Annotated in this window: 67 protein-coding genes, 1 tRNA gene and 1 rRNA gene; 53 read left to right on the forward strand and 16 right to left on the reverse strand. The window is 52.1% G+C overall.

The genetic code is table 11. The annotated features are described in order from the left end of the window. Window positions 1-608: ribosomal RNA gene (locus KIS30_07610) — 16S ribosomal RNA — on the forward strand; the annotation flags it as partial. A gap of 122 nt (window positions 609-730) precedes the next feature. On the opposite strand, the gene KIS30_07615 is transcribed toward KIS30_07610, so the two are convergent. Beyond that, window positions 731-1,468: an RAD55 family ATPase gene (locus KIS30_07615; GenBank protein ID MBX8646605.1), complete on the reverse strand. Its 738-nt coding sequence runs from the start codon at window positions 1,466-1,468 to the stop codon at window positions 731-733. Window positions 1,469-1,674: 206 nt separating this feature from the next. Between KIS30_07615 and KIS30_07620 the strand changes: the two genes are divergently transcribed. After that, window positions 1,675-2,964, forward strand: a complete 1,290-nt coding sequence (locus KIS30_07620) for a serine hydroxymethyltransferase (GenBank protein ID MBX8646606.1) — start codon at window positions 1,675-1,677, stop codon at window positions 2,962-2,964. 12 nt (window positions 2,965-2,976) lie between these two features. Here the strand turns inward: KIS30_07620 and KIS30_07625 are convergent, their stop codons facing one another. Beyond that, the gene (locus tag KIS30_07625; GenBank protein ID MBX8646607.1) at window positions 2,977-3,885 is read right to left on the reverse strand and encodes a TIGR00269 family protein; all 909 of its coding nucleotides are present in this window, start codon (window positions 3,883-3,885) and stop codon (window positions 2,977-2,979) included. Window positions 3,886-3,985: 100 nt separating this feature from the next. Here KIS30_07625 and KIS30_07630 point away from each other — a divergent pair, with 100 nt between their 5' ends. Beyond that, window positions 3,986-4,999 (forward strand): replication factor C small subunit, encoded by a 1,014-nt coding sequence (locus KIS30_07630; GenBank protein ID MBX8646608.1) that lies wholly within the window; start codon window positions 3,986-3,988, stop codon window positions 4,997-4,999. A 35-nt stretch (window positions 5,000-5,034) separates the two neighbouring features. Here KIS30_07630 and KIS30_07635 read toward each other — a convergent pair whose 3' ends face one another. From KIS30_07635 to KIS30_07645, 3 genes are all read right to left on the reverse strand, one after another. Beyond that, a complete protein-coding gene (locus KIS30_07635) occupies window positions 5,035-5,184 on the reverse strand; it encodes a 50S ribosomal protein L40e (GenBank protein MBX8646609.1) in 150 nt (49 codons plus the stop codon). A gap of 160 nt (window positions 5,185-5,344) precedes the next feature. After that, window positions 5,345-5,770 (reverse strand): thioredoxin, encoded by a 426-nt coding sequence (trxA, locus tag KIS30_07640; protein ID MBX8646610.1) that lies wholly within the window; start codon window positions 5,768-5,770, stop codon window positions 5,345-5,347. 10 nt (window positions 5,771-5,780) lie between these two features. After that, entirely contained in the window at window positions 5,781-6,197 is a 417-nt protein-coding gene (locus KIS30_07645) for a DUF302 domain-containing protein (GenBank protein ID MBX8646611.1), read from the reverse strand. Between the two features lie 114 nt (window positions 6,198-6,311). Here KIS30_07645 and KIS30_07650 point away from each other — a divergent pair, with 114 nt between their 5' ends. From KIS30_07650 to KIS30_07790, 29 genes are all read left to right on the forward strand, one after another. Beyond that, window positions 6,312-6,692, forward strand: coding sequence for a helix-turn-helix domain-containing protein (locus tag KIS30_07650; protein ID MBX8646612.1), 381 nt, complete (start codon window positions 6,312-6,314; stop codon window positions 6,690-6,692). A 328-nt stretch (window positions 6,693-7,020) separates the two neighbouring features. After that, the gene (locus KIS30_07655; GenBank protein MBX8646613.1) at window positions 7,021-8,022 is read left to right on the forward strand and encodes a 50S ribosomal protein L3; all 1,002 of its coding nucleotides are present in this window, start codon (window positions 7,021-7,023) and stop codon (window positions 8,020-8,022) included. 61 nt (window positions 8,023-8,083) lie between these two features. Continuing rightward, window positions 8,084-8,833, forward strand: coding sequence for a 50S ribosomal protein L4 (gene rpl4p, locus KIS30_07660; protein MBX8646614.1), 750 nt, complete (start codon window positions 8,084-8,086; stop codon window positions 8,831-8,833). A gap of 27 nt (window positions 8,834-8,860) precedes the next feature. Beyond that, window positions 8,861-9,142, forward strand: coding sequence for a 50S ribosomal protein L23 (locus KIS30_07665; protein MBX8646615.1), 282 nt, complete (start codon window positions 8,861-8,863; stop codon window positions 9,140-9,142). 10 nt (window positions 9,143-9,152) lie between these two features. Next, on the forward strand, window positions 9,153-9,851 hold the full coding sequence (locus tag KIS30_07670; protein ID MBX8646616.1) for a 50S ribosomal protein L2: 699 nt from the start codon (window positions 9,153-9,155) through the stop codon (window positions 9,849-9,851). Between the two features lie 3 nt (window positions 9,852-9,854). Next, window positions 9,855-10,313, forward strand: coding sequence for a 30S ribosomal protein S19 (locus KIS30_07675; GenBank protein ID MBX8646617.1), 459 nt, complete (start codon window positions 9,855-9,857; stop codon window positions 10,311-10,313). A 10-nt stretch (window positions 10,314-10,323) separates the two neighbouring features. Then, window positions 10,324-10,770, forward strand: coding sequence for a 50S ribosomal protein L22 (locus KIS30_07680; protein MBX8646618.1), 447 nt, complete (start codon window positions 10,324-10,326; stop codon window positions 10,768-10,770). Between the two features lie 9 nt (window positions 10,771-10,779). After that, on the forward strand, window positions 10,780-11,487 hold the full coding sequence (locus tag KIS30_07685; protein ID MBX8646619.1) for a 30S ribosomal protein S3: 708 nt from the start codon (window positions 10,780-10,782) through the stop codon (window positions 11,485-11,487). Further along, on the forward strand, window positions 11,487-11,687 hold the full coding sequence (gene rpmC, locus KIS30_07690; GenBank protein ID MBX8646620.1) for a 50S ribosomal protein L29: 201 nt from the start codon (window positions 11,487-11,489) through the stop codon (window positions 11,685-11,687). Before KIS30_07685 ends, rpmC begins: the two co-directional genes overlap by 1 nt. Then, window positions 11,688-11,987: a stress response translation initiation inhibitor YciH gene (yciH, locus tag KIS30_07695; protein MBX8646621.1), complete on the forward strand. Its 300-nt coding sequence runs from the start codon at window positions 11,688-11,690 to the stop codon at window positions 11,985-11,987. 3 nt (window positions 11,988-11,990) lie between these two features. Then, on the forward strand, window positions 11,991-12,242 hold the full coding sequence (locus KIS30_07700; protein MBX8646622.1) for a ribonuclease P protein subunit: 252 nt from the start codon (window positions 11,991-11,993) through the stop codon (window positions 12,240-12,242). After that, entirely contained in the window at window positions 12,243-12,575 is a 333-nt protein-coding gene (locus KIS30_07705; protein MBX8646623.1) for a 30S ribosomal protein S17, read from the forward strand. Continuing rightward, a complete protein-coding gene (locus tag KIS30_07710) occupies window positions 12,572-12,970 on the forward strand; it encodes a 50S ribosomal protein L14 (protein MBX8646624.1) in 399 nt (132 codons plus the stop codon). Before KIS30_07705 ends, KIS30_07710 begins: the two co-directional genes overlap by 4 nt. A gap of 5 nt (window positions 12,971-12,975) precedes the next feature. Beyond that, window positions 12,976-13,332, forward strand: a complete 357-nt coding sequence (rplX, locus tag KIS30_07715; GenBank protein ID MBX8646625.1) for a 50S ribosomal protein L24 — start codon at window positions 12,976-12,978, stop codon at window positions 13,330-13,332. Continuing rightward, on the forward strand, window positions 13,333-14,040 hold the full coding sequence (locus KIS30_07720; protein ID MBX8646626.1) for a 30S ribosomal protein S4e: 708 nt from the start codon (window positions 13,333-13,335) through the stop codon (window positions 14,038-14,040). After that, on the forward strand, window positions 14,037-14,546 hold the full coding sequence (locus KIS30_07725) for a 50S ribosomal protein L5 (protein ID MBX8646627.1): 510 nt from the start codon (window positions 14,037-14,039) through the stop codon (window positions 14,544-14,546). Before KIS30_07720 ends, KIS30_07725 begins: the two co-directional genes overlap by 4 nt. After that, window positions 14,543-14,689 (forward strand): 30S ribosomal protein S14, encoded by a 147-nt coding sequence (locus KIS30_07730; GenBank protein MBX8646628.1) that lies wholly within the window; start codon window positions 14,543-14,545, stop codon window positions 14,687-14,689. The genes KIS30_07725 and KIS30_07730 overlap by 4 nt, the downstream gene beginning before the upstream one ends. A gap of 9 nt (window positions 14,690-14,698) precedes the next feature. Continuing rightward, window positions 14,699-15,088, forward strand: a complete 390-nt coding sequence (locus KIS30_07735) for a 30S ribosomal protein S8 (protein ID MBX8646629.1) — start codon at window positions 14,699-14,701, stop codon at window positions 15,086-15,088. Between the two features lie 10 nt (window positions 15,089-15,098). Continuing rightward, window positions 15,099-15,650, forward strand: a complete 552-nt coding sequence (locus KIS30_07740) for a 50S ribosomal protein L6 (protein ID MBX8646630.1) — start codon at window positions 15,099-15,101, stop codon at window positions 15,648-15,650. After that, window positions 15,647-16,282, forward strand: a complete 636-nt coding sequence (locus tag KIS30_07745; GenBank protein MBX8646631.1) for a 50S ribosomal protein L32e — start codon at window positions 15,647-15,649, stop codon at window positions 16,280-16,282. Before KIS30_07740 ends, KIS30_07745 begins: the two co-directional genes overlap by 4 nt. Before the next feature lie 6 nt (window positions 16,283-16,288). Further along, window positions 16,289-16,738: a 50S ribosomal protein L19e gene (locus KIS30_07750; GenBank protein MBX8646632.1), complete on the forward strand. Its 450-nt coding sequence runs from the start codon at window positions 16,289-16,291 to the stop codon at window positions 16,736-16,738. A 4-nt stretch (window positions 16,739-16,742) separates the two neighbouring features. Then, entirely contained in the window at window positions 16,743-17,228 is a 486-nt protein-coding gene (locus KIS30_07755) for a 50S ribosomal protein L18 (protein ID MBX8646633.1), read from the forward strand. Window position 17,229: 1 nt separating this feature from the next. Further along, complete coding sequence (locus tag KIS30_07760) at window positions 17,230-17,931, forward strand: 30S ribosomal protein S5 (GenBank protein MBX8646634.1); 702 nt, start codon at window positions 17,230-17,232, stop codon at window positions 17,929-17,931. Beyond that, window positions 17,928-18,404, forward strand: coding sequence for a 50S ribosomal protein L30 (locus tag KIS30_07765; GenBank protein MBX8646635.1), 477 nt, complete (start codon window positions 17,928-17,930; stop codon window positions 18,402-18,404). Before KIS30_07760 ends, KIS30_07765 begins: the two co-directional genes overlap by 4 nt. Window positions 18,405-18,406: 2 nt before the next feature. After that, window positions 18,407-18,832, forward strand: coding sequence for a 50S ribosomal protein L15 (locus KIS30_07770; GenBank protein MBX8646636.1), 426 nt, complete (start codon window positions 18,407-18,409; stop codon window positions 18,830-18,832). 23 nt (window positions 18,833-18,855) lie between these two features. Continuing rightward, on the forward strand, window positions 18,856-20,478 hold the full coding sequence (gene secY / locus KIS30_07775; GenBank protein ID MBX8646637.1) for a preprotein translocase subunit SecY: 1,623 nt from the start codon (window positions 18,856-18,858) through the stop codon (window positions 20,476-20,478). A gap of 34 nt (window positions 20,479-20,512) precedes the next feature. Next, complete coding sequence (locus KIS30_07780; GenBank protein MBX8646638.1) at window positions 20,513-21,160, forward strand: DUF106 domain-containing protein; 648 nt, start codon at window positions 20,513-20,515, stop codon at window positions 21,158-21,160. A gap of 43 nt (window positions 21,161-21,203) precedes the next feature. Continuing rightward, window positions 21,204-21,746, forward strand: coding sequence for a cytidylate kinase family protein (locus tag KIS30_07785; GenBank protein ID MBX8646639.1), 543 nt, complete (start codon window positions 21,204-21,206; stop codon window positions 21,744-21,746). Then, window positions 21,739-22,686: an RNA-guided pseudouridylation complex pseudouridine synthase subunit Cbf5 gene (locus KIS30_07790; protein MBX8646640.1), complete on the forward strand. Its 948-nt coding sequence runs from the start codon at window positions 21,739-21,741 to the stop codon at window positions 22,684-22,686. The genes KIS30_07785 and KIS30_07790 overlap by 8 nt, the downstream gene beginning before the upstream one ends. A 7-nt stretch (window positions 22,687-22,693) precedes the next feature. Here KIS30_07790 and KIS30_07795 read toward each other — a convergent pair whose 3' ends face one another. Then, window positions 22,694-23,698 (reverse strand): hypothetical protein, encoded by a 1,005-nt coding sequence (locus KIS30_07795; GenBank protein MBX8646641.1) that lies wholly within the window; start codon window positions 23,696-23,698, stop codon window positions 22,694-22,696. A gap of 126 nt (window positions 23,699-23,824) precedes the next feature. On the opposite strand from KIS30_07795, the gene KIS30_07800 reads away from it, so the two are divergent. Continuing rightward, window positions 23,825-24,442 (forward strand): methyltransferase domain-containing protein, encoded by a 618-nt coding sequence (locus KIS30_07800; GenBank protein ID MBX8646642.1) that lies wholly within the window; start codon window positions 23,825-23,827, stop codon window positions 24,440-24,442. Window positions 24,443-24,634: 192 nt separating this feature from the next. Continuing rightward, window positions 24,635-25,216 carry a hypothetical protein gene (locus tag KIS30_07805; GenBank protein ID MBX8646643.1) on the forward strand — a complete coding sequence of 194 codons (582 nt, stop codon included), beginning with the start codon at window positions 24,635-24,637 and terminating at the stop codon, window positions 25,214-25,216. 50 nt (window positions 25,217-25,266) lie between these two features. Here KIS30_07805 and KIS30_07810 read toward each other — a convergent pair whose 3' ends face one another. After that, the gene (locus tag KIS30_07810) at window positions 25,267-26,448 is read right to left on the reverse strand and encodes an acetyl-CoA C-acetyltransferase (GenBank protein MBX8646644.1); all 1,182 of its coding nucleotides are present in this window, start codon (window positions 26,446-26,448) and stop codon (window positions 25,267-25,269) included. Further along, on the reverse strand, window positions 26,441-27,619 hold the full coding sequence (locus KIS30_07815) for a site-specific DNA-methyltransferase (protein ID MBX8646645.1): 1,179 nt from the start codon (window positions 27,617-27,619) through the stop codon (window positions 26,441-26,443). The genes KIS30_07810 and KIS30_07815 overlap by 8 nt, the downstream gene beginning before the upstream one ends. Before the next feature lie 51 nt (window positions 27,620-27,670). On the opposite strand from KIS30_07815, the gene KIS30_07820 reads away from it, so the two are divergent. Then, a complete protein-coding gene (locus KIS30_07820; protein ID MBX8646646.1) occupies window positions 27,671-29,350 on the forward strand; it encodes a hypothetical protein in 1,680 nt (559 codons plus the stop codon). Window positions 29,351-29,367: 17 nt separating this feature from the next. Here the strand turns inward: KIS30_07820 and KIS30_07825 are convergent, their stop codons facing one another. Further along, window positions 29,368-31,344 (reverse strand): MFS transporter, encoded by a 1,977-nt coding sequence (locus tag KIS30_07825; GenBank protein ID MBX8646647.1) that lies wholly within the window; start codon window positions 31,342-31,344, stop codon window positions 29,368-29,370. Window positions 31,345-31,530: 186 nt separating this feature from the next. Here KIS30_07825 and KIS30_07830 point away from each other — a divergent pair, with 186 nt between their 5' ends. The 5 genes from KIS30_07830 to KIS30_07850 all read left to right on the forward strand — a co-directional run bounded on the left by KIS30_07830 (window position 31,531) and on the right by KIS30_07850 (window position 35,947). Next, a complete protein-coding gene (locus tag KIS30_07830; protein ID MBX8646648.1) occupies window positions 31,531-32,541 on the forward strand; it encodes an AbrB/MazE/SpoVT family DNA-binding domain-containing protein in 1,011 nt (336 codons plus the stop codon). 100 nt (window positions 32,542-32,641) lie between these two features. Next, window positions 32,642-33,340, forward strand: a complete 699-nt coding sequence (locus tag KIS30_07835; GenBank protein MBX8646649.1) for a bifunctional precorrin-2 dehydrogenase/sirohydrochlorin ferrochelatase — start codon at window positions 32,642-32,644, stop codon at window positions 33,338-33,340. Then, on the forward strand, window positions 33,330-34,340 hold the full coding sequence (locus KIS30_07840) for an Lrp/AsnC family transcriptional regulator (GenBank protein MBX8646650.1): 1,011 nt from the start codon (window positions 33,330-33,332) through the stop codon (window positions 34,338-34,340). Before KIS30_07835 ends, KIS30_07840 begins: the two co-directional genes overlap by 11 nt. A 17-nt stretch (window positions 34,341-34,357) precedes the next feature. Further along, the gene (locus tag KIS30_07845) at window positions 34,358-35,029 is read left to right on the forward strand and encodes a chlorite dismutase family protein (protein ID MBX8646651.1); all 672 of its coding nucleotides are present in this window, start codon (window positions 34,358-34,360) and stop codon (window positions 35,027-35,029) included. A 33-nt stretch (window positions 35,030-35,062) separates the two neighbouring features. Further along, the gene (locus KIS30_07850; GenBank protein MBX8646652.1) at window positions 35,063-35,947 is read left to right on the forward strand and encodes an isoaspartyl peptidase/L-asparaginase; all 885 of its coding nucleotides are present in this window, start codon (window positions 35,063-35,065) and stop codon (window positions 35,945-35,947) included. Between the two features lie 4 nt (window positions 35,948-35,951). On the opposite strand, the gene KIS30_07855 is transcribed toward KIS30_07850, so the two are convergent. The 3 genes from KIS30_07855 to KIS30_07865 all read right to left on the reverse strand — a co-directional run bounded on the left by KIS30_07855 (window position 35,952) and on the right by KIS30_07865 (window position 38,886). Then, complete coding sequence (locus KIS30_07855; GenBank protein ID MBX8646653.1) at window positions 35,952-36,245, reverse strand: hypothetical protein; 294 nt, start codon at window positions 36,243-36,245, stop codon at window positions 35,952-35,954. A 244-nt stretch (window positions 36,246-36,489) separates the two neighbouring features. Continuing rightward, window positions 36,490-37,254, reverse strand: a complete 765-nt coding sequence (locus tag KIS30_07860; protein ID MBX8646654.1) for an oxidoreductase — start codon at window positions 37,252-37,254, stop codon at window positions 36,490-36,492. A gap of 204 nt (window positions 37,255-37,458) precedes the next feature. Continuing rightward, window positions 37,459-38,886 (reverse strand): aspartate ammonia-lyase, encoded by a 1,428-nt coding sequence (locus KIS30_07865; GenBank protein ID MBX8646655.1) that lies wholly within the window; start codon window positions 38,884-38,886, stop codon window positions 37,459-37,461. Between the two features lie 474 nt (window positions 38,887-39,360). Between KIS30_07865 and KIS30_07870 the strand changes: the two genes are divergently transcribed. The 9 genes from KIS30_07870 (at window position 39,361) to KIS30_07910 (ending at window position 46,500) form a co-directional block, all read left to right on the forward strand. Continuing rightward, on the forward strand, window positions 39,361-39,876 hold the full coding sequence (locus KIS30_07870; protein MBX8646656.1) for a nitroreductase family protein: 516 nt from the start codon (window positions 39,361-39,363) through the stop codon (window positions 39,874-39,876). Further along, a complete protein-coding gene (gene leuS / locus KIS30_07875; GenBank protein MBX8646657.1) occupies window positions 39,860-42,790 on the forward strand; it encodes a leucine--tRNA ligase in 2,931 nt (976 codons plus the stop codon). Before KIS30_07870 ends, leuS begins: the two co-directional genes overlap by 17 nt. A gap of 195 nt (window positions 42,791-42,985) precedes the next feature. After that, on the forward strand, window positions 42,986-43,462 hold the full coding sequence (locus tag KIS30_07880) for a 30S ribosomal protein S19e (protein ID MBX8646658.1): 477 nt from the start codon (window positions 42,986-42,988) through the stop codon (window positions 43,460-43,462). Between the two features lies 1 nt (window position 43,463). Further along, window positions 43,464-43,808, forward strand: coding sequence for a DNA-binding protein (locus KIS30_07885; GenBank protein MBX8646659.1), 345 nt, complete (start codon window positions 43,464-43,466; stop codon window positions 43,806-43,808). A 9-nt stretch (window positions 43,809-43,817) separates the two neighbouring features. Next, a complete protein-coding gene (locus tag KIS30_07890; GenBank protein MBX8646660.1) occupies window positions 43,818-43,973 on the forward strand; it encodes a 50S ribosomal protein L39e in 156 nt (51 codons plus the stop codon). Between the two features lie 10 nt (window positions 43,974-43,983). Continuing rightward, window positions 43,984-44,262, forward strand: a complete 279-nt coding sequence (locus KIS30_07895; protein ID MBX8646661.1) for a 50S ribosomal protein L31e — start codon at window positions 43,984-43,986, stop codon at window positions 44,260-44,262. A gap of 11 nt (window positions 44,263-44,273) precedes the next feature. Further along, window positions 44,274-44,930 carry a translation initiation factor IF-6 gene (locus KIS30_07900; GenBank protein ID MBX8646662.1) on the forward strand — a complete coding sequence of 219 codons (657 nt, stop codon included), beginning with the start codon at window positions 44,274-44,276 and terminating at the stop codon, window positions 44,928-44,930. A gap of 118 nt (window positions 44,931-45,048) precedes the next feature. After that, window positions 45,049-45,144: transfer RNA gene (locus KIS30_07905), tRNA-Val, on the forward strand. 51 nt (window positions 45,145-45,195) lie between these two features. Further along, window positions 45,196-46,500 carry a site-specific integrase gene (locus KIS30_07910; GenBank protein ID MBX8646663.1) on the forward strand — a complete coding sequence of 435 codons (1,305 nt, stop codon included), beginning with the start codon at window positions 45,196-45,198 and terminating at the stop codon, window positions 46,498-46,500. 90 nt (window positions 46,501-46,590) lie between these two features. Here KIS30_07910 and KIS30_07915 read toward each other — a convergent pair whose 3' ends face one another. The 3 genes from KIS30_07915 to KIS30_07925 are packed head-to-tail and all read right to left on the reverse strand — an operon-like array spanning window position 46,591 to window position 47,401. Then, window positions 46,591-46,776, reverse strand: coding sequence for a hypothetical protein (locus tag KIS30_07915; GenBank protein ID MBX8646664.1), 186 nt, complete (start codon window positions 46,774-46,776; stop codon window positions 46,591-46,593). A gap of 5 nt (window positions 46,777-46,781) precedes the next feature. Further along, a complete protein-coding gene (locus KIS30_07920) occupies window positions 46,782-47,063 on the reverse strand; it encodes a hypothetical protein (protein ID MBX8646665.1) in 282 nt (93 codons plus the stop codon). A gap of 5 nt (window positions 47,064-47,068) precedes the next feature. Next, the gene (locus KIS30_07925; protein MBX8646666.1) at window positions 47,069-47,401 is read right to left on the reverse strand and encodes a hypothetical protein; all 333 of its coding nucleotides are present in this window, start codon (window positions 47,399-47,401) and stop codon (window positions 47,069-47,071) included. Window positions 47,402-47,509: 108 nt separating this feature from the next. On the opposite strand from KIS30_07925, the gene KIS30_07930 reads away from it, so the two are divergent. The 3 genes from KIS30_07930 to KIS30_07940 all read left to right on the forward strand — a co-directional run bounded on the left by KIS30_07930 (window position 47,510) and on the right by KIS30_07940 (window position 48,909). Further along, window positions 47,510-47,671 carry a hypothetical protein gene (locus tag KIS30_07930; protein MBX8646667.1) on the forward strand — a complete coding sequence of 54 codons (162 nt, stop codon included), beginning with the start codon at window positions 47,510-47,512 and terminating at the stop codon, window positions 47,669-47,671. Window positions 47,672-47,709: 38 nt separating this feature from the next. Next, window positions 47,710-48,387, forward strand: coding sequence for a hypothetical protein (locus KIS30_07935; GenBank protein MBX8646668.1), 678 nt, complete (start codon window positions 47,710-47,712; stop codon window positions 48,385-48,387). Between the two features lie 243 nt (window positions 48,388-48,630). Then, window positions 48,631-48,909 (forward strand): hypothetical protein, encoded by a 279-nt coding sequence (locus KIS30_07940; protein ID MBX8646669.1) that lies wholly within the window; start codon window positions 48,631-48,633, stop codon window positions 48,907-48,909. Between the two features lie 27 nt (window positions 48,910-48,936). Here the strand turns inward: KIS30_07940 and KIS30_07945 are convergent, their stop codons facing one another. Continuing rightward, window positions 48,937-49,554, reverse strand: coding sequence for a hypothetical protein (locus KIS30_07945; protein ID MBX8646670.1), 618 nt, complete (start codon window positions 49,552-49,554; stop codon window positions 48,937-48,939). Between KIS30_07945 and KIS30_07950 the strand changes: the two genes are divergently transcribed. Then, window positions 49,555-49,937, forward strand: a 383-nt coding sequence (locus tag KIS30_07950; GenBank protein MBX8646671.1) for a transposase, incomplete at its 3' end; no start/stop codon positions are given.

The following is a 49,937-nucleotide window of genomic DNA, read 5'->3' on the forward strand; positions in this document are numbered from 1 at the left end:
GGCGGGGGAGCACCGCAACGGGAGTAGCGTGCGGTTCAATTGGATTCAACGCCGGACAACTCACCGGGAGCGACGGTTAGATGAAGGCCAGGCTGATGACCTTGCCAGATTTTCCGAGAGGTGTTGCATGGCCGTCGTCAGTTCGTACCGTAAGGCGTTCTCTTAAGTGAGATAACGAACGAGACCCTTGCCCTTAATTGCCACCGGTTTCTCAGGAAGCCGGGCACATAACGGGGACCGCTGACGCTAAGTCAGAGGAAGGAAAGGTCGACGGTAGGTCAGTATGGCCCGAATCTCCCGGGCTACACGCGCGCTACAAAGGACAGGACAATGGGCTCCGACCGCGAAAGCGGAAGGTAATCCCGAAACCTGTTCGTAGTTCGGACTGAGGGCTGTAACTCGCCCTCACGAAGCTGGATTCCGTAGTAATCGCTTGTCAACATCAAGCGGTGAATATGCCCCTGCTCCTTGCACACACCGCCTGTCAAGCCATCCGAGTCGGGTTCGAGTGAGGGTTCTCTTTTTGGAGAGCTCGAACTGGAGCTTGGTAAGGGGGGCTAAGTCATAACAAGGTATCTGTAGGGGAACCTGCAGATGGATCACCTCCTAAGTAAACGAAGTGTGCAAACGCAGAGAGTTTATCAACAACGTCAGATGAGTTAGCCAAAACGCTTTACAGCCACAGTTTTTAGCACCATGGTCTTGCACAACGGTGACGTCCTCGCCTAGGCTATGGTTTGGATATCGACTTTACGGCGAGGAATCTCCTGTTTTCATAAAGGAATGTGAACGAATCCATGCTGTGATTGGTAGCGCGCATCTTCATGCACCTGATGCGCCTCTGCACTTCCACATCACTTATCGCCTGTATGGATAGCGAAATCAGGCCGTCGGCCAGATAGGCCTCATCCCTGTTCTCCGAAGCCAGGTGCTCCATCGAAGACTCAGACGTGAGAATTATTGTTGCACCAAGGCCCTTCATCCATTCAAAAATATAGAATAACTCGTCCCTCCTGCTCTGGAGGCGCGCGGCGGTTTCCAGAACGTCGAGAGAGTCGATAACTAGAAAATCGAAACCGGTGCTGTCCTTCAGATTGTTGACATACATCTTGAAGACTTCCAGCCAGCTCCTTCTCGCGGTCAGCTGCTTCAGACTCTTTCTCACAATGCCGAAATCGAGTATTCTCAGATGCTCTCCGGCCGATTCGAATTGCATGCCGAACCGCCGTCCCTGCTGCTCCAGACTGGACCTGTTCTGTTCCAGTGTCATATAGACACCACGCGTTTCCTTCGCGATGGCGTTCCTGTAAAGCATGTTACAGGACACAGTTGACTTCATTGTTCCTGGCGTACCGGCAATGAGCACGATTGAATTTGAGGGGATGCCGCCCTCAAGCACTTCATCGAAACCTTCAATGTACGTCTTTATCCGTCTGATCCCGTCAGTTTCCCTTGCGACCGTCGACATTAGTCCACTCTGCACAAATCAAACCAATCAATCGATATTTATTGATGACTGTGCAATTTTCACCCGATGTAAATTCGGCGCAGTGATGCGAAACACAGACGGATACGCCGAGCAGCGGTGATAAGGCAGAGACCACGGCGCACATAAACGGATTGCATACCCGTACCGCAAAGTGTTAAATCGGGTTTCGATACTCTCCGATCGTTATGTCCCGGATTTCACGAAATGCGCAATTCATAAAAGATGCCGCGATTGAGCACAACCGATTCTTTGAAGAGTCCATACCACTCATAGCGTCAGAAAATGTGATCAGCCCGCTTCAGAGGGAGATGCTCAACTCAGACTTCAACGGAAGGTACGCCGAGGGGCTGCCAGGTCACCGGTACTACCAGGGCAATGAATTTGTAGACAAGGTTGAGGAAAAAGGAATGGAACTTGCCAGAAAGCTGTTCGGCTGCAGTTTCTCGGATCTTCGACCCATCTCGGGAACTGTTGCGAACCTCGCCGTTCTCTTCGCTCTGACGAAGCCAGGCGAAACGATAACAACTCCAGCTCTTTCTGACGGGGCACATATATCCACGGCCCGGTTCGGCGCGGTCGGTGTGAGAGGCCTGAAAACGGTCAACTATCCTTTCGATGCTGAACGAATGACACTTGACGTGGACGGGACCGCGAAGGTGCTCAGGGAAGTCAGACCGAAACTGGCGCTGTTCGGCATGTCGCTGTTTCTGTTTCCAGCACCGCTGAAAGAGCTCTCAGATGTGTTTGCCGAAACAGGCTCCACGGTCTGGTATGACGGCGCCCATGTGCTCGGCCTCATTGCAGGGAAGCAGTTCCAGGACCCTTTCAGGGAAGGTGCCCACATCATTTCAGGGAGTACACACAAGACGTTTCCGGGTCCAAATCACGGCATCATACTTGCCAATCCGGCAGACGAAGAGATGGGCAGGGCCCTGGCCAAGGGAGTCTTTCCCGGAGTAACAAGCAATCACCATCTTCACGAAATGGCTGCCCTCTGCATAGCGCTTGATGAAATGCAGAGGTTCGGAAGGCAGTACGCCAGACAGATCGTGCGGAATTCGAAGGCACTGGCGGAGAGCCTGTATGAAAAGGGTTTCGATGTGCTTGCTGCAGACTACGGCTTCACTGAGTCGCATGCACTTGCAGTCAATGTGGAAAAGCTGGGAGGAGGGAGCGAATGTGCGCTCATCCTCGAGAAGGCGAACATAATTGTGAACAAGAATCTTCTGCCGAATGACAAGAGTCCTGTACATCCTAGCGGTCTGCGGCTCGGAACGCAGGAGATAACGCATCTCGGGATGAAAAGGAACGAAATGGAGGAAATAGCCACATTCTTCGAACGGCTGCTCCTGAAGAAAGAGGATCCGATCAGAGTGAGCAGGGATGTTCGCCGCTTCAAGAAGAAGTTCGTGCGTCTGAAGTACTGCTACGGCGAAGGCTATCCCGCCTACAAATATGAAAAGTTCTTCTCGTGAAACCGGCGCACATCACAGAGGAAGAGCCCGAATCTCCTGTTTCAACGTGCATGTCCTGCACACGCTTCCGGACGAAACATTGCCGCATTCGGAACACCTGCGCGCCCTGCCCCGGGGTGCTGCGGCTGAGAAGGCACCGGCCGACCTGACGATTGAATAACGAGTGCCGGGCATCTCCTCTTCCATCCTGAGCACGATGTCCCTGAAAAGGTTCCTGGAGGCTTCCTCGGAATAAGGGCATGAGGATCTGAGGAATGGGATGCCAGACAGCATAGCAAAGAGCAGCACTTCATTTTCAGGTATCAGTCTCAGCGGCTGCACTCTGGGAACGAGTCCGTCGATTACGCCGCCGTGCGGTCCCATCATTGCCATCCTCGATGTGTCGGCCCTCGCGATGTTCATCATGACCGACTGTGCAGTATCGTCGAGATTCAATCCGGTGGCAAGTTTTGTAGCACCCGCCTCCAGCGCCAGCGCGTTTATGAGATTGCGCCTGAATACACCGCAGTAAGCACAAGTGGTTCTCTTCCGCACCGTCGCTGCAAGACGGTCCATAGTGAAACCCGCGTCCTCACCAAATGAGCGGTGCCTCCAGTCGACTCCCAGCTTCCTGCAGTAATTCTCAATAATCTCAAGCGACTCGGATCTGTAGCCGGATATGCCCTCATCCACCGTTATGGCGATCAGCCGCGTGTCCCGCCTGGCTGCAGAGTATCGCTTGAGAAGCGTGAGTGCAGTCATGCTGTCCTTGCCTCCCGATACAGCAATGCAGACTGTCGAGTTTCTGGAGAATATATTCTGTTCCCTGATCTCCTTTTTCACACGTTTTTCCACAGATTCCTCAAAATGACGCTTGCAGTAATGCCTGCCGTTGTACCTCGCAAAGTATACTGCCTCAGAGCCGCATGAGGTGCATGTCACAGCTCTATCAGTGTTGCAGCTCCGATATAGACATTGCGACAACGCTGCAGCATGGACGGGAAATGCTTTTTAGAGGCAGTCCCATTGTCGCACCGTTCCGATGGATGAAACAGAAATTTGGGTTGAGAAATACAGGCCCAGGAAATTTGACGAAATCATAGGACAGGAATCGATCGTCGGCCGTCTCAGGTCTTACGTTGAGAGCAGGAATCTGCCGCACCTGCTGTTTGCCGGACCGGCCGGAACCGGAAAGACGACATGCAGCATCGTCCTGGCCAGGGAACTTTTCGGCGAATACTGGCGCGAAAATTTTATGGAGCTGAACGCATCAGACGAGAGGGGCATCAGGGTCGTGAGGGGTGACCCCGAACACAACGTACCGAGCAAGATTAAAAATTTCGCAAGGACGGCACCGCTCGGAGGAGCTGCATTCAAGATCATATTCCTGGATGAGAGCGACGCGCTCACATCCGATGCACAGTCAGCACTCAGGAGAACCATGGAGCTCTATTCCAGAAACTGCAGATTCATCTTCTCGGCAAACTACCCCGGCAAGATCATAGATCCGATACAGTCCCGGTGTGCAGTATTCCAGTTTTCGCCTCTCCGCGATTCAGACATCCAGAAGTGTGTGGAAAACATAGTGCGTGCCGAACAGCTGACCATCACCAAAGAGGCGGTTGATTACATAGTGCGATACTCCAGAGGAGACTCAAGAAGGGCTGTGAATACACTCCAGGCAAGCGCGTTTCTCAGCAAACACATAGATCAGAACGCCGTCTACCTGGCGACATCGACGCCTGATCCCAAGGAGATAAAGCTGATGTTTGAATATGCGCTCGACGGAAGTTTCCTGAAGGCCAGAGACATGCTGGACACGATGCTTTATGAACGGGGGATGAGCGCAACCGATCTCATTGCAGACATACACAGAGGTGTTTTTGAGATTGCCCTTTCCGACGACGCACTCCTCGATATTGTTTCACGCATTGGCGAAACAGAATACAGGATAGTGCAGGGAGGGAATGACAGGATACAGCTTGAATCGCTGCTGGCACAGATAGGACTGATTGGCAAGAGAGAGAGGAAAACAGCCAGGCAGAAGGTCCTCTGACTCGGGTCAGCAGATATCACGCGTGAGTGTGCGGATCAGGCCTTGCGTATTTCCTTCGCCTTGAGACGTAGCTTTGTGTAACCGCACTTTCTGCATCGCATAGCCCTCACAGAATTGGTGGCAGAACAGTTCATGCACACCTTTTTTGAGAGCAATCTTATCTCAGCTTCCTTGAACTTGGCCATTTGTCTTCGCTGTGGCAGAGATAGATTGCATATATAGAAATTGTGGACCGTGTCAATGCATTCATAGAAAAGTTGAAAGTGTCAAACTGCGCACAGACAGGCGCAAACTGCAGGATCTAATTTCTCGGTGTGCCTTGCCCTGTACCCGTTCCTTCGCGATTCAGACCACGAACCTGTTCAGGCGCTGGGCAATGGCGGCTTTCGGCAGTGCGCCGACGATGGAGTCCACCGGCTTGCCGTTCCTGAAGATGAGCAGAGTGGGTATCCCCATGATGTTGAATCTGGACGAGGTAGAAGGATTCTCGTCAACGTTGACCTTTCCGAATGCGATTCTGCCTGCATATTCTCCGGCGAGTTTCTCGACAACGGGCGATACCATCCTGCACGGGCCGCACCAGGGTGCCCAGAAATCAACTAGCGAAACACCGTTGCCTGCCACAAAGGAGTCAAAGGTTGCGTCTGTGAGTACAGTAACGCCGCCGGCGGCGTGAGGTGCCTTTCCGGGAGTCGGGGAGGCGCCGGAAATGCCGAGCAGTTCCTCCATCTTTCTCTTCCTGATCTGCTCAAGTTCATCGTTCAAATCCATTTCGCTCATCCTATTCATCACCTACCGACTTCATTGCCTCTGTTATCTCCTGTTCAACCTGCTCTGCGATATCGCCGAGAGTGGAATCGCCCACAAGACCAAACATTCTGCCCGGGCGTATCATAGAAATCTTTGTCTCACTCCCGTTCTTCCTGAGGGAGAGTTTGCATGGGAGCAGGAGACCCGCTTTATCCGTCCTTTCTATTACTCTGACGGCGTGAGAAGGATTGCACACATCAAGTATCGTGAAATCGCTCACATCCCTGCCTGCTTTTTCCCTCAGCGTCTTACGGACATCTATCGTCCCGAGCACCCCGTAACCGCGCAGCTTAAGCGCTTCTGTCAGCGCGCCGACAGCATCTGCCACTGACCGGCTCGAGGAAACGCTTACCTCAAATTCATTCTTTTCAAAGACCATTGAATTCACTGTGTGGCACATTAAATGCGGCAGTATAAATATTTGATGGTATTGGCCATACCACGCAATACTTTATAACCATGTGCCGGGTTAGGAGATGTGACGATGGATGATGGATAATACATGAAGAGCATATCCTCCCTGAGAAGCACCGGGGCCGGCTGCAGCGATCTCCTTTATTGTCTGTATGACCTGGGCGACGCTGAGGTTGAAGTACTGAGGCAACTGGCTGCTGGCAGCGAAATGACGCTTGACGAACTTGCCGAGGGGCTGGAACGCGACAGAAGCACAGTGCACAGATCGCTTTCCAGGCTTCTTTCCACAGGCATGTGCTACCGAAGGACGGCAGGACTTAAAGGTGGCGGATACTTCCACATTTACGGCATATCAGATATGGGTGTCATGAAGCGGAGGATCGAGAGCGACGTGTCCGAGATCATCGCATCTCTCATGCGTCTTTCAGAACGGTTTGAAAGCGATTTTACTGCGAGTCTGCTGAGATGAAGTTTATTGCCTTGCAGAGTTTACAGGCATAATATGACAGCCTGCGGTGGCATGTCAGTGACGGCGTAGCTGACCGATTGACAGGCGACGCCCGTAGCAGGGAAACTTCCCGCTGCAGATGCAGGTCACTTTTATATACAACTACCGTTTAAGAGCATTTGTCCTCATAGCGCGACCAGACGCTTCGGGCAATGCACATGCATCCCGGCAAGAGGGGTACTGATGCTTTCTGAATCCTTCGGTGGCGTCACGGTTGCGCTTGAACGGGGAAATGAGATTTGGTGCTGCAGCGGCCAATGCGGTCGTTGCGAGGTAAAGGTGTTAGCAGATGCCAAACAGAAGAAGGCCGAGACGCGGTTCGATGGGCTATTCGCCAAGGAAGAGAGCTAAGAGGGAAGTGCCGAAGCTTGATTCGTGGCCCGAGTCAGCCGGAGGGCCGAAGATTCAGGGTTTTGCAGGGTACAAAGCAGGCATGACACACGCCATTCTGGTGGACTACAGGCCGACGTCCACCACGGCCGGTCAGGAGCTTCAGATACCCGTTACTGTCCTGGAGACGCCGCCGTTGAAGGTTGTTGCGGTGAGAATATATGCCGCGAGTTCAACAGGACTGAAAACAGCCGGTGAATTGTGGGCGGAAAAACTGGACAAAGATTTTTCCCGCGTACTTGTGATTAAACATCAGAGGGATTTCGCTTCGGAGCAGGAGAAATTCAGCAAGACGGAAGGAGAGGAAGTGAACATAATTGCCCACACCCAGCCTTCCCTGATTACCGGCGTCCCGAAGAAGAAACCCGAACTCATGGAAATCAGGATAGGCGGGGGAACGTTCCAGGAACGGGTCGCCTATGCACTGTCCATCCTTGGAAAGGAAGTAAGCGTGCACGATTATCTCAAGGACGGGGATGTTGTCGACGTGATATCAGTCACTAAGGGCAAGGGGTTCCAGGGTGCGGTTAAGAGATGGGGTGTAAAATTACTGTCACACAAGAACAGCAAACACACGAGGATGATTGGAACACTGGGGCCGAAGAGACCGGGCTACATCTGGCCAACCGTTCCGCAATCCGGTCAGACAGGTTATCACCAGAGAACCGAACTCAACAAGAGAGTACTCAAGATCGGCAAGAACGGGGATGACATCACGCCAAAGGGAGGATTTCTCAATTACGGCAAGATTTCGGGCGAATATCTGCTCCTCCATGGCAGCGTGCCCGGACCGTCGAAACGACTGATCAGGCTGCGTGACACGATCAGGCCGCGCCTGGTGAAGGTGAAGGAAGCACCGACGCTGACTTACGTGTCAACAGAATCCATGCAGGGAGTGTGAATAGTTGACGACTCAGGAACAGGAAACAGTGTCAGAAGCGCCTTCGAATGGCCACACATTCCTGTATGGTTCAGACGGGAAGCCCAGAGAACAGCTTCTGCTTCCTCCAAACTTCTCGACGCCATACAGGCCGGACATCATCAGGAAGGATTTTCTGGCATCTGCTGCAAACAGGAGGCAGCCGTACGGCTCAATGAAGCGGGCCGGCATGCGTCATTCGGTCGAAACCTGGGGGAAAGGCAGAGGCGTCGCAAGAGTGCAGAGGATAAAGGGGCAGTCGACAGCCGCACAGTCGCCGAACAATGTAGGCGGGCGCAGGGCCCATCCTCCGAGACAGGAAAAGAGCTGGTATCTCAAAATCAATGAAAAAGAGCGTAAATTGGCGAAGCTCTCGGCGCTCGCGGCATCGGGCAACAGGGAACTGGTCGCGAGCCGCGGGCACAGGTTCTCCGAGAATGTGCATCTTCCGGTTGTGTTTGATGACGACGTCGAAATGCTGTCGAAATCCTCCGATGTTGAGCAGGTGCTCGGCAGCCTGGGAGTCATTGATGACATTTTGCGCGTCAGGGCAGGCACGCACATCAGAGCTGGAAGGGGGAAGATGAGGAACAGGCCGTACAGAGAGCCTGTGGGACCGCTGATTGTCGTCTCCTCCATGGACGTTCCGCTAGCAAAGAGCGCCAGGAATCTCGCAGGCGTGGCGGTTGCCACACCCGCTTCACTGAACACGGAGAAGCTCGCGCCGGGAGGCGATGCAGGCAGACTGGTGCTGTTCAGCAGGAAAGCGATAGAAATGATGAGGGGTGGTTGAACGGACAAGAAACGCGGAAATGCTGTGATAGACGAGTATTCTGTTCTGATTCACCCGTATGTGACAGAAAAATCCATGAACGCCATGTCAGGCACGGCGAAGCAGAAGCTGAGAGACGGCAACAGGCTCGAGTTTGTTGTGCGAATAGACGCGACGAAAGAGGATATCAGGAAGGCGTTCGAGAAACGTTTTGAGGCCGAGGTCGAAAAGATAAATGTGAAAATACGATCGGACGGCAAGCATGCGATCATAAAGCTGAAAGAGGAATATTCGGCTGAAGACATTGGCGTGAGAATTGGCGTTATCTGAGGTCATTTGAATGGGAAAGAGATTAAGGCATCAGAGGAGAGGGGCGGGCTCCCCGAACTACAGATCTCCGAGCTTCAGGCACCTGACGCCCGGAAAACAGCCTGCCACCAGGGAGGGAACGGGAAAAGTCGTAGACATAGTGCATGCTCCGGGACGCACTACACCGATGCTGGTAGTCAACTTCGGAAAAGTCGAAGAGTATATGATTGCCGCAGAAGGCAACTATGTCGATCAGACAATTACAGTAGGTCCGGGAGCACCGCTTGAACGCGGAAACATCAGGCCACTGGGAGAGATTCCGGAAGGCACTCTCATACACAACATCGAACTGAGGCCCGGTGACAGAGGCAAACTTGTCAGAGCCGCGGGTACATCGGCTACAGTCATAAGCCACGGTACAACAACTACGATACAGCTTCCGTCTGGCAGATTCAAGAGAATCGACAACAGATGTTATGCTTCAATAGGCGTTCCGGCAGGGGGCGGTCGTGTAGACAGACCGTATGCCAAGGCAGGCAAGAAATTTCATGCCCTGCATTCCAAGGCGAAGGCGCATCTGCGCGTCAGCGGTGTTGCTATGAATCCTGTCAATCATCCCTTCGGCGGAGGGTCACATCAGCATGTCGGAAGGCCGAGTACAATTGCACGGGGCGCAAGACCTGGACAGAAAGTGGGCAGGCTTTCCCCGCAAAAGAAGAAGGAGGCATGAGCGATGGTAGAAGAATCACTGGAAAGCAAACTTGCAAAGAGCAGGTCAGGAAAGAGGAAAGCCAGAGTCACTGTCAGAAGAAAGAAGGAGTTCACATACAGGGGATATACACTTGAGGAGATGCTGAAAATGCCTCTGACGGATGTGCTTGCCCTTCTTCCCTCCAGGGCGCGCCGTTCATACAGAAGGGGATTGAACAGGGAACAGCAGACACTTGTGGAAAAGCTGCGCACTTCCAACGGAGAAGCTGTAAAGACTCACAGAAGAGAGATTTTCATACTTCCTGAATTCGTGGGCAAGAAAGTCTCCGTGTATAACGGAAAGGAATACAAGGAGATTGAAATCAAGGCCGAAATGATCGGCCACGCAATCGGTGAATTTGCGCCGACCAGACGTTTCACGAGACACTCTGGTCCTGGTGTTGGTGCAACGAGAGGATCGAAGTTCCTCCCGCTGAAGTGAGGATGTCAATATGTCAGGTTACACGCAGGAATCAGATCCGGACACGACGGCAAGAGCCATGGTGAAGGACATGGATATTTCGCCGAAACATGCAGTCGAGCTCTGCAGGTTCGTCCGTGGAAGGAAGGTGGATGTTGCGCTGCAATACCTGGATGAGGTCATAGCGCGCACGAGACCCGTGCCGTTCCGGAGATACAACAAGCAGGTGACTCACAAGAAGGGAACGGGTCCTGCCAGATTTCCGGTTAAGGCGGCGAAAGTTGTGAAGAAGGCGATCGAAGAGGCGCAGCACAACGCGGAGTACAAGGGACTGGACTCCGACAGCATGCGTGTACAAACAATAAGCTCGCACAGAGGTCAGGCGTACAATTTCTTCATGCCGCGGGCGTTTGGAAAGAGCGGACCGTGGAAGAGGGAGAGAGTCCATATCGAGGTCATACTGGAAGAGGTCAAGTGAGGCAATCTGATGAGCGGAGAAAGGAAGTTTATCAAAGAAAACACAAGGAGAGTCCTCCTGAAGGAATACATGATGAGAGAGGTCGACAGAGCCGGCTTCGGCGGCATCGACATACAGAGGACGCCGCTGGGAACCAGGGTGACGCTGGTCACAGAAAGACCCGGCCTGGTAATCGGAAGGAAGGGCGGAGTGATTAAATCACTCACAAGACAGATGGAGGAACTTTTCGACTTCGACAATCCGCAGATTGAGGTGCAGGAGGATTCCAATCCAAATCTCAACCCGCAGATCATGGCAAAAAAACTCGCATTTGCACTTGAAAGGGGATGGCATTTCAGAAGGGCTGGCCACTCCACAGTAAAGAGGATCATGGATTCCGGCGCCAGGGGATGTCAGGTCGTTATATCCGGCAAATTGACCGGACAGAGACACAGGACTGAGAAATTCAAGGAAGGACATGTAAAGTACTGCGGCGAGCCGAAGAGGCTCTTCATAAAGGAAGGTTTTGCAGCTGCCAAATTGAAGCTTGGTATCATCGGCGTCAAGGTCCAGATCATGGCGCCTGACGCCAAACTGCCCGACGAAATTGAAATATATCAGCCGGCCAAGGTCGGACTGACTGTACCGGAGCCGCAGGAAACAGTGGCACAGCAGCCTGCGGAAGCCGAGCCAGCGGCACCCGTGGAACAGCTTGAAGACGGAGGTGACACCACCTGATGACTCTCGTGAAAGCAAAGGAAGTCAGATCGATGAGAAAGGAAGAGAGAGCCGACAAGCTCAAGCAGCTCAGAGACGAACTGATGCATGAAAGAGGTCTTTCGGCGATGGGTGGTGCGCCTGCAGATCCGGGCAAAATCAGGGCGCTGAGGAAGCAGATCGCACGTATACTGACCGTGGAAAGGGAGGAAGCGCGGTAAATGGCCGGAGTTTGTCCCACTTGCGGTCTGCCCGAAGAACTCTGCATGTGCGAGCAGATTGCGAGGGAACAGCAATCGATAGTGGTATACACTGACAGCAGGAGATACGGCAAGGTGGTCACGGTGGTTGAGGGGTTCAATTCATCCGACATAGACATAGATGCACTGGCCAAGAAGCTGAAAATGAAATGCGCTTCGGGCGGAACAGTGAAGGACAGCAGGATAGAACTCCAGGGAGACCACAAACGCAGAGTCAAGGAAACACTGGACGAGATGGGATTCAATGCGACGGTGAGATGAATTATGAAAGACAGGGAGTTTCTCAGGGGCGAATTCATCGGAAACAGTGTGATCGTCTGCGATAACAGGATGAAGGAGATAGCGAAAGGCAGAGTGGTGTGGGAGACCAAAAACATGCTGCACATTGGCGAACCGGAGAAACGTTTCTCGAAGAAGGGCCATAGCTTCATATTTGAAACCGAGAACGGAAGGACGGTTGTTGAGGGAAAAAAGATACTTTACAGACCGGAAGACAGGATAAAGAGGCTGAGATAGATGGTCACGAGAGACATTGGAGTTACAGACAGGAAACCGGAGACTGAATGCGCAGACAGGAAGTGCCCGTACCATGGAGAACTTTCTGTTCGTGGACAGTCGATCATCGGCAGGGTTGTTTCCGCAAGAATGAAAGGCACAGTCATTGTCGAAAAGGAACACAGGAAGCTGAATTTAAAGTATGAGCGATATGAGAGGAGAAGGAGCAGGTATCCGGCCCACCTCCCCGGCTGTATCCAGGTCGCGGAAGGCGACGAAGTCAGGATTATGGAATGCAGGCCGCTCAGCAAGACGGTCAGCTTTGTTGTGATTGAGAAGAGGGTGATCCAGTGAAGGGACTGGCGGGCAAACAGACGCGCGGCATGAACACCGGTGGAAAACTCACGGTGATAGACAACAGCGGTGCCAAGGTGGCACAGATTATTTCGGTTCCGGGTTATCACGGCACGGTCAGGCGGTATCCCAAGGCGGGCATCGGCGACATTGTTGTCGTAACAGTGAAGAAGGGATCACCCGAAGTCAGAAAACAGGTTCTCTATGCGGTGATTGTCAGGCAGCGCAGGCCATTCAGACGAGCCGACGGAACAATGGTCCAGTTTGAGGACAATGCGGCTGTCATCACAACCGAGACGGGCGAAGCCAAGGGGACGGACATAAAGGGACCGGTCGCCAGGGAAGCGGCGGAGAGATGGCCCAGAATTGCGGCCGTTGCATCAATGATAGTGTGATATTCATGACGATAAGTGCGAGAAAACAGAGGAAGGGCCTGTACCGTGCGCATCCAACGGAGCGCAGGAAGAGTATGGTAGCACCGCTGAGCAAGGAATTGAGCAAGCAGAGAAACATCAGCAGAATAGCGGTAAGGAAGGGTGATACCGTAATGGTCGTAAAGGGCGACAGGGACATAAGAGGCATAGAGGGCAAGGTATCGAGCGTCGACACTGTCAGGAGACGCGTAATGATCGACGGAGTGACTATTCCCAAGGCGGACGGCAAGCAGACCGCCAGACCGGTTTCATTCTCAAATCTTGTCATAACAGCCCTGAACCCCGACGGGAAGAGAAAGACACAGGCGGAAGGAGGCAACTGAATGTCGGGAAGAGTGAAGCGGATGGCGGCGCCGAGGCGCTGGCAGATAAAACGGAAGACCAGCTACTGGGCAGTCAAGACATCTCCGGGTCCCCATGAAATGGAATTCTCTGTTCCGTTGCTCCAGGTAGTCAGGGATATGCTTTCATTGTGTGAAACTTCACGTGAAGCTAAGATACTGATATCCGCCGGGCGGTTTTCGGTCGACGGCCGTGTCAGGAAGGACTACAGGTATCCGGTGGGCCTGATGGATGTGCTTAAGATTGAGGGAGAGGAGGGCGGCTACAGGATGCTCATAGACCGGAGGAACAAGATGCATCTCGTGCCGGTGCCGGCATCAGACTGCGGGTGGAAACTGTGCAGGATTGAAGGGAAGAAGGTCACGCGCGGGGGCAAGACACAGATATCGCTGCATGACGGCAGAAACATGCTGGGCAAAGTGGATGCATCGACGGGAGATGTGCTGAGACTTGAGATACCTTCACAGAAGGTGCTTGACACGTTTAAACTCAAGGAAGGCTCAAAGGCTCTGCTCATCGGCGGTTCGCATGTCGGAGAGCTGGCTACTGTAAGCAAGTTTGAGAAATGGAGGAATCCGGCCCCGAATGTAGTCTATTTCAAGGAAGGCTTTTCCACCGTCTGGCTGAATGTGTTTGTTTCCGGTGCCGGTGAATCGTCAATAAGACTTCCGGAGGTTGCCGCAATATGAACGTTATGAGGAAACCGGTGCTTGAGAAGGTCGTTGTCAACATAGGGGCGGGCGAGGCAGGAGAGCGTCTCGTCAAGGCACAGAAGGTTCTGGAGATGCTCACGGGGCAGAAGGCGTACGTGACGCACTCGAAGAGGACCAACAGGGATTTCGGCATCAGGATGGGACAGCCCATCGGATGCAAGGTGACGCTGAGAGGCAAGAAGGCGCAGGAGTTTCTCAAGAAGGCACTCTGGGTAAAGGAAAACAGAGTCAGCCTCTATTCCTTTTCAAGGAACGGTAATTTCTCCTTCGGCATTCCGGATTACACCGACTTCGAGGGAATGAAATATGACCCTGACATCGGCGTATTCGGCATGGATGTGAGCGTATCGCTCATGAGGAAGGGGTACAGGATAACGCGCAGACAGCTTCAACCCAGATCGCTGCCGGCAAAGCACAGGATGACGCTGACGGAGAGCGTGGCGTTCCTGAAGGAGCAGTTCGCTCTCGAGGTGGTCGAATGAAGCCGAAGAAGGAGTTCGGAAGGAAGGTAGGCTGCAGGCGTTGCGGAAGAAAAAGGGGCATTGTCAGGAGATACAGCCTGCATGTCTGCAGACAGTGCTTCAGAGAAATAGCGCCGCAGCTGGAATTCAGGAAATACTCTTGAGGTGAAAGAATGCAATGCGATCCACTTAATGATGCAATGTCCACCATAAAAAATGCGGAACAGAGAGGAAAAGACGAGTGCACAATACGGCCGGCCTCGAAACTCATAGGCCACGTCCTGCGCGTCATGGCGGAGAATGGCTACATAAGGCAGTTCGAGCTGCTCGACGACGGCAAGGCAGGCATGTTCAAAGTTGTACTGTCTAAAAGAATAAACAACTGCGGTGTCGTGAAGCCGCGACATTCGGTGAGGAGATTCGACATAGAACAGTTCGAGTCGCGCTATCTGCCGGCACAGGATTTCGGCCTGCTCATAATGACGACCACGAACGGCGTGATTTCACAGTTCAGGGCAAAGGAGCTTGGCGTCGGAGGCAAGCTGCTCGCGTACGTGTATTGAGGTGATGCTGATGGTAGTAACAGGCATAGCAAGCAACGAGGTGAAGATACCCAAGGGCGTCAGGGTGGAGGTGAAAGGCAAGCTCGTGAACGTGAGCGGCAAGCTTGGCGCCATATCGAAAACATTCGAATTCGGGCGCACGGTCGTTCAGACAGGCGATGCCTCCGTAAACATGGAAATCGAGCTGCCCAGGAGAGGGGAACTTGCTGAAATCAACACTATTGCGTCTGAAATCAGGAGCATGATAGAGGGCGTGACGACGGGTTTCGAGTACAAGCTCAAGATCGTGTATGCACATTTCCCCATCAAGGTGCAGGTGAAGGGGCAGGAAGTCATAATCGAGAATTTCCTGGGGGAGAGACATCCCAGGAAAGCGCGTATAGCCGGCGCCGCCAAGGTTGCCGTATCTGGAGATCAGGTAACGGTCACATCAAACGTATTAGAGGATGCGGGCCAGACAGCGGCGAACATAGAAAGAGCAACCAGAATCAAGAATTATGACAAGCGGGTATTCCAGGACGGCATATACATAACTTCCAAGGCAGGGATGGCGTTAATATGAAACTCAATGAAGTTGTCGGAGATGATGCAGAGGTTATGGAGAAGCTTTCCGCGGCAGGAATAACGGACGTCGATGCGCTCGACGCATCACTGAAGAACGACGAGAAGAGGAGTGAGCTTGAGAAGAGCGGCATCGCAGCGGAGACGCTGGATGCGTGGAAAGCGAAGATAGAGGCCGGCGAAGAGGAACAGAAGGACGAACCGGCAGAAGAAACAGAAGACGTGCAGGGTTACACGGCGAAGCAGAAGCCCGTTCTGACGCCAGAACTCAGGAAAGCGCTGGTGTTCAGGAAGGAGCTGGAAAAGCACAGACCGGAATTTCTGCGGGCCGAGTGCTACAAGGCAGAGAGACTGGGCCACAAATGGCGCAGGCCCAGAGGGGGTCAGGGCAAGATGCGTGTCGGTGTATATTACAGACCGAAGTCCGTGTCGATCGGATATGGTTCGCCTTCGACTGCCAGGCATCTGCACCCATCCGGTTTTGCGGAGAAGCTCGTGCACAATGCGGCGGAGCTTGACGGTGTTGACCCGAAGACAACGGCAGTGCGCGTTGCACACGCCGTAGGCACGAAGAAGAGGAAGGAGATAGCAGAGGAAGCTGCAAGACTTAATATCAGGGTACTCAACGGGTGATTACAAATGGACCTGAAGAACCAGAAGAGAATGGCCGCAGACATAATGAAGTGCGGCAAATCGAGGGTGAAGATTAACCCGAACAGGCTCTCCGACGTCGCCGACGCCATCACGAGGGCCGATGTACGGACTGCCGTGCAGTCCGGCAGCATTTTTGCCGTGCCCAAGAAGGGTAATTCGAGGGGCCGGATAAACAGTAATCTGAAACAGAGGGCGAAGGGCAGGCAGGGCGGAGAGGGCTCAAGGAAAGGGACGCTGAACACCAGGACACCAAGGAAAGCAAGGTGGGTGAAGACAATCAGGGCACTGCGCGTCCAGCTGAAGACATACAGAGACGAAGGGAAGATAGACAGGGCAACGTACAGAAAGTTCTACAGGCTGACGAAGGGCGGCATGTTCCGCGGGAAGAGGAATCTCGAGGAGCATCTGAGGACTGAAGGGTTGCTCAGGGAGTGATATTATGTTTGGTCCCAGATACAAAGTACCGTTCAGGAGAAGGAGAGAAGGCAATACAGATTATTCGCACAGGCTGAAACTGCTGAAATCGGACAAGCCGAGGGCCGTTGTAAGGAAGAGCAACAAATACTACACCGTGCAGTTTGTTCGCTTTGACCCTGTCGGAGACGCTGTCATAGCGTCTGCGGGGAGCATTGAGCTGAGACGATACGGCTGGACAGGTGCGGCTTCAAACAGCGCAGCAGCATATCTCACAGGAATGCTCGCCGCATCCAGGGCGAAGAAGCAGGGCATAACTGAAGCAATACTGGATGCCGGCATCGTGAATCCAAAGAGGAACAGCGGCATTTTTGCCGCACTGAACGGCATTGTGGAGGCCGGTCTGGATGTGCCGCACGACCCCGCAATTCTCCTGCCGAAGGAAAGGATAGAGAAGCTCGCCGCGACACACGGCAAACTCGATGAAATTAAAACAAAGCTGGTGAACTGAAGTGGCCTGGTCGCCGAAGACAAAACTTGGAAGACTCGTGAATGAAGGGAAGATAACATCCATTTCACAGGCGCTCGAATCCAAACTCCCGCTGAGGGAGCCTGAGATTGTCGACATGCTCCTGCCGGACCTGGCAGACGAAGTGGCAGATGTGAAAATGGTACAGAGAATGACGGACAGCGGCAGACGCGTCCGTTTTGCGATTACCTGTGTCGTCGGAAACAGGGACGGCATTGTGGGTATTGGAAGGGCCAAGGGGAGAGAAGTGGGTCCGGCCATAAGGCGTGCAATACAGGACGCCAAACTCAATATAATCGAAGTCAGGCGCGGCTGCGGTTCATGGCAGTGCGGCTGCCTTACACCCCATACACTGCCCTTCAGGGTTGAGGGACGGTCCGGCTCAGTGGTGCTCTCTCTGAAGCCGGCGCCACGCGGCGTCGGTCTGGCAGTGGGCAATGTTGCCAAGAGAGTGATGGAGCTTGCGGGCATCCACGACGCATGGGGGTTTACGAGCGGACATTCTAAGACCACACTGAATTTTACCTATGCCGCATTCAATGCGCTCAAGCAGACAGTGAGCTACAGGGTTGCGCCGGAACAGCTTGATCGCCTCAAAATCAGATCTGGCACCGGGAAGGTTCATGTTGTTGAGAGCGATCCTGCGTTGCTGCAGGCGGAGCCACAGGCGGAGGCAGGAAAGTGATGTACGCAGTAATAAGGGTCAGAGGACATGGCAAGATCATTCGCAAGGCAGTCGAGACGATGGATCAGATGCACCTGAACAGGGTGAATCACATGGTGCTGCTGCCTGAAACTGAAACGACAAGGAGGATGCTTCAGGTAGTCAAAGATTATGTAACATGGGGAGAGGTCTCCGAAGAGTTGCTGTCCAGGGCGCTCGAGACGGCATCGAAGCACACGGGAGAAAAACGTGTATCCGTGGCCGAACTCGGCAAAAAATACGGGCAGGAACCGTCAGAGCTGTTGAGGGCGCTCATGGACGGAAAGACAACACTCTCCGATTTCGATATCAAGACAGTGCTGCGCCTTCATCCCCCGAGGAAGGGATGGGAAGCGATAAAGAAAAGCTACGCTACCGGCGGTTCACTCGGATACCGGGGCAGGGATATCAACGCGCTGATTGAAAAGATGCTTCCGTCGCAGGGCGGTGTGTGAGCATGGTGAGCAGGACAAACAAATTCAGGGGATCTAGAACGCACGGCAGGGGAAAGAAATCCGGAAGAGGAGCAGGCATTCACGGAGGGCGCGGCAATGCCGGTCTGCACAAACACAAGTTCATGCACATGCTGAAGTACGACCCGTACCATTTCGGACCCGGGGGGTTCAAGAGGCCGCCCAAGATCGTAGAAGAGAGACGGGGCATAACGGTCGAGTCGCTGGGAGAAGCAGTGGCGGAATTTCTCAGGCGCGGCTACGCCAGGGAGGAGGAGGGAAAGATCACTGTTGATCTATCGGCCGCCGGTTATTACAAGCTCATTGCAAAAGGAGCACTGTCTTCTGCACTCAATGTTGTCGTGGAAAAGGCAAGTGCGCGCGCCGTGCAGGCAGTAGAGAAAGCCGGCGGAAGTGTGACACTTAAATAGCGTGTGAGATTTAGTGGTAAATAATGCCTGATCAGGAGAAGAAGAGTCTTCTTTACAAGCTGAAGCCATTTACCGACAGGCTTCCGGCAATAACAAAGCCCGAAGGGCACGTGCATTTCAGGACGAAAATGCTCTGGGTCATACTCATACTCTTCCTCTACTTTGTAATGACGAACATCTACATCTATGGTCTTGACAAGGCCACCACAATCGATCTGTTTGCCCAGTACAGGGCCATAATTGCCGGGGCATCCGGTTCCATCCTGCAGCTGGGCATCGGTCCCATCGTCACAGGCTCAATAGTGATGCAGCTGTTCACCGGCGCGAAGATAATAAATCTTGACCTCAACGACGATGAGGACAAGGCCGTATATCAGAGTACACAGAAATTCGTCGTGATAGTCATGATATTCGTCGAGGCCATACCGCAGGTATTCGGATACCTGAGCCCGAGCCCGACATTCGTACACAACATCGGCGCACTTGCCTCGAAGGTGTCTATCTTCGGCATCTATCCGATGCTGAATAGCGGGAAGACGCTCTCTCAGCTCATCATCATTGTTCAGCTCTTCGTTGGCTCATACCTCGTTTTCCTCATGGACGAGATCGTTTCCAAATGGGGCATAGGCAGCGGCATATCGATGTTCATAGCCGCAGGTGTTTCACAGCAGATCTTCACAGGCGCGCTCAACTGGTACCCGGCTCCGACCGCGGCGAACGGTGTTGCAGCAACGGGACCGCTGGCCAATGCACCTGTCGGAACCATACCGAAGATCATTTATGTTCTGTTTCACGTCCCTATCGGACAGCTGACAAGCAGCGGTTTCGAGACACTCATGCTCGGCCAGCCAAATCCCGTCACTGCGCTCGCAGGCACCATCGCCATATTCCTGATTGTAGCATGGACAGAATCCACCAGGATCGAACTTCCGCTGGCGCATGAGACAGCGAAGGGCGCCAGGGGCAGATATCCGATAAAGCTCATTTACGCATCAAACATACCTGTCATACTCGTTGCCGCTCTGCTCGCGAATGTGAGCATGTTCAGCTACCTTCTGTGGACAAACCCGGCAATGATGAAGATACCGCTCATAGGCCATCAAGCCTGGCTGGGCACATATGTGGCGGGGAGCACGACGCCGACCGGCGGTATTGCATGGTACGTGAGCAACGTCAACGGCCTGTCAGACTGGCTGCTGCCAATGATCAATTCTTCATATGCGGTTGGCAATCCGCAGGTGCAGGGCCATTCGTTCCTACAGATTGCCGCCTGGATAGGCGCATTTACGCTCGTATATGTGCTGGGCGCAATACTCTTCGCAAGATTCTGGATAGAAACGACAAACATGGGGCCGAAGGCTGTGGCGGAACAGATTGAGAGCAGCGGCATGCAGATACCCGGATTCAGGCGAGATCCGCGCGTCATGAAGCGCGTCCTGGAGCGATATATTCCAACCGTCACTGTGCTTAGCGGAGCTCTCGTCGGTTTCCTTGCCGTTGGTGCAGACCTCATAGGCACCGTCGGCAACGCCACGGGCGTAGGACTGTTACTTGCCACGGGCATACTGATACAGTTTTACGACGCGATAGGACAGGAGCAGATGATGGAGATGCACCCTGTGCTCAGACAGTTCTTCGGAGGGTGAGCAAACGCCAAACCAGCCACCGCCGGGCCAGCAGATGCCTCAGGGAACCGGGCAGATGTTCATCGTGATGATATTCATGATGGTCATGCTCTTCGCATTCCTCAATCCCGCAGTGAGGTCCAGCGTCGTCAAAGGAACGAACACCGTGCTCTCGCCGCTGATTGGCTTCGGCGGACACTTTCCGACGATCACGATACTGATCGCGGAGCTCATAGTGGTGTTCCTCGGCACGACGCTGAGGATATTCTACACGGATTTCGTGCAGCAGGCAAAGATACAGAACACGCTCAAGGCGCTGAGGCTGAAGCAGAGGGAGGCGTTCAAGACAAAGAATCAGGCGAAGATAAAGGAGCTGCAGAAGGTGCAGAGCTCATATATGATACAGAACACGCAGCTCATGAACAAGCAGTTCAAGGTTCTTCCCGTCACAATGATCGTCATATTTCCGCTCTTTGCCTGGCTGAGCGAATTCCTTCTTTCATTACCATACCCCGTTTTCTCTGTGCCATGGAACGCCTCCGTCCACTTCGGCGAAACAATCATATTTTTCCCGGCATGGGTCTTCCTTTATGGCTTTCTCGGCATCCCGTTCACGATAGTGTACCAGCGTATCCTGCGTTACTTCATACTGCGCAGGAGACTCGAAGAGATGGACGGTGTCGCTGCGCCCCAGGCGCAGTGAGTTTTGGCAATATGTTTAAACACCCTGTCCCTTCAGCCATGTGTTGATAATAACAATAAGTGGCCCGGCCGGGAGCGGGAAGACAACGCTGGCAAAACTGCTTTCCGCAAAACTCGGATACATGCTGATAACGACGGGAGGCATCTTCAGAGACATGGCATCTGAAAAAGGCCTCACCGTCCTGCAGTTCAACCTCATGGCTGAAAAGGCAGAGGACATAGACAGGGAACTGGACAGGAAAGTTGTTGAGAGGGCAAAACGGAGCGGAGACTGCATCGTCGAAGGAAGACTTTCGTGCCACATGCTTATGAGAGCGGGCGTCAGGCCCTTTTCTGTATGCGTTGACGCGCCGGCCGATATTCGCATCAGGCGCGTCGCAGAAAGAGAGGGACGCGATATAACCTCCGTGGCAGATGAGACATCAGGAAGAGAAGAAAGCGAACGCAGGCGTTACATGAAATTTTACGGCATCGACATAGACGACAGATCGTGTTACAGTCTGATACTCGATTCGGCGGCCTCATCGCCGGAGGAGCTTGCCGATGCTGTCATAAAGAAGCTGAACCGGGGTGCCGGCAGTGTCTGAGCATCCGCCTGCCGCCGGAGGCGGCTATGGCGTCGGCCTGCAGGAGAGATCCATGGAGGAGATGCTCGACACATCAATCATCATAATCGACAAGCCGGCCGGACCTACAAGTCATCAGGTTTCGGCATGGGTGGCAAAGATGCTCGGTGTCGAGAAAGCAGGGCACGCCGGCACTCTGGATCCGTCCGTAACAGGGGTTCTGCCGGTTGCGCTGGGCAGAGCCGCGAGGGCGCTGGATGCAATGAACTATCTGAGGAAGAGCTACATAGGCATCATCCGTTTTCACGGCGATATATCGCGTAAACAGCTGGACGAAATTCTGCCCCGATTCACAGGCAGAATCTTCCAGGTGCCGCCGGTCAGATCGGCAGTCAAGAGGGAGAGAAGGATAAGGGAGATACACGCGCTGACAGTCATGGAGCAGAGGGAACGGCTGTTCCTGTTCAATGTTGAATGTCAGTCAGGCACGTATGTGAGGACGCTCTGCAGGGACATCGGCCTGGCGATGTGCACAGGCTCCCAGATGGAGGAACTGCGCAGGACGCGTTCCGGTCCGTTCGGCGAGGACATGGCAATCCCGCTGCAGAAACTGCAGGATGCAGTCCATTACTGGAAGAGTGGCGATGCATCTATGCTCCGCTCCGTTATGGTGCCATACGAAAAGCTCCTGCAGAGCTTTCCGGCCGTTGAACTGAAAGACAGCGCGGTAGACAGCGTATGCCACGGGGCGAATCTGACGGTGAGAGGCGTGAATCGCGTCGAAAGAGGCATAAAACGTGGTGCAATAATTTCGCTGTTCTCTATGAAGGGCGAGGGAGTCGCCATGGCCAGGGCACTAATGTCTTCAGAAAACATAGAAAACGCAGCATCGGGTATTGCCTGCGACACGCTGCGTGTCTTCATGAAGCCGGGCACATACCCGCGATTCAGGAAGACGTGATAGCTGCTCAGAATGCATCTATCTTCTTCTGCTTCCTGCGCGTGGCAGCCGGCCTGCCGCCTCTGTGCGCAGACAGTGCGTGTGCCTCGATCTGCAGATCGCGGCGCAGTTCTTCGGCAAACTCTTCGGCGAAACCGTGCATCGTGTAGACAATATCCGGACTGCATGCCCTGACAAACGACAGTAGAGCGTCATGATCACAATGGTCCGAGAGCGGAAACGCCTCATCAAGGCCACCGCTTCTCCTGAACTGCTCATCGACGGACCAGCCCGAAACAGTGGTGAACAGCAACCTTGACCGAAGTCCCGGCCTCAACTGAGAAAGAGAGGATCTCGAGGAGCAGACGAAGACGGATTCACTGTCTGTGGCAGCAGAAATATCGCCAATCCAGTCGCCGCAGTCACCGAAGACGATACGGTTGTGCGCCTGGACGACTTCATCAGCGTAGAGCGGGAGACCGCGCAGAAGCGTTTCGACTTCCTGCGCTTTTCCGAGTGGATAAACGTTGAAGAAAACAGAATTGCCCATGCTCAAAGCATCAGATACCCAGTCGCGTATGACGCCAGAGAGTTCGAGCGGGTCAGGAAAAGAATATTTCGGCAGAGCGTACGTCGACTCTATAAGCAGAATGTCAGTTTTCACCGCTCTGGCAGGCTCAAGGTACACTTTTCTCTTCGTGCAGAAGTCGCCTGTGTAGAGTATCCTCTGATCGTCCTCAATCAGCGCCATCGCTGAACCGGGTATGTGGCCTGCATCCAGCAGCCTGATGTGCGCTTCCTGCGCAAGAGAGAATTTCTTTCCGGTTCTGTGCTCGGCAAGTTCCAGCGTCTTGGACGTCGACACGACGCGGCGTTCATCGCCTCCCCTTGGAAGATGATCGGTGTGAGCGTGCGAGATGAAATTAATTTCACCTGCCACCGTTCTCCTTGGATCCAGTCTGAAACTGTTTTCGTGCGTCCTGACGGCAAAACCATTTGACAGCGACACACTGATATCCAGACCATCCCTCATGACTTATCCGCGTGCTTAATCGGCAACAGATATTTGTCACTGTTGTCGTCAGCCCCGAAGGAATAGCGTTTGCCTGCAGTCACAGGAGCCAAAAAGGATATCGCACATTCCCTTTATCAGGCAATTATGAGTCTGCGATCTGACAGGGACAACGGTCAGTTGTGGATGCCGGGCGAAGAGCGGTTCGGCCGCATCAGTTCAAGATGCTACAGCCTGGCGAGCCGCAGTCGCACGATGAAGAAGTTCCACGAATTTGTCATGGGCGATCTGCTCTCATTAGACTTTTCCACTGTTCTGGACATCGGTTGCGGACCGGGCACGGTGCTGCTCTCTCTCGCCCAGAATCGGGAGGGTTTACTGGGATCGGGCATCGATCCGTCAATACATATGGTCCGTATCGCGTCCGGAAGGGCCCGCCGGCTGGGCCTGTTGCAACGAGTGAAATTCGCACAGGGCAGCAACAGGTACATACCGCTCGAGGACAGATTTGATGTCATTTACACGAGTCTCTCATTCCACCACTGGAAAGATAATGCGGAGAGCATTACAGGCATAATGCAGAGACTGAAAGAGAGGGGCCGTTTCATTGTCTACGAGATCACGGACGACGGGAGTCTGGCGAGAAAGTTTCTGAAAGCGCACCTGATGAGCAAAGAAAACTTTGAAGCAGTATCGGCAAGAACGGGTATAAAGACTGAAGTGCGTGAGGAAGAAGGATTCATAAGGGCGATATTCACAAGATGAGTGCAGCATGGAAGAAAGTGTTTTATCTGAACTGAGGGGCAACGCATAAGCTGGACTTATCACACAAAAGCATGAAACAACGCTGCCGTGGTCCTACTCCCTCTGCCTCACTATATTGATAGCATGGTGAGAAAGACATATGTAAGTATTAAGACTTGGCAAACAACATCCACTGCGGATGGAATCGGTATCATGAACAGACCGCTCAAATTTATATCAGCCAGCATCGCAGCAGTGATCGTTGCAATAATTGTTGTTGTTGCGGTGCTGTCCATGAACTCTGCGCCGCATTTTGCGTTTCCCAGCTACCAGCAGGTCAACGGTGCTTCGGGCTCAAGCTACACTGCTCAGAAGTACAGTAATTCATCGTACAGCAACGGCTCAGTTGGAAACGGAGCTGTAAAGATCGAGACGATGAATTATACGTCGGCCAAGCCGTTCCTGGAAGTGGGTATCGTCCAATACAAGACTGCCGGCGATGCCGCCAACAATTATATTTCGATGAATAATTCGATTGCCAAGATCGCCGCATCTTTGCCGAATATGACGACCGCACATGCAACGTATCGCGGGTACGCCTATGCATACGTAATAATGCCACACAATATCACAGTGTACGGCACCACACTGCACCTTGGTATCTCAATCGCAGTGTGTCACCTCGACAACTTCATTTTCGTCATGTACTCAAACTTTGCCGGAATGAACGCCGGGAGAATGACCGGTCTGATTGACCTTCAGATAAACGTGATGACCGGCGGCTCGCTCATCTAACTGATGCCGGCCATGATGTTCGGCAATTTCAGAGACGCCTGTTCAGGGTCTCAGACCCGTTCGAACACCATCGCGTAGCCCTGTCCTCCTCCGACACATAGCGCGGCAACCCCCGTTTCGCCCGCTCTGCCCCTCAGCATCCTTGTAAGCGTTCCGGCGATCCGTCCACCTGAAGCTCCGAGAGGATGACCGATTGCAATTGCGCCGCCCCTGCGATTGACACGATTCTGGTCGATACCCAGTTCCCTGATTGCGTTTATGACTACAACCGCGAATGCTTCGTTGATCTCCCAGATGTCAACGTCAGATGCGTCCATCTCTGCCCTGGACAGTGCCTTCCTTATGGCTGGAACGACCATTGCACCCATCAGTGAAGGATCGCCGGACGCCCACCCCATCGATGAAATTTTTGCAAGCGGCTCAAGGCCATATTCACTCAATTTTTTTCCGGACATCAGTGCAACGAGCGTCGCGCCGGCATTCAGGGGAGACGAATTGCCGGCAGTTATGAGTCCATCATTTACAAATGCAGGCAGAAGAGACGACAGCTTCTCCATCGTCGCGTCTGGCCGTATGCTCTGATCTGTCTCCACAGTCAAAGGCCCACTATCGGTGGCTACGGTGATCGGCAGTATCTCGTCGCGCAGGTAGCCCTCTTCGACCGCCGAAGCAGCTAGTCTGTGACTCCTGAGCGCATATTCGTCCATCTCAGCGCGCGAAATGCCACGCTGTTTTGCGAGGTTCTCGGCTGTGAGCCCCATATTGTAGCCGATGTCCATGCGGTATGAAGCATACCGTTCATCCGAAAGCAGAGGCTCGCAGAGTCTGTTGGAGAGCCTCGGTATGTGCGTCATGTGCTCCATTCCGCCGGCCAGAACGATGTCCGCATTCCCGGTCATTATTTCCATCGCACCTATCGACAGGGCATTGAGAGAGGATGAGCATGCGCGGTCAAGAACCATGGAAGGGACTTCCACAGGCATGTTTGCAAGAAAAACGGGATGTCTTCCACCGAACGTCCAGTTTTCATCCCTCTGATAAGCGCAGCCAATCACAACGTCGCCAATCTCGCCAGGCCTGATCGCCGTTTCGGCAACCGCGTCACGTATGAGCAGAGAGAGCGCATAATCCATCCTGATTGAGTTGAACACGTCCCTTTGCGGTTCAGACGGTCTCGAACGGCTGAAAGCAGTTCGTTTGTAGTGCACGACGTAGACATCCCTGTCATTCACCTGATTCACAATATTCCTCCCGATAGATGCGCCTGCACTCGTCAAGCGGCACTATTTTTCCCCTGAGTTTAAGCGTCCAGAAGTCCCATCCGTTTGCCCTTTCCCTTCCACATGCGCGCCCGGCAATCTCGTGTATGCTGCCGCGGACAGAGCCCATGGTGACGCTTCCGTCGGCGTTAACGCTTGCACTGAATGCACCGTCTGCTGACTTCAGCGCGGTGCCGGCGTGCAATATGCCATGCTCCAGCAGCGTGCCCATCGAGACACGCGTTTCCGCTCTTCGTGCAGGAAAGAGCTTAAACGGATCTTCGGATGAAAGCTGCGGTTTCTCAGCACTGAGATAGTTCCCAATCCTTGAGACGGAAGCGGCCACGTAACGTTCATCTCTCTCAATGCCAATCCACCTTCTGCGGAGCATTTCCGCCGCCAGACCAGTGGTTCCGGTGCCAAGAAAAGGATCGAGGACAGTGTCGCCGGGCTTTGTGGACGAAAGTATGACTCTGTAGAGAAGGGACAGCGGCTTCTGCGTTGAATGAACCTTCAGGCCACCATTCCTGATGCGCTCAGTACCTCCGCATATGGGGAGGAGCCAGTCGCTTCGCATCTGCTTGCCGTCGTTGAGCATTTTCATGTCCCAGTAATTGAACTGTTCGCGGGCTGAATCCTTCGATCGGCGCGCCCGGATGAGCGTCTCATGTGCGTTCGTGAAGCGTCTTCCCCTGAAGTTTGGCATCGGGTTTGTCTTCAACCAGATGATGTCGTTTAGAATCCAGAACCCCAAATCCTGCATTATTTTGCCAATCCTGAATATATTGTGATAAGTTCCTATGACCCACATCGTTCCGTCAGCCTTCAGAATACGTCTGCATTCGGTGAGCCAGCTGGTTGTGAATGCATCGTACTCCTCAAATGAGGAAAAACTGTCCCATGCGTCATCCACGCCCGACACTTTGCTGTCATCCGGCCTTCTCAGTTCATCGCTCAACTGAAGGAAATATGGAGGATCGGCAAAGATGACGTCCACGCTGCCGTCCTCAATGTGCCTCATGGCCTCCACCGTATCCCCGCATACAATCGTACCGAGCGGAGAAGGATTGAAAATGTCGCCCTTGTGGCCGTCAGCCTTAAGGCGCCTTTTGTTTGACTCCATAACCGGGGGAATGAATTTCATGTAGTCGATTTATAGTTGTGTGTGCATTCAAGGCAGAAAAAAGAGATAAAAATGAAAGAAGACAACTGGTACGTCTATTCACTCATCTCACTTTTCTTTGTTGCACTCATGCTTCGCCTGATCATGCCGCTGCAGTTCAGCGTATGGGGACCGGATACCGGGGAAAACTACTACATAGTGCATTATTTCGCAGCTAACGGCAACATGCCGCAACCATACTATGGTTATGGTCGGACCTATACCGAATTCCCTGGTGTATACGAGCTCCTGGGAGCCCTGTCTGCGATTTCAGGCGTCTCGGCAGCAACGATTACCGAGCTTGCAATGCCATTCATAACGTCGGTGCTTGTATTCCCCGTCGCCTCGATTGCGAGGAGGCTGAGCGGAAACAGGCAGATTGCTCTTGCCTCTTCCCTTTTCTATTCAGCATCTGTAATAATCGTCGGCCACACATCCATAATCTCTTCTGACACAATGGGAGAAGTCCTGCTCATATTCTTTCTCTACTTCTATACCACGATGCACGAAAGCGTATTCGGTTACGCGGGCATGCTGCTGTGCATGACAGCCATGGTACCGACGTATCACCTGGGCATGGTTTTCACGCTTGGTTTCCTGTACATCGCGCTCCTGTGCTATTCGTTTTTCAGGAGGAGCTCTATACGCGAAGTGAAATTACTGGCGATCACCCTTGCAGCAGGCATAACTGTGACGTTGACTTACTGGTTTGCCCTTGCTCCTAAATTCCTGTCTATGTTCATCCTGGGAAAAATTGATGCGCCTGCAGTCGTCATCGCACCGTATCTCCTCATTGCCGCAATATTGGTGGCTGGCAGGTATTCACCCTGGCAGGGACTGGTTGTCAGGGGAAGGACTGGAGCGCGGAGCGCAAAGTTCTACGTGCTTACGGCAGTACTCATCTCGCTTACAGGCGCTTCCATTGTTGCCATCTATGGTCTGCCCTCCATACCTGTCGAACCTGGCGCAGACGTCCTGTTGTTCGTCCCCACGCTGGCACTTTCGCTGATTGGAGGCGCCTTATACGTGCGTTTTTCGCTGATGAGATTCGAAAACGCAATATTCGGCGCATTTGCTACCCTGATCGCATTGATCATAATTGCAGGCATGATTACTGGCGCGGCTTACCTCGTTCCATTGAGAGTGATCGAATACCTCTCGCTCATCCTGGCTTTTTTTGCCGGTTTCGGACTGGTGACTGCAATGAGTCTGTTCTTCCGGCCCGCCAGAAGGACTACTGTCTCCGTCACCATAGCATTCATCTTGATTCTTGCAGGCATGTCCGCCACTTTTTTCAACACTTCACTCTCCGTTCCATCGAAGATCGGCGCCACTCCTCCGGCGGATCTGGATGCAGCAAACTGGATTAGGTGGAACACGCAGACCAACGCCACGTTCGCAGGTGATCACAGGGTGAGCTCCATAGTCTTCGGATATGGGGACAGGAATGCCACGTGGGAGTTCGGCGGCGCGACGATTTTCGGCTCAAACACAATCGGCCAGCTGTTGAACAATCTCAACTCATCGCAGACACCGTCGGGGCTGAAACATGTGGATTACGTGATGGTAGATGGCGAGATGATTGCTGCGGCGAACTTCTACCCCAACCAGCCTGATTATCCGTTGAATCCTGTAATGTTATCGATGCTCAAAACAGATAATTTCCTCGAGCTGTACACGAATGGTTACGCCACGGTGTACGCCTACGTCTGATTTAGCCGACGCGCGGTTCAGCTGTACTTGACCCTCAGGTCGCGAAGAATATCGGCTACATCCTCGCACCTGTCCGTAACCGACTCCATGTTGTCGTAGATTTCCTTGAGCTTTACGATTTCGATCGCGTTGTCGCCCTTGAAGAGTTCCTCGAGCGACGTGCGTAGTATGGTGTCGGCATCATTCTCATACTTATTTATTTCAACGCAGCTCTTCTCAAGCCTGTCGAAACGTCTCGAATAGATGTCATTTATATTTTCTATTCCTTCAGAAACCTCACGCACGGACAGCAGGATGGTATGCGAAAATTCTTTCATTGGAACTGTAGGTGAATTCACCCCGTACATGTGAAATCTCGCAACTGTTGCCTCCATATAGTCCATTATGTCGTCCAGCGCCTGGGCCAGTGACACTATCTCGGTCCTCTCAATCGGTGCAATGAGCTTGGTATTGAGCCTGACAAAGATGCGATGGACGATCTCGTCGCAGTCATGCTCTATGCTCTTGATCCTCTTTGCAAATTCAATGGTATCTCCCCAGCTGCTGATGAATTTCTCCAGTTCCCCTGCTGCAACGACAATCTGTTCTGTCAACGCATAAATCAAATCGGAGAATTCAGAATAGGTCTTCAGCAGCTTTTCCTCACCGCTGATTTCCTCGAGCCGCCTCTCCTGTCCCTCGGGTATGAACAGTGCAGTCACCGCTACGCCCATGACAGACATCACGGCCAGCCAGGAGAAAATGCCACTGAGATGTATGTAACTTAGCATGAACGGAAAGAGAAAGGCGCTCATAGCTGCACCGGATTTTCCGGCAGATGCAGCTATGCCGTGCCCGGTAGATCGAATCTGCGTGGGGAACACCTCAACCGGGACTACGAACGTTGTCGTGTTCGGACCCATATTTATGAAAAAGAAGGTGGAACCGAAAACTATGAGCAATGCTGTCACATTAGCCACTATCGCAGGAATCAGGGCAATGGACGCATACGCTATGGCCATAAAGATGAAACCTAGCATCTGCAGTTTCCTTCTTCCGATGTTATCTATAAGATAGACGGCAGCCCAGTAACCAGGAAAAGCGGAGAACAGGAAGATGGCTGCAGTGATCTCGGTGGATGTGAGTATAGAGACCGAGCTGACATCGTGCACGATCGTGTTTGTAAATATGCCGGTGCCGTAGAATGCGACATCCAGCGCAAACCAACATAGAGATGTGCCGAGGATCATCGGCGCATACATGGAAAGTATTTGTCTCTTGGGTATCTTGATCGTCTGTCTCCTCGCATCCCTGTCGTCGATGGTGCCAGCAAGAGGTATTCCGTAGGAGTCACTTCCCGTTTTCTTTCCGGAAGATGCAACGTATCTGGGCGTTTCGCTCATCCTGCTCCTGTTATACAGAACTGCCAGTGCGGGAATAGCACCCATTGCAAGGGGCAGTCTCCAGGAAAGCGACAGTGGCGCATGCAACAGCAGAGTAACCAGGGTGATCAGCGCGCCCGTCAGTTGCCCGAATCCCTGCATTGCAAACACTGATGCAACGAGTTTTCCCCTGTCCTTCCTGTTCGAGAATTCGGACATGATGGTAGCACTGATAGGATAATCAGCACCTATGCCGACACCGAGCAGGAGACGCCACAGTATGAGCTGAACAGGGTCGGCAGAAGTCGCGGAACCGAGAGCGGCGACTATGAGGAGAACGAGGTCGAACGTGTATACTGTCTTCCTGCCGAACCGATCGGCAATGGGGCCGAAAATGAGCGGGCCAAGAATTGCGCCAAACAACGCGGAGCTGGAGATCAGCGCATAATAGAGCGCTTTGTCTGAAATGCCGAAGTATACGCCTATTATGGGCAAAATTGCACCTATGACAAAAAGGTCGTATGCGTCAGTAAAGAATCCCATACCCGAAATCAGTAGCGTTTTGATGTGATATTTGCTGATGCTGGCTTCGTCAAGCGGCGCGAACAGCCCCGGTGTCTGGGATTGACTCAATTCGAACAGTGCTCCAGGAATTTGTCTGAACGCACGACAGCCACTGATGCCGATATGCCAAGCGCGCCGGCTGTGTGCCTTCCCGTCGACCTTCCCGTTGATTGAGATTTAAAGTGAATTTCAATATGGTGTATATAGACTAAATAGATGTACATTAAGATATATATTGCAGTGCGTACCTACTGAGTGGCTGTCAACATGGAAACAAGAAAAGTGCAGTTTACAGGCAACTCCACATTCACAATCTCGCTGCCCAAGGACTGGGCAAAGAGCATGGGCATAAAGGCGGGTGACCTTCTGGTCCTGACGAGAGCGGATAACGGCACGCTGACAGTGAGTCCATCCCTGCCATCCGGGAGAATCGCCAGAACAAAGGAATTCCTGATTACCAAGGAAAGTCCGGTACATCTGGAAAGGATGCTGATCGGCGCATACGTGATGGGTTTTGATACTATTACGGTGAGAGCAAAGGAAAGAATAGACAATGCTATGAAGGAAAAGATCAGGCATTTTACAAGATCCGTCACGGGTGTTGAAATTGTGGAGGAGAGTATGAACGCCGTAGTCATAAAGGATCTCAGTGACCCCCTCGAGCTATCCCAGGAAAAAGGAGTGAGGAGACTGCACCTTATCGTGAAATCAATGCAGGAGGATTCTATAGAGTCTCTGGCAAGAGGCGATTCCTCCTTCGCTATCGACGTGATAAACAGGGATTACGATGCAGACAGAATCTACTGGATAATCATGAAAGAGCATAACATGATGGTGAAGGACATGAGCCTCGCCGAAAAGCTCAAAATAACCATAGATGAGAGCAATGCATACTTCCAGGTAGCGAGATATCTGGAGCGCATAGGCGATCATGCGGTTCAGATAGCAAGATCCGTGACATCCATCGGCAGCTATGCGATTGATGAAAAACTGCTGGCCCAGTTCCGGAATGTGCATGCGCTGGCAATGAAGATGCTCGACGGTGCAATGAGCGCGTTCTTCAGAAGGAATGTGGAAGAGGCCAATAACGTCATAGATCAGAGGGAAAAACTCAAGACTGCGCTCGGCGAACTTTCCAGGAAAATCCAGAATCTGAAGGGCGAGGCGGCCATACAGCTTGCACTCATAGAGGAATCGGTGAGGAGGACGGCTTACTACGCCACTGACATCTGCGAAGTCTCCATAAACTACTGCATGCTCCCCTGACGATTTTGAGCACACGTGCAAGCAGACGTACACAATGCGGTGAATGGCTGGCGCGGCGTTGTAGAGTACATATATTTGAGGGCAATTAGACAGGGACGCAATGGAAAAAACAGTCAACACGGAGCAGGCAGAAACAGCTTCAGGAGAGGCACATGATGGTGCTGCCGGTCACTTTCCACTGATGATATCGCTGAGAGATAAAGACATAGTGATTGTAGGCGGCGGGGAGGTTGCTTACCACAAGGCGTCATTGCTGCGCCCCTATGCCCGATCAATAACGGTGCTGAGCGAGGAGTTCTCAGAAAAATTCAACAATCTGGATGTGAAGAAGATTGTTGCGTCAGGCCGGGACATAAAAACGCTGATGGGAAAACCGTTCCTGCTGATTTGTGCTACAGACGACCATGAGCTGAACAACGACCTGATGATGCACTGCCGCAGGAACGGCATACTGTGCAACAATGTTGACGTGCTTGAATCCGACGTATATTTCGGTTCTATGATAAAGAGCGGCCCCCTGACCATTTCGATATCAACCAACGGCATGTCTCCTACAATGGCGAGGTTCACAAGGGAAACACTGACCGAGGCGCTAGACAGGAGTTTCTGGGAGATGCTCGGCATCCAGACTGAACTGCGGTCGAAGCTGAGGCATTCCATACCTGAAATGAGGAGGAGAAAGGAAGTGCTTGATTCGATTGTCTACGATCCTGATATATGGGCGTTGCTTGAAGGGGGAAAAAGGAAGGAGGCCATGGAACTCGCTGTCAGGAAGGTGAATGGCGGCAATGAAAGCTGAGGAGGACGTGGTGAACTCGGAACATGACGTGCTCATTGACGGAACAGACAGGAGGCTTCTGAACGAGATACAGTGGGAGTTCCCTCTTGTGCGGAGACCGTATCTCGCACTTGGCAGGAAGCTCGGGCTGAGCGAGGAGGTTTTGATGCAGCGCATAGAACATCTTCGTGAGATCGGAGTAATAAGACAGATTAATGCGATTTACGACACAAGGAGGCTCGGATATTCAAGCACGCTTGTCTCTTTCTCGGTGGAAGAGGACAGGATCGACGATGTAGCCGAAAAGATAAACGGGCATCCCGGTGTGAGTCACAATTACAGACGTGAAGGAGAATTCAACCTCTGGTTCACACTTGCGACACCTCCCGGAACCGATGTAGGAAGCGAGGCCGCAAGACTTGCAGCGGAAAATGGGGTTGTGAGGTGGCATCTCCTCCCAGCACTGAAACTTTACAAAATAGGTGTTAGACTCAATATGACGGGGGAGCACGTCGAAGTGCCAAAAGAGAAGAGAAAATGGGACACCCCGTTCACTGTCACCGAGGAGGACAGGAAATTCATCCGGGCGACGCAGAAAGATCTTTCCATCTCTGCAGAACCGTTCGAATCGATGGCGGCAGAAGCCGGGATGAGCGTGGAGGAGATGTTCGATCGTTTCCGCAGCTACCATGACCTGGGAGTGATGAGGAGATTCGCGGCCATACTCAGGCACCAGAAGGCCGGCTTTGTGGCGAACGGCATGGTATGCTGGAAGGCAGACGAAACTGTATCGCAAAAGGTGGCTGAGGCGGCGGTGGAATATAGCGAGGTGAGTCACTGCTATATGCGACCGACATACGGAGACTGGCCATACAGCACATATACAATGATACACGGCAGGGAGAAGAAAGAGTGCGAAAGAATAGCTGCGGAAATTTCCGCTAAGACAGGCATTACGGATTATGTTGTGCTTTACAGCACCAGAGAGTACAAGAAAAAGAGAGTCGAATACTTCGTCTGACGGAAGGTGAAAACAGCATGACGGATGTGGAAGGAAATGAGTTGCACAACTTCACGTTTTATAAACTCGATGCGGCCGCGACAAAGAACAGCGGCGAGCAGAAAGATGCGATGAAAACTGAATTCATGAATGTGCTTGAAGGCACAGGTGTGGAACATGCCGCATACACCCTCCTCGGACTGAGAGCCGAGACGGATTTCATGATTCATTTTCGCTCTTCCGATGCAGAACTGCTTCAGAACGAAGTTGCGAAGCTGAGAAAAACCGCGATTGCGGCGTATCTGACCACACCGTACGTCTACCTCTGCACGAAACGAAAATCCGAGTACAAGGCGGAAGGGGAATCTGAAGTGCATCTTGCGAGCGGAGAAGGAAAATTCCTGTTTGTATATCCGTTCGTCAAGACGAGGGAATGGTACCTCCTTTCCTCCGGCGAAAGGAGACGCATAATGGCAGAACACATAATGGTCGGAAGGAAATATCCCGGCGTGAGAATCAACACAGCTTACTCATTCGGCATAGGCGATCAGGATTTTCTTCTGTCGTTCGACTCCGATGATCTTTTTTCCTTTCAGACGCTCGTAATGGATCTGAGGAATACGGAGGCGAGCAGATATACGGTCAGAGACACACCAATGTTCGTCTGCCTGAAGAAGACGATGAGTGAGACGCTCGACCAGATGCTTTGACCGCAGTACACCGATGCAACCGATTAATGCCGAATGCGTAAAAAGATTGAGATAAGTGTATTCGTTGTAACATCCATGAAATACGGCATAGCTGTACATGGTGGAGCAGGCTCGCCGGCATCACTCTCTGACGGCCCGGCAAAAGCGGTGGATGTCGGATTTGGGCTGCTTGCAGGCGGAGGACTTGCGATTGACGCTGTCACGAGAGCCGTAGTGTACATGGAAGATGATGAGAGGTTCAACGCGGGAACCGGCTCAGTGCTCAGATTTGACGGAATTGCATACTTGGATGCCTCTGTGATGACCTCCAATGGAGAATGTGGAGCGGTTGCACACCTCACTTCGACAAAAAACCCGGTGCTCGTCGCGAGAGAAGTTCTCTCGACACCTCACATTCTGCTGGTTGCAGACGGAGCAAAGGATTTTGCACGATCGAAGGGCTTTGGCGAATATGATAACAGCACCGAGAAGACAAAGGAGAGGCTCAGAAGGGGCTTAGACGAATACAGGAACGGAAAGAGACCCGCATGGCCCAGAAACTGGAACAGCCAGACACTCGACACCGTGGGTTCGGTTGCAATGGACAGCGACGGGAATTTTGCGGCGGCAAACTCCACCGGCGGCACGTTCCCGGCACTGAATGGAAGAGTCGGAGACGTACCGCTGATTGGATGCGGCATATTTGCAGGACCTAAAGGAGCAGTAGCTGCCACTGGCATAGGCGAAGAGATCATAAGAAAGGTTCTGGCCAAGACGGTGTACGACAGCATAGAAGACGGAGTGCACCCACAGCAAGCTGTGGAGAAGGGTGTAGGCCTTTACGACAAGAGCGTAAGCATAGGAATCATTGCCATATCTGAAGATGGCATTGGAGAAGCGTCTACCGGAGAGATGGCCCACCATCTGAAGTCGCTGTAAACCGTCACTTTGTGGATTTGACTGACTTCCTCTTTTCAATCAACCATGAAACTTTTGGCCTAAGTGCCGAATGCGCTTCTTCAGAGAAATAACAGGCCGAGTCTCCTGATCTCCTGTGTGTTGTCTCATACGCCGGAACTACTGCACGGATTTCGCTCAGGCGCATCACGCCGCAGATGCCTGTAAGAACAGTGACCGCCTTGAGACCCTCCTGCGTCCTGCGCTTCAATTCCTGAGTAAACGTCTGTGTGAAAAAAGGGCAGGTGTCGCATCGTTCCGGAAGCTGATAATCTGGCAAATTTTTCACTCCTGAAATTGTCATTTACACATCAAACTACCAGTGTTGCAGACACGCGTGGGTGTCTCCGCAGTCTTTCGCGGCAATATTGCTTGGATTCGACAACTCGTATATACAATATGTGGTGCCCTGTTCTGTGCCTTCGCCAGCGAGCGGCATAAACAATGCAGGATGCAGTGTTGGGGAACCATGTGCAAAGAGAATGGATCCTGCCGCCGCAAGATGCAGAACTCATAGCAGAGGTTCAGTCATATCTCTCGTAATAGATGTTGTTCGGGCTGACTCCGGACGCGACAGCGAGATCCTTTACCTGGTCAACCATAATCTGTAGACCGCAGATGTAAACGTCCTTCTTTGTCGGATCGCCAATATGTTTCTTCAAAGTTTCCTGGACATGACCTCTGTGCCCGGTCCATGTGTCGTCGGCCCTGCTGAGTGTAGGGCGGTAATGGAAGTTATCATACTTCTTTTCCAGATCTTCGAAATAAGACCTGTAGATTATATCCTCCGGATGCCTAGAGCCAAAGATGAGGTATATCTGTTCGCTGGCACCGTTTGCAAGAAGCGTCTCTGCCATGCTTCTGAAAGGTGCGACGCCTGTTCCGGTCGATACGAAGAATATCTCTGGAGGAATCGGTTTTCTTATTGTGAAACCGCCCATAGGTCCGATTGCATTGATCTTGTCGCCGGCTTTCAGATCGCATAGATGGTTTGACATGAATCCGCCCTCAACCCGCTTGACACACAATTCGAAACCCTCCCTGAAGGAAGGCGGCGAAAATATCGAATAATCTCTTGCTATCCTCTTGCCGTCGGGTTTCACTGCCGAGATGGAAACAAACTGACCGGCTTCGAATTCAAACATCTGACCATTTGTGGGTACAAAACGTATCACGTTAACTTGGGGATTCGTCTCTTCATTCTGCGCCACCACGTATTCCCCTCTGGTAACTCTGCGCCTCTGAGTGGTCTGCGCAGGAGCACCGGCCTGAACTGTTGCCTCTGCCATGTTGATGTTCTCCTGAACTTCTTTACCGATCCAGCCAAAATTCAGGCATTATAAATAGGTAGTGAGACAAAACATGACGCGTCGTATACACGTCGTTCGGTGATTCAGGCTTGCCGTTGTTTCAATGCCATGACAGGATGTATGTCATGTGCGCGAAAACAGTGCCGCTCACGTTCCGTCGCCGTGACAGTATTCCCGCGGGCATCAGACTCTCTTTCCGGCACTTTTCCTGCCCATTTTTCCTTTCACGCCCGGCTCAGTCATCGAATACAGATCCAGAACGTTGTCGAGCTCATCCTTCTTCATCCAGCCCTTTTCCAGCACTATTTCCCTTATCGATTTCGAAGTTTTCAGCGATTCCTTGACGGCCTCGGCCGCCTTTGCATATCCGATGTAAGGGTTGAGAACAAGAGCTATGCCTGGAGACCGCTCCACTAGTTTGGCGCAGCGATCTTCATTGGCCGCAATACCCTCGACGAGCAGCTCCCTGAACATTCGGAGAGAGTTTCGCATAATCCTCATGGAGAAGACGATATCGAATGCAATAAGCGGCATCATCACGTTCAGCTCCAGCTGGCCAGCCTGGGCGGCAAGCGATATGGAAAGGTCATTTCCCATACACTGAAAAGCTACCATGTTCATGCATTCCGCAATGACAGGATTCACCTTTCCCGGCATAATCGAGGAGCCCGGCTGAACCGCAGGAAGCGTGATTTCTGCGAGACCGGTAACAGGACCTGAGTTCATGAGCCTGAAGTCGTTGGCAATCTTGGTCAGATCGACTGACAGTGCCCGAAGGGCGCCGGAAGCATCGACAAAGTCGGCCATCGACTGAGTGAGGGCCATGAGGTTTTCCGAATTTCTGAGTTTGAATCCGGTGATAGCCACCAGTTCCTTCACCACGTTTTCGACGTAGGATGGATCGGCATTCACACCCGTGCCGACGGCCGTAGCGCCTATGTTCAGTTCGCCCAGCACGTCAATGGAGTGTTCAAGACGCCTTAGGTCATATTCCAGCATGTCGGCGTATGCATTGAACTCCTGCCCGAGACGAACTGGAGCGGCGTCCTCCAGATGTGTCCTGCCGGACTTGACGATACCGTCAAATTCCATGCCCTTTTTTCTCAAAGAACCGATGAGGAGAGATAGCTCACCGTTCAATTCATTCAGCAGTCGTATGGCTGCGATGCGTATTGTTGTCGGAACCGTGTCATTGGTGGATTGGGACATGTTTACATGGTCATTGGGGTGAATCACGGAATAATCGCCCTTCTTGCCGCCAAGCAGTTCGATGGCCCTGTTCGCGATGACTTCGTTTGCATTCATATTGTGCGAAGTACCGGCACCGGCCTGAAACACATCTACAACAAACTGATCCATGAACCTGCCGGCAATGACCTCAGTAGCTGCCTTCTCTATGGCTTTGCCTTTTGCGACCTCAAGCATCCCGGTACGCATGTTTGCCCTTGCAGCAGCCAGCTTCACAACAGCCGTTGCCCAGATGAATTCATTGAACGGCCGGAATCCGCTTATCCGGAAATTATCGACCGCGCGCTGTGTCTGGACACCAAAATATGCTTCTTCCGGCACTGCAACCTCGCCAAGAGAATCCCTCTCCTTTCTGAATTTCATGGGCATCAGCAGATTAATGGAAGAGGTCACACACATATTAGTTTTTGATGCATGACTCGTTCGTCGGTTATCCGCCAGGAATGTGCAACGCCTGAAAGTGGGCCAGCCTACACCATGCCCCGCTTTCGGAGATCAACGCGATACTGGGCTGCCTGCTCACGAGAGAGGACCGTTAGCTCATACGCCTGCTTCTCAGCAACAGATGAGGACAGAATGGATTCGCGCGGCTGCCATCTCATTGAAAAATTGTCACCTTGCTGAAGTGTGTTAGTTCGGGTTCGGCATGCAAAAAATAATATTCAAGTAAATGCATTATCATTAAAATCAACATGACTGCTCCAGCAGCGTACGCGGAACACGGTTCTAATGCGAGGCAACTGTAGAGGGTACCGGAGACAGATACCATTTTATTTTAAAACACAGTGTGGAATCAGATTACAAGAATATAGCTCGTATCACCGGCAGAATGATTAAATGGAATCTAACGAAATTTTCAAAAGCAACCACATCGCGAAGAGATTTTCGCAGACGCCGATAGACGAAACAAAGATCAAGACGCTTAACTCGGCCATACGCACATGCCATTCGATGGATAACAGGCAGCCCTGGAAGGTGATATTCGTAAGGGACGAGGAGACTAAGCGCAATATTTCCTCGGCGTGTTCAAGCAACAAACTGCTCCTTGAGGCTCCAATGGTATTGGTCGTATGCGGCATACCGGATGACGCATACCCGACGCTTGGCGGGTATCTGAACAGTTTTTCTGTTGATGCCGGGATACTCATCGGGCGCATTGCACTCATAGCCAATCAGCTTGGCCTCCAGACAGAGTGGATGTCATCATTCAGGGAGGAGAAAATCAGGGAGATCGTAAAGGCCCCGAATGAGTGCAGGATCGTCTCACTTTCACCGCTTGGTATGCCCAGCGAACTGAGCAGCGTGCCGCCTGCAAAGCCGTTGCAGGAACTGGTAAATTACGATCGATTCTGAAGACGCTGACAGCGAAATCGATTGTACATATCGACGAGGAGGGATTAACATTCCAGAAGAAGACATATCTCGCATTGAGGAAAAATGGCAGAAAAGGTGGTCGGTAGCTCATCTGTTCGAAGCCGTACCGGACTGGCGCAGTAAGTTCTATGCAACCTTCCCGTACAGCTATATGAACGGCCTGCCACACGTAGGCCACGCCTTCACTGTGCTCAGAGTGGAATTTCAATGCAGATACAGGAGGATGCGCGGTTTCAATGTGCTGTTCCCTTTCGCGTTCCACTGCACCGGCGTCCCGATTGTCGCAGCAGCCAAGAGAATCAAAGACGGTGAGTCAACCCAGATAGAAATCATGAGATCCATAGGGATAACAGACAGTGAAATGCAGAAGTTTGCCGAACCCGCATACTGGACAGAATATTTTCCAAAGAGGTGGGAGGATAGTATGCGCCGTCTGGGTATGTCAATAGACTGGAGAAGGAAGTTCATCACCACTCCGCTCAACAGCAGTTACGATTCATTTGTAAGATGGCAATTCAACGTGCTGAAAGAGAAAAACTATGTCAGGCTTGGCTCGCATGCCGTCATATGGTGCCCGAAGGATAACATACCGGTGGGCGACCATGACAGGGTTGAAGGCGAGGGGGAGACGCCGACCGAATACACCCTGCTTAAATTCAGAACTGACGGTGGCGACATTCTTGTCACTGCCACACTCAGGCCGGAGACAGCATTCGGGCAGACGAATCTGTGGATTAACCCCGAAGCCGAATACGTGCGGGTCCGGACAGATGGTGAGGCATGGATACTCAGTAGTGAAGCGGCCGAAAAACTGAGAGAACAGGGCAGAGAACTGGCAGTGATCGGCGCACTGAAAGGGGATGAGCTCACTGGCACGTATGCATTCTCTCCGACGATGGGGAAGAGGCTCGTCGTGCTACCGGCAACCTTCGCCAACCCCTCAAAGGGAACTGGCATAGTAACGTCGGTGCCGAGCGACTCGCCTGACGATTACATCGCGCTGAAAGACCTGAAGGCAGAGGCAAAGAAGGGAACACTGAAACAGACAATATCTGACGCCGTTGAAAACATTGAACCAGTGGAGATCATAGACACACCGGGGTACGGGACGCTGCCTGCAAAGACTGCAGTCGAACGGCTTAAAATTCAGAGCCAGAAAGACAAGGAGAAACTGGACAGGGCAAGGGAAGAGGTTTACAGAGAGGGTTACTACAAGGGCGTCATGCTGGAGCGCTGCGGGGAATACGCCGGGCTGAGAGTCGACGTTGCACGCGATGCCATAAAAGAGAAACTCATGGCGGGAGGCGATGCGGACCTGATGTACGAACCCTCCGGTGAGGTGGTATGCAGATGTCTTACACGATGCATTGTAAAAGTTGTTCACAACCAGTGGTTCCTGGCGTACGGGGATCAGGCGTGGAAGGACGAAACTCATGAGGCGATAGCGTCGATGAAATTCTATCCGCCGCTCGTGCGGAAACAGTTTGACCATGTGGTCGACTGGCTGAAAGACTGGGCGTGTGTACACCACACGGGGCTGGGAACCACGCTTCCATGGGATGATGCGTGGAAGATTGAGTCGCTTTCTGATTCTACCATATACATGGCATACTACACAATAGCGCATGTTATTCAGAACGGGAAGAATAGATCAGACAGAAAACTCGGACATGCGTTCTTCGACTACGTCTTTCTGGGCAAGAGCAGTCCTGAAAAAGCATCGGCAGAAAGCGGCTTCAGCCCCGAGGAAACGAAGAAACTGAGAAATGAATTCCTGTACTGGTATCCGATGGATCTGCGCAATTCCGGGAAGGATCTAGTTGGAAATCACCTCACATTTGCTGCATTTAACCATGTTGCGATATTTCCGCGGGAACACTGGCCGCGCTCCTACGGTGTAAACGGCTGGATCACGGTCAGCGGTGCGAAAATGAGCAAATCCGCGGGGAATTCACTGTATCTTGATGACGCCTTAGAGCAGTTCGGCGCAGACGTGACACGACTGACTGAGGCATACGCCGATGAAGGATTTGATGATCCAAATTTCGACAAGGATTTCGCCGAAACGGCAGGGAAAAGACTTCTTCAGATACTGGAAACAGCACGGACACTGAACAGTTATGAAGTATCGGCGGAGGACGGCATGGATGTCTGGATGGCTTCAATGATGTCAAGACACTATCGCAGCTACATAGCTACGATGGAGGAAATGTCGTACAAGAATGCGGTAAAGAGTGCACTTATAGACATGCAGAATTCCGTCAAATGGTATATCAAGAGAAGAGGAACACCCAACAGAAGCACAATGCGGAAATTCACAGAAATGCAGGTGATGATGCTCGCTCCGTTCGCACCGCATGCATGTGAAGAGGCGTGGGAAGCCATGGGGAATGACACATTCGTGTCCGTTAGTGTGATGCCTGAACCGTCAACAATGGTTGAGAATGAAGCGGCGATAGCCGGCGAAAGTTATCTCGAAGGCGTCATGGCCGACATTTCGGAGATATTGAAGGTGACCGAGATCGTTCCTGGCAAAATCACAATCTATACGGCCGGACGCCTGAAGAAACAGCTTCTTGCCGCGGAAGAAGCCGGCAACAGAGATAATGCCGCGGCAATAAGAAAACAGCTTTCATCGACCGTTTCCGCAAGGGAAATGGAAAAATTCTACAGGAACCTTTCGAAAGAGAAACAGGCAGGAAGGCTGAAGTCAGTCGCAGAGAAAGCGGACCTTCTCGACGAACATCGCCTGCTGAAGGAGAACGCGAGTTTCCTCAGACGGGAATTCGGGTGTGAAATATCGGTGCAGAGCGGCGATGCAGATGGCAGCGAGGACCGGACCGGCAGAAGGGAGAACAGTTTTCCGCTGAGACCTGCCATATACGTTGAGTAAGCGCCGCATTCTAAGAGGAGCTGTTGGGCACCGGTGGAAACTCATTGCAGCATGTCGTTTCGTGCCTGTCGTTTGAAGGGCGCCGGGACCGTTGTGCGTAGATATCTTTAAGTAACCATTCGTTTTAAACAATTTAATAACGTAATTGACGGGCCAACGACGGCCAGTTTATATATGAATTCATGAGGAAATCCAATGACCACGGCGTATGATGTTCCGGCCGGGCCTCTCATAGAGGCCCTCACTGCGAAATTGAAAGAGATTGAGGCCATAAAGGTTGAAGAGTGGACACACTTTGTTAAAACCGGCAGGCACAGGGAGAAGGCGCCAGCAGAATCAGACTGGTGGCACAGGAGAGTAGCTGCCGTGCTCAGAAAGGTCTACATTCTGGGTCCGATAGGCACCTCCAGACTCTCAGCCGAGTTCGGTGGACCGTCTGACAGGGGATCCAAACCCAATGCGGCTGTCAAGGGCAGCGGATCAATCAGCAGACTCGCACTGCAGCAGCTCGAGAAGGCAGGATTCATACAAAAACAGAAGAATACAGGAAGAGTCGTTTCAGGAAAGGGCAGGGGTTTCGTAGATGCCGCAGCCCATGAAGTATTTCAGGAACTCGCAAAGACAAACGGCGAACTGGATAAGTACAAGTCAAAGGCAGAGAGTGAAGCGTGATATGGCCGGGGACGAAGAGCTTGAAATGCTGCGCAGGAGAAGGCTTGCCGAGCTTCAGATGCAGCTTGAAAGCGAGCAGCAGCAGAATATAGATGACGGCAGGCGCAATGCGGAAGCCCAGGCTCAACGTCAGGCCGTGCTGAGAGCCATACTCACTCCGGAGGCCAGAGAGAGACTCGCTGCTCTGCGGATGGCCAGACCGGAGCTTGTCGCAGATGTTGAGCAGCAGCTTCTCATGCTCGCTTCCCAGGGAAGGATCAACAGGCAGATAGACGACAGGACAATGAAGGACCTCCTCTTCAAGATAGCCCCGAAGAAGAGAGAGATAACAATCGAACGGAAGTAGGTGTTTTAGATGGCAAGAAACAAACCCCTCGCAAGAAAAATCAGGCTTCTCAAGGCAGGAAGGATGAATGCAAGAGTTCCGCACTGGGTAATGATGAAGACAAACAGGAATGTTGTGAGGCAGCCGAAGAGAAGAACGTGGAACAAAGGAAGAGCCAAACGGTGAGTGTTAAACAATGGCAGATGATATCAGTACTGAAGAGGTTGTCTTCAACGTGAGCCTGAGGCACATTAAGGACGTGCCGAGAACAAGAAGGGCGATTGCTGCGATTTCTCAAATCAGACAGTTTGTAGTGAGGCACATGAAGGCGAGTCCCGAAGATGTCTGGATTGACGGTCATGTCGGGGAATACATCTGGTCCAGGGGGATCAGGAGTCCACCTTCGAAGATCACCATCAGAGCGGTAAAATTTGAAGACGGTCTTGTAGAGGTCTCCTTTCCCGACGAGGTGTAGGGAGAAGTTTAATGATTGCTTTTGCTGATTTTGGCGGGAGCAATTTCCTCGGGATTTATGCCGCAGCATCGGACAAACTCGTTATCATTCCTCCGCTGACCAAGGAGCAGACATATCAGAAGATCCAGAAATTCCTGCAGGTCGAGCCGTTGCAGACAACACTCGGCGGCACGAACCTCATCGGAGCACTCGCTGCAATAAACAGCAACGGTGCGGTGCTCACTGGATTCGCGACGGCTACAGAGCTTGAGCAGATAGAGTCGAGGATACCGGCCGCCACACTCAGGGACAGATTTAATGCGGCCGGCAACAACATAGTGGCTAATGACAGGGGCGCCATAGTAAATCCGGACATAGGAGGCAGGGCGCTGAGGCAGATTGCGGACGTTCTGGGAGTGGACGTGGAGAAGGGAACGATCGCCGGACTGAAGACAGTGGGTTCGGCATGCACGGCAAACAACTCCGGCGTGCTCTGCCACCCTGAAGTTACCGAGCAGGAATTGAGCCTTGTTAAGGATGTTCTCAAGGTCAGCGCGAAGATAGGAACGGCCAATTACGGAACTCCGCTGGTCGGCGCATGCATTCTCGCCAACACGAAGGGCGCATTGACAGGCAGCAGCACCACACCCATAGAGATAGGCAGAATAGAAGATGCTCTTTGCGTTTGAAACTGCAGCGCTTATTTGCGGAACATGGAACGGCCAATGAACACGATGACGATGAAGGATACTTATATGTGTTTGAATTAAAGCCATAAACGTATTTCATAGCGCTGCGTAATCGCATGGGCTCATGGTCTAGTGGTTATGACGTCGCCTTGACATCCGGCACACCTGCCGGTCAGAGCGGCGGAGGTCTCCGGTTCAAATCCGGATGAGCCCATACCTATTTGGGTTCAATATCTATTTATTATAGTAACGCATTACCTCCTGCATGCCTGGCGAGCAGAAGGTCAGAGGACGCATCAAGGGTGAAGCGTCAAAGTATGCATATCTTCTTGATGATCAGGACATAAAGCGATGGTACCAGAATGTTGCCAGAGGGTCACAGATCACTGCCGACGTCTACCTCAGAAGGATGGGCAATTTCAATAATGAGATGAAACTGTCCCCCAAAGAACTCCTCAAAATGGACGACAAGGAGCTCAGCGATCTGCTCCTGGATTTTGTGGGTGAAAGGGAGGGGAAGCGTTCACCGACCTATCTCAGCGGCACACTGAGGGCGGTGAAGTCATGGCTCAATTTCATGGACAAACCGGTGAAGAGGCGGATAAAGGTGCATGGGCTGAATTCAAGGCCCACGGTTGAAAATGAGAAGGTGCCGACACAGGACGAGCTGAAGAGAATTGTGCTGGCAGCAACCCTCAGAGACAGGGTATGCGTGATCCTTATGGCACACTCCGGCGTCAGGCCGCAGGTTCTCGGCTCCTATATGGGTGACAGCGGCCTGAGACTCGGAGATCTGCCGGATCTGAAGATAGGCCCTTCAACGGCTGAATTCGAAAAGACGCCCGCGCTTGTAAGGGTGCCGGCGTCCCTTTCGAAGGCCGGTTTCCAATACATTACATTCCTGTCGGAAGAGGGTTGTGATTACCTCAGGGAGTATCTTGAATCGAGGATGAGGGACGGAGAGAAACTGACAAAAGATAGCCCAGTGGTAACGGCAAAGACGGCGGTGAAACCCTTCATAGCGAGCACAAACATCTCTGATGCCATACGGAAACCCATCAGGGCCGCAGGCTTTCAGTGGAGGCCCTATGTGCTGCGCGGTTATTTCGACACCCAGCTCCTTCTGGCTGAGAGCAAGGGACTCGTTGCCCATGATTACCGTGTATTCTGGATGGGGCACACAGGAAGCATGGAAGCGCGCTACACGACAAACAAGAACAGGCTACCTGCAGATATGATTGAGGATATGAGGGAAGCGTACAAGAGATGCGAGAAATATCTCGGCACGAGAATAATGGCATCCGCCGAAAGCGATACAAAGACTTACCTGAGATCGGAGTTGCTCAGCGCGGTCGGCTACAGCCAGGAAGCGCTGGACAACCTCGACATATCGTCGATGCCGGAAGAAGAGTTCCAGAAGATGCTGCGTGACAAGGTCATGGGCAACATGACAAACAACGGCCTGAAGCAGAAAGTCGTGCAGGTCGATGAGGTGGGCAGGTTCATAGAACAGGGATATGAATTCTATGCGGCACTTCCAAATGGAACTGCCATACTAAAACTGCCGTAATGGTTACAACGATGCTGTAACAAAGGAGTGATAATTATCCAGGGGTTCCACAAGCGGGCAGGTGAGATATCTCACATGTAATTGCCTGCATCAGACTTTCCGCCAGACCGGCTCTTTTCCAGCCAACTTCAGCCACACTTCGCTCTTGCCCAGGAATTCCAGTGCCGGTATCATGTCCGGCTCTGACAGTATGACCTCCCTGAGTGAGGAAGAAGGCGGCAGACTCATGGCAAACTCCTTTACGCCTTTTATGTCGATCATATTCCATTGAGCCATGCCAACTATCCCCAGAAATACCCGTTGTGCACTTTGTCAAAGGCAGTGGATTCAGGCGCATCCACCTCGAACCTTTCACCGCAGAACGGGCAGAACAGCACTCCCCTCAGCTTGATCCATGGTCTGTTGTCGTCCCATCCTATGTAAAAGTCAACTGCCCCGTAATCCGAAATCATTGCGGTCACTGTGTAGAGCGAAAGAGTGCGGCAGCACCACTTGTCCAGCGGGAGCAGCAGGTAAAAGGAGAGACCCCTGCCCGATTTTTCCAGGCACTTGTCGAATTTCATCGCATTCACACCCCCCTCACAAAAGCCCTGAGATCCGGCATATATGCGAAGCCGTGAATCCTGAGCTTGAAGCACAGATCTTTGAACCTCGCTCTGTTAATCGACGCTCTCAGCGTTATCCTGTCCGGAAAGTAAGCGACGTCAAGCTGATATTCATCTTCGAGACAGATGAGCCAGGAAGGAATTTTTGTTTCACCACAAGTGGCACGCTTCCTGTCTGTGTTTCCCTGAATGCCCGCCACATTCTCAGACACTGCCTCTTTGGAAGCATGTTTCGTAAGTTGCCCTCTGTCGGCACAATTTTCGGATACTCTCCTGAATTGTCTAAGATTGCCCATATCTATTACCGTTATACCATAACACCATTTAACTATTAGAATATTGTGGTAATATGGTATAGAACTAATTACCGCTGAAATTAAATATCACAATTTTGATTAAGAACCATGAGCACCAAACGCAAGACTTCTGTCAACGTTGACCAGGATGTATGGACAAAGTGGAATCATTTTGTCATTGACAGGACGGGATCATCAAGAAAAGTCAGCGAAGAGCTTGAGAAAGCACTCCTGGAATATATTGAGAGGCACAGCTCAAAGAAGTCCTAACTGATGGTGATTATCTGGAAAAGGGCATCAAAAGAAAGATGAAGTTTGCCGCGGCATTTATTATTTGTGCAATAGTACTTTTTTCAGTTTATTCTGTGACGGGATTTCGTTTCGGTAATCACCATCTGCCAGAAGTCGCGAGCACAAACATCCGGAGTTACATGAACATTTCATCAACATCTGGTGGCATTGTGAACATCAGCTACATCTCTGCAACAACATATTTTGGGCTAAAGGGGTTACCCTCCAACTCGATGCTTTCCATAGGCATTAACGGATCAATTTCTGGATATTCAAATCCCCCAACAGTGGTACTAAATATCTACATCAATGGAACAGTCAATAGCACACTTCATCCACAAGGGGTAGGTCTGATATTCAATGACTTTGGTAATAATACAAACCCTGTTATGGGTGCGCGCATCTATGGTGGAAGTGAACTTAATGTTTCGTCAACCAACGTTCAAAAGCAAGCGGCCGAGACCGGTTTTTCGGGATTTGGAACCTTTTCCTTATATGGTCGGCTTACCAATCAATCCTCGCGGTCAAGCGGTACGACAAGCAGCTTTCATTTCAGATTGGTCGCTTACATTATTGTGATGGAATCTTCTGCTTACAGTTTCCCTCACATCGTGCTTAATGGCATGGCCGATCTTACAGGATTCGCAAACCCGGTAACAAGCGAGATGACTTTAAACATCACCTCAAAGGCATAAATAAAGGGTCGTAAAATCGATTTTTCCTTACAAAATCCAACAGCTTATGAGCGCGCATACTGTCGTTGCGTAATGCTGCATGGACCAGCATACAGACCAGTGCGGTCTTTGACTGCGACAACCTGTCAGGCAAAAGGTGTGCACGTCATCCTGAATGCTTGTCAAGTAGAAGATATGCGCTTGGTTGAGTGCAATCGCAGGTATAGGCTTTTGTACAGGTTTTATAATTTAATCCGGACCAATATGAACAAGACTCGAGGAGACTCTAAAGAAGTCACCGCTTCATCGATCGGCTTTTCGCTCTCCTACATGGACCAACCAGTGGATCTGCATGAAGACTTTTACCAGTATGCTGCCGGCCGGTGGCTAAAGTCCAACCCTGTTCCTCCCGACAAATCACGCTGGACTGCTTTTGATGAATTGTACGACAGAAATCTGATTTTACTGAAAACAATACTTGAGGAGGCGGCTGCAGACACTTCGGCTGCGATTGGTTCCACTAACTTGGATTTTCGCGCCTGAATGAGATATGACATTTCGCAGCATTTTTCACGCTATCTCGATCCTGACCGTACGGTTATGAAGCCATGGTATTTTCATGCCCTTCCACCGCTCTGCCGCCTCAAGCAGCAGCGGTGCCCTGCTGAACCTTCTGACTCGGATCACCACCTCGGTATCTGTGAGCCTGATTGTGCCCGGCCTGTCTATGAATGTTTCCCACAGTTTCTTTGCCGTTGCAGTATCATACCCCTTGAGACTGTTTGCAAACCATTTGTAGCAGCCGCTCGCAATGACGCTGAGCACTATGTCCAGGTCAACCTTGATGCGTACTGAGCTTGAGAGAGCATCGACATGGAAGAAGTGCACCTGCTCACCCAGCGAATTCTCGATGATTGTGCGCCTTGCGTATCTCGTGAGGAGTGTGGCCGCACTCCTCTTCCTGTCGTTTGTGATGAGCAGTGTTGGCTGCTCCTTTCCGTAGTCCGTGGCAGCAATCTGCCTTATGCTGCCGTAATCTGGCAGTTCAACCGTTTCGTCGAGTATGAGCGGCGTCTTCCATTTCCTGTCCTTTATGCCGAGTTCAACTCTCTCCCACGGGATTACACCGGAAAATTGTGTAAAGACGAAAACAGAAAAAGAGAAAGAGGAAGATAATATGTCTGACAAATGTATGACACAGGAAACATGGAGAGAGGAGTTATGAGAAGAGAGGCAAGGAACAGTACAGATACAGTGATGGAAAAGGTACAGGAGGAGGAAGAGGACAGTACTGCAGACAGCCTTACAGAGAAAACTGCAGACGAGATCTTCGCCAGGATGCAGAAGGGTGAGAACGTTTCCCTTCCAACACTCCTGGAAGGCATCGTCAACGCAGTGATGGAGAGGGAAAGGGACTATTTCCTTCAGTCGACAGAGGACTACGCCAACGGCTTCTATACGAGGAAACTGCAGATGGCAATGGGTAAGCTCAATCTGAAGGTTCCCAGGGTAAGGCACTCGAAGGGATTCAGGCCGGCACTGCTGCCCGGCAGATGGGGAAGGGTGTACGG

Origin of the sequence: Candidatus Sysuiplasma acidicola, from assembly GCA_019721035.1 — an archaeon.
Lineage (GTDB): Archaea > Thermoplasmatota > Thermoplasmata > Sysuiplasmatales > Sysuiplasmataceae > Sysuiplasma > Sysuiplasma acidicola.

Excerpts from the sequence above, each read along its gene's own strand:
- KIS30_07735 (MBX8646629.1), top strand. The coding sequence starts at position 14,699 with ATGCAATGCGATCCACTTAATGATGCAATGTCCACCATAAAAAATGCG.
- KIS30_07865 (MBX8646655.1), bottom strand. The coding sequence starts at position 38,886 with ATGAAATTCAGAAAGGAGAGGGATTCTCTTGGCGAGGTTGCAGTGCCG.
- KIS30_07920 (MBX8646665.1), bottom strand. The coding sequence starts at position 47,063 with ATGAAATTCGACAAGTGCCTGGAAAAATCGGGCAGGGGTCTCTCCTTT.
- KIS30_07815 (MBX8646645.1), bottom strand. The coding sequence starts at position 27,619 with ATGAAATTCATTCCCCCGGTTATGGAGTCAAACAAAAGGCGCCTTAAG.
- KIS30_07845 (MBX8646651.1), top strand. The coding sequence starts at position 34,358 with ATGACGGATGTGGAAGGAAATGAGTTGCACAACTTCACGTTTTATAAA.
- KIS30_07620 (MBX8646606.1), top strand. The coding sequence starts at position 1,675 with ATGTCCCGGATTTCACGAAATGCGCAATTCATAAAAGATGCCGCGATT.
- KIS30_07630 (MBX8646608.1), top strand. The coding sequence starts at position 3,986 with ATGGATGAAACAGAAATTTGGGTTGAGAAATACAGGCCCAGGAAATTT.
- KIS30_07835 (MBX8646649.1), top strand. The coding sequence starts at position 32,642 with ATGGAAAAAACAGTCAACACGGAGCAGGCAGAAACAGCTTCAGGAGAG.
- KIS30_07860 (MBX8646654.1), bottom strand. The coding sequence starts at position 37,254 with ATGGCAGAGGCAACAGTTCAGGCCGGTGCTCCTGCGCAGACCACTCAG.
- KIS30_07655 (MBX8646613.1), top strand. The coding sequence starts at position 7,021 with ATGCCAAACAGAAGAAGGCCGAGACGCGGTTCGATGGGCTATTCGCCA.
- trxA (MBX8646610.1), bottom strand. The coding sequence starts at position 5,770 with ATGGATTTGAACGATGAACTTGAGCAGATCAGGAAGAGAAAGATGGAG.
- KIS30_07820 (MBX8646646.1), top strand. The coding sequence starts at position 27,671 with ATGAAAGAAGACAACTGGTACGTCTATTCACTCATCTCACTTTTCTTT.
- KIS30_07650 (MBX8646612.1), top strand. The coding sequence starts at position 6,312 with ATGAAGAGCATATCCTCCCTGAGAAGCACCGGGGCCGGCTGCAGCGAT.
- KIS30_07680 (MBX8646618.1), top strand. The coding sequence starts at position 10,324 with ATGTCAGGTTACACGCAGGAATCAGATCCGGACACGACGGCAAGAGCC.
- KIS30_07635 (MBX8646609.1), bottom strand. The coding sequence starts at position 5,184 with ATGGCCAAGTTCAAGGAAGCTGAGATAAGATTGCTCTCAAAAAAGGTG.
- KIS30_07880 (MBX8646658.1), top strand. The coding sequence starts at position 42,986 with ATGACCACGGCGTATGATGTTCCGGCCGGGCCTCTCATAGAGGCCCTC.
- KIS30_07720 (MBX8646626.1), top strand. The coding sequence starts at position 13,333 with ATGTCGGGAAGAGTGAAGCGGATGGCGGCGCCGAGGCGCTGGCAGATA.
- KIS30_07670 (MBX8646616.1), top strand. The coding sequence starts at position 9,153 with ATGGGAAAGAGATTAAGGCATCAGAGGAGAGGGGCGGGCTCCCCGAAC.
- KIS30_07940 (MBX8646669.1), top strand. The coding sequence starts at position 48,631 with ATGAACAAGACTCGAGGAGACTCTAAAGAAGTCACCGCTTCATCGATC.
- KIS30_07705 (MBX8646623.1), top strand. The coding sequence starts at position 12,243 with ATGGTCACGAGAGACATTGGAGTTACAGACAGGAAACCGGAGACTGAA.
- secY (MBX8646637.1), top strand. The coding sequence starts at position 18,856 with ATGCCTGATCAGGAGAAGAAGAGTCTTCTTTACAAGCTGAAGCCATTT.
- KIS30_07675 (MBX8646617.1), top strand. The coding sequence starts at position 9,855 with ATGGTAGAAGAATCACTGGAAAGCAAACTTGCAAAGAGCAGGTCAGGA.
- yciH (MBX8646621.1), top strand. The coding sequence starts at position 11,688 with ATGGCCGGAGTTTGTCCCACTTGCGGTCTGCCCGAAGAACTCTGCATG.
- KIS30_07900 (MBX8646662.1), top strand. The coding sequence starts at position 44,274 with ATGATTGCTTTTGCTGATTTTGGCGGGAGCAATTTCCTCGGGATTTAT.
- KIS30_07840 (MBX8646650.1), top strand. The coding sequence starts at position 33,330 with ATGAAAGCTGAGGAGGACGTGGTGAACTCGGAACATGACGTGCTCATT.
- KIS30_07870 (MBX8646656.1), top strand. The coding sequence starts at position 39,361 with ATGGAATCTAACGAAATTTTCAAAAGCAACCACATCGCGAAGAGATTT.
- KIS30_07725 (MBX8646627.1), top strand. The coding sequence starts at position 14,037 with ATGAACGTTATGAGGAAACCGGTGCTTGAGAAGGTCGTTGTCAACATA.
- KIS30_07730 (MBX8646628.1), top strand. The coding sequence starts at position 14,543 with ATGAAGCCGAAGAAGGAGTTCGGAAGGAAGGTAGGCTGCAGGCGTTGC.
- KIS30_07780 (MBX8646638.1), top strand. The coding sequence starts at position 20,513 with ATGCCTCAGGGAACCGGGCAGATGTTCATCGTGATGATATTCATGATG.
- KIS30_07745 (MBX8646631.1), top strand. The coding sequence starts at position 15,647 with ATGAAACTCAATGAAGTTGTCGGAGATGATGCAGAGGTTATGGAGAAG.
- KIS30_07770 (MBX8646636.1), top strand. The coding sequence starts at position 18,407 with ATGGTGAGCAGGACAAACAAATTCAGGGGATCTAGAACGCACGGCAGG.
- KIS30_07740 (MBX8646630.1), top strand. The coding sequence starts at position 15,099 with ATGGTAGTAACAGGCATAGCAAGCAACGAGGTGAAGATACCCAAGGGC.
- KIS30_07795 (MBX8646641.1), bottom strand. The coding sequence starts at position 23,698 with ATGAGGGATGGTCTGGATATCAGTGTGTCGCTGTCAAATGGTTTTGCC.
- rplX (MBX8646625.1), top strand. The coding sequence starts at position 12,976 with ATGACGATAAGTGCGAGAAAACAGAGGAAGGGCCTGTACCGTGCGCAT.
- KIS30_07910 (MBX8646663.1), top strand. The coding sequence starts at position 45,196 with ATGCCTGGCGAGCAGAAGGTCAGAGGACGCATCAAGGGTGAAGCGTCA.
- KIS30_07755 (MBX8646633.1), top strand. The coding sequence starts at position 16,743 with ATGTTTGGTCCCAGATACAAAGTACCGTTCAGGAGAAGGAGAGAAGGC.
- KIS30_07800 (MBX8646642.1), top strand. The coding sequence starts at position 23,825 with ATGAGTCTGCGATCTGACAGGGACAACGGTCAGTTGTGGATGCCGGGC.
- KIS30_07915 (MBX8646664.1), bottom strand. The coding sequence starts at position 46,776 with ATGGCTCAATGGAATATGATCGACATAAAAGGCGTAAAGGAGTTTGCC.
- KIS30_07850 (MBX8646652.1), top strand. The coding sequence starts at position 35,063 with ATGCGTAAAAAGATTGAGATAAGTGTATTCGTTGTAACATCCATGAAA.
- KIS30_07805 (MBX8646643.1), top strand. The coding sequence starts at position 24,635 with ATGAACAGACCGCTCAAATTTATATCAGCCAGCATCGCAGCAGTGATC.
- KIS30_07700 (MBX8646622.1), top strand. The coding sequence starts at position 11,991 with ATGAAAGACAGGGAGTTTCTCAGGGGCGAATTCATCGGAAACAGTGTG.
- KIS30_07895 (MBX8646661.1), top strand. The coding sequence starts at position 43,984 with ATGGCAGATGATATCAGTACTGAAGAGGTTGTCTTCAACGTGAGCCTG.
- KIS30_07925 (MBX8646666.1), bottom strand. The coding sequence starts at position 47,401 with ATGGGCAATCTTAGACAATTCAGGAGAGTATCCGAAAATTGTGCCGAC.
- KIS30_07750 (MBX8646632.1), top strand. The coding sequence starts at position 16,289 with ATGGACCTGAAGAACCAGAAGAGAATGGCCGCAGACATAATGAAGTGC.
- KIS30_07885 (MBX8646659.1), top strand. The coding sequence starts at position 43,464 with ATGGCCGGGGACGAAGAGCTTGAAATGCTGCGCAGGAGAAGGCTTGCC.
- KIS30_07935 (MBX8646668.1), top strand. The coding sequence starts at position 47,710 with ATGAAGTTTGCCGCGGCATTTATTATTTGTGCAATAGTACTTTTTTCA.
- KIS30_07890 (MBX8646660.1), top strand. The coding sequence starts at position 43,818 with ATGGCAAGAAACAAACCCCTCGCAAGAAAAATCAGGCTTCTCAAGGCA.
- KIS30_07685 (MBX8646619.1), top strand. The coding sequence starts at position 10,780 with ATGAGCGGAGAAAGGAAGTTTATCAAAGAAAACACAAGGAGAGTCCTC.
- rpmC (MBX8646620.1), top strand. The coding sequence starts at position 11,487 with ATGACTCTCGTGAAAGCAAAGGAAGTCAGATCGATGAGAAAGGAAGAG.
- KIS30_07930 (MBX8646667.1), top strand. The coding sequence starts at position 47,510 with ATGAGCACCAAACGCAAGACTTCTGTCAACGTTGACCAGGATGTATGG.
- KIS30_07615 (MBX8646605.1), bottom strand. The coding sequence starts at position 1,468 with ATGTCGACGGTCGCAAGGGAAACTGACGGGATCAGACGGATAAAGACG.